The following is a 57671-nucleotide window of genomic DNA, read 5'->3' as shown; positions in this document are numbered from 1 at the left end:
TACGGAGCTGATAGAAGTAATACCAATAGTAGTACAGCTCTGAAATATGCTTTTGGCGAGCTTCGTCTTTAGAGTTCTGTGCATCGTTCAGGTCCAGTGTACTGATTTTACCTATCATAAAGGTCTCTACACTGGTCCTGTAACGCCTCTCAGCAATGACATCTGCCTCTTCGGCAATGTCCAGCTGTTGCGCCTGATTGTTGAAGTTAGCCACCAACAAAAAGATGTCCTGATTAAAGTCCATCTGTTCCTGACGGATTTTGGATAAAACCACTTCACGGTTGCTCTTTGCCACCCTAACCTTGCCACGACGTTTTCCCCAATCAAGGATAGGAATCTTGACACCCACCTGCACAATCTGGTTATCAAGCAAATCCCGGTAGGCTGAAGAAAACTCATGGTTCTGCCCCGTATAACCCACACTGGCAAAAAGGTCGATGCTACGTAGATTTCCACGTGCCGTTGCCACTTCATAATCAGCTTCCAGTTGGCGGCGGCGAATGTTCTGCGCAAAGGAGTTGCGTTCCAAAGCCTTGTTCAGCACACAGTCATATTCCATCTTTATATCGGGAACAGTGGCTGGCAACACCGGATTCAAGTTTTCCTGCTCGGACACGCCGAGGAAGGAACGAAGCTGGAACATTTTTGCATTCAGATTACTCTCAGCCTCAGTCACATCGGCTTTGCCTTGCAATGAGTTCAGTTTAAGCTGCAACAAATCATTTTCGGAAATCTGCCCCATCTTACGTTTGGCTATCGCCACCTCGTAAAGACGGTCGGCATTCGTCTTGTTCTGCATGGCGGTAGCAAGCGATTCTTTAGCCAATAGCAGCTGGAAGAAATAAGTGATGGTTTTCATTGTCACCTCTTCCGTGGCCGAAATGAACGCGGCTTTTGCTTCGGCATAACGTACAGGCTCTATACGGCGGCTCCACTTCAAAGTATTTACTCCAAAAACCGGCTGCGTCAACTCCAGGCTCACAGGAATCGACATGAACTGCTTCGCTCCTCCGGAGCCCAATTGTTTGAGATAATCCAACGAAGAAGTAAGCGACAACCTACCGCCCGTAAACCAAAGGTTCTGGTCTATCGAAAGCTGTCCGGACAAGCCCAGTGTATTATTGCGGACAAAACTATAGGAACCGTCAGAATCCTGATAGGTACTGTATGATTTGTTATAGTTGGGCAGCGTACCGGTGAAATTTACTTCCGGCAGCAAGTCCGCACGGAATGTACGGTATTCCCAATACGCGGTTTTCAATTCATTCAATGCCACGGCAGCATCCACAGACTGTGTACGAGCCAGCACAATGGCCTCCGACAGCGTAATATTGCGTTCATGTCCCAAAGTATCATTCTGTGCCACACTTGCCAACGGCATCAAAAAGCAAACTGCAAGTAAAATATCCTTTCTCATGTTCAATCTTTAAAATTGTCTCAAACAGAAAAGCAAAGAGTGTGCCAAGTGGCCGGGAAAGTTCCACAGAGGGGCAAGTGTTCATTTTCGGACAGTGAGAATGTCCGTTAGCGGACGATATCAAAAAAACAACCGGTCTCTGTCTAAAGTCTGAAAAAATCCTTCTAAAGTTCAATTAACCATTAATTAATTGATGAAAAATTTCTTTATTAGGGAAGAATTCTCTTTCTTTGTACTGTTTTATACCTTTATTAAAAGGATACAATACTAACATTAATTATATAGTTATGAAGATTTCACACATTGAGCATCTGGGCATTGCCGTTAAGAGCATTGAAGAAGCCCTTCCGTACTACGAAAACGTTTTAGGTTTGAAATGCTACAACATCGAAACCGTGGAAGATCAGAAAGTTAGAACCGCTTTCCTGAAAGTGGGCGATGTAAAGATCGAGTTGCTGGAACCGACTTCTCCCGAAAGTACGATTGCCAAGTTCATCGAGAAGAACAACGGTAACGGTGGTATGCATCATCTGGCATTTGCCGTTGAAGACGGAGTGGCCGGTGCTCTTGTAGAAATCGAAGAAAAAGGCATCCGCCTCATAGACAAAGCTCCCCGCAAAGGCGCAGAAGGTCTGAACATTGCATTCCTGCATCCGAAATCCACTCTTGGTGTCCTGACCGAGCTTTGTGAAAAACCGGAATAAGAACGACCGTAAATCGTCCAACCATAAATTGTATAAACATTAAAGAAATAAATTCATGAGTAATCAACTTGAAAAGATTAAAGAGCTTATAGACCGCCGTGCAGCAGCACGTCTCGGTGGTGGTGAAAAAGCAATTACAAAGCAACACGAGAAAGGTAAATACACAGCTCGCGAGCGCATAGCCATGCTTCTCGATGAAGGTAGTTTCGAAGAAATGGACATGTTCGTAGAACATAGATGTACAAACTTCGGCATGGAGAAAAAACACTACCCCGGCGACGGTGTGGTAACCGGTTGCGGTACAATAGATGGCCGTCTGGTTTATATCTTTGCACAAGACTTTACCGTTTCTGCCGGTTCACTGTCGGAAACCATGTCGCTGAAAATCTGTAAAATCATGGACCAAGCCATGAAAATGGGCGCTCCGTGTATCGGAATCAACGACTCGGGTGGCGCACGTATCCAAGAGGGTATCAATGCCTTGGCCGGTTACGCTGAAATTTTCCAACGCAACATACTTGCTTCGGGTGTCATTCCTCAGATTTCCGGTATCTTTGGTCCTTGTGCCGGTGGTGCCGTTTACTCTCCTGCCTTGACAGACTTTACATTGATGATGGAAGGTACGTCCTACATGTTCCTCACCGGTCCGAAAGTAGTAAAGACTGTAACCGGCGAAGACGTAAGCCAAGAGAACTTGGGTGGCGCGAGCGTTCACTCCACCAAATCAGGCGTTACTCATTTCACAGCACAGACTGAGGAGGAAGGTCTGGCGCTTATCCGTAAATTGTTGAGCTATATCCCCCAGAACAATCTGGAAGAAGCTCCCTATATAGATTGTACAGACCCTATCGACCGTCTGGAAGACTCCCTGAACGAGATTATTCCCGACAATCCGAACAAACCGTACGACATGTACGAGGTAATCGGTGCCATCGTGGATAATGGCGAATTCCTCGAAATCCAGAAAGACTATTCTAAGAATATCATTATCGGCTTCGCACGTTTCAACGGACAGTCCGTAGGTATCGTTGCCAACCAACCGAAATATCTGGCAGGTGTGCTCGACAGCAACGCATCCCGTAAAGGGGCACGTTTCGTTCGTTTCTGCGATGCCTTCAATATTCCTATCGTTTCCTTGGTAGATGTACCGGGATTCCTTCCGGGAACAGGCCAGGAATACAACGGTGTAATCCTGCATGGTGCCAAACTGCTGTATGCATACGGTGAAGCCACTATACCCAAGGTTACCATCACTTTGCGCAAGTCTTACGGTGGTTCTCACATCGTGATGAGTTGTAAGCAGCTCCGCGGTGACATGAACTATGCTTGGCCTACCGCCGAAATCGCCGTAATGGGCGGCGCAGGTGCCGTAGAGGTATTGTATGCCCGCGAAGCCAAAGAGCAGGAAAATCCGGCTCAATTCCTGGCAGAAAAAGAAGCCGAATACTCCAAGCTGTTTGCCAATCCTTACAATGCCGCCAAGTATGGTTACATTGACGATGTCATCGAACCGCGCAACACGCGTTTCCGCATCATCCGTGCCCTGCAACAGTTGCAAACCAAGAAATTGACCAACCCGGCCAAGAAGCATGGCAATATTCCACTCTAAATTGAGAATTGAAAATTGAAAAATAAAACTCATAACTTATGAAGAAAATACATATCGGAATATTTCTTTCATTGGCGCTGATGTTGGTTCTCTCTTCTTGCGGAGAGCAGAAATCGAACAGCAAGCTGTTGCTGAATGAAGTGCTGGTCATCAACGAAAGCAACTATCAGGATGACTACGGCATACACAGCGCATGGATTGAGATATTCAACAAATCATACGGCAGTGCCGACCTTGCAGGTTGCTACCTGAAATGCAGCAGCCAGCCGGGCGACACAGCCAGTTATTTCATTCCCAAAGGTGATATCCTGACGGTTGTTAAGCCACGTCAGCATGCGCTTTTCTGGGCAGATGGAGAACCCAGACGCGGTACATTCCATACAAACTTCAAGCTGGATGCCAAGAATGCCAACTGGATTGGACTGTATGACTCGGGCAAGAAACTGCTCGACCAAGTAACAGTGCCTGCCGGTACCTTGCAAGCCAACCAGTCATACGCCCGCGTCAGTGATGCATCGGAAGAGTGGGAAGTGAAAGGAGAAAGCAACGACAAATACGTGACTCCAAGTACCAACAACAAGACTATCGACAGCAATGCCAAGATGGAAAAGTTCGAAGAGCATGACAGCGTAGGCATAGGTATGGCTATCTCCGCCATGAGCGTTGTGTTCAGCGGCTTATTGCTTCTTTTCATCGCTTTCTATGTCGTAGGCAAACTTTCCGTGAGCCTGAGCAAGCGCAACGCCATGAAAGCTAAAGGCATCACAGACAAACAAGAAGCCAAAGAAAAGCAACTGGGACAAGCTCCGGGAGAAGTGTTCGCCGCCATCGCCATGGCTATGCACGAATTCCAAAGCGATGTACACGATGTGGAAGACACCGTGCTTACCATCACACGCGTGAAACGCAGCTATTCCCCTTGGAGCTCGAAGATTTATACATTGCGTGAAACCCCTCACAAAAGTAAAGTCACCTTAAAAAAACAGAATAATGAAAGAATATAAATATAAGATTAACGGCAATGTATACAAGGTTGCCATTGGAGATATCGAAGACAACATCGCTCACGTAGAAGTGAACGGTACTTCTTATAAAGTAGAAATGGAAAAAGCACCGAAAGAAGCAGTGAAACCGGTAGTACGTCCGGTAGCAAAACCGACGGCAGCTCCGGCGGCTCCGGTAGCAAGACCGGCAACAGCATCTACAGGCAAGTCCGGCGTGAAGTCTCCGCTTCCCGGTGTTATCCTCGACATCAAAGTGAACGTAGGCGACAGCGTGAAGAAGGGACAGTTGGTTGTCATCTTGGAAGCTATGAAAATGGAGAATAGCATCAATGCAGACAGAGACGGTAAGATTACTGCCATCAACGTAAGCAAAGGAGACTCTGTTCTCGAAGGTACTGACCTTGTAATTATTGAATAATATGGGAGAATTTATCACATTTCTAGGAAACAACCTTGCCGATTTCTGGACATACACAGGTTTTGCCAATGCAACGGCAGGACATGTGGCCATGCTCCTGATAGGGTTGTTCTTCATATACTTGGCCGTCGCCAAGGAATTCGAGCCGATGCTGTTGATTCCTATCGGTTTCGGTATACTAATCGGTAACATACCTTTCAATATGGAGGCCGGATTGAAAGTCGGTATCTATGAAGAAGGTTCCGTACTCAATATCTTGTATCAAGGAGTAACCTCGGGATGGTATCCGCCGCTCATCTTCTTGGGTATCGGTGCCATGACGGACTTCTCTGCTTTGATTTCCAACCCCAAACTGATGCTGGTCGGTGCAGCCGCCCAGTTCGGTATATTCGGTGCTTATATGATTGCCTTGGCTTTGGGCTTCGATCCTATGCAGGCCGGTGCAATCGGCATCATTGGCGGTGCAGACGGTCCTACGGCCATCTTCCTTTCTTCCAAGCTGGCTCCTAACCTGATGGGAGCCATTGCGGTGTCGGCTTATTCATATATGGCATTGGTACCGGTGATACAACCCCCCATCATGCGTTTACTGACCAACAAGCACGAACGTCTTATCCGCATGAAACCTCCCCGGGTGGTTTCTCACACGGAGAAAGTGATGTTCCCGATTATCGGTCTGTTGCTGACTACGTTCCTTGTACCGTCGGGATTGCCTTTGCTGGGCATGCTGTTCTTCGGTAACTTATTGAAGGAAAGCGGTGTGACACGCCGTTTGGCCAATACAGCCAGTGGGCCGCTGATTGACACCATCACCATCCTGCTTGGTTTGACAGTAGGTGCTTCTACACAAGCATCCGAATTCTTGACGTTGGATTCCATCCTGATTTTCTTCTTGGGTGCTTTATCGTTCGTCATTGCCACAGCATCCGGTGTCATCTTCGTGAAGATTTTCAACCTCTTCCTGAAGAAAGGCAACAAAATAAATCCGTTGATTGGCAATGCAGGGGTATCTGCCGTACCCGACTCTGCACGTATCTCTCAGGTAGTAGGTTTGGAATACGATCCTACCAATTATCTGTTGATGCATGCCATGGGTCCGAACGTTGCCGGTGTAATCGGCTCTGCCGTAGCAGCAGGTATCCTGCTGGGATTCTTATTGTAAACATCTATTCATTCCGTTATTAGGATTGAATACTAATCTTTTTAAAGCCCCTTCGTTCATCGGAGGGGCTTTTTCGTTAATCTATCTAAAACAGATTACGATTATTTCGTAAATACATTCTTTTTAGTAACTTGCAGTCAGTTTAACCTCCTGTAAATAATATACTGTATGCGAAAGCTTTTTATCTCCTTATGCTTCAGTGCATGCTGTTCATTCCTGGCAGCACAGACCACAAATTCCATTCAAGAGGCGATGGTCAACTACGATTATGAAACAGCCCTGATGCTGATTAATCAAGAAACCCCAACTGTCCCCCTACTCTACCAAAAAGGGAAGGCTCTGAAAGGGTTGGGAAATAACCTCGAAGCTCTGAGTGTATTTCAGGAAGTCACAGTCCAGGATTCTCTCAATCCTCGGGCGTACATTGAAGCTGCCGAATGCTGCAAATCACTCGCCAAATATGGTGAGGCACTGAATTACTACCAAAATGCGCTCCACATAAATCCGGACAATAAATACGTACGCATCCAGTATATCAGTCTACTGATGAACATGAAGAGATACCGTGAGTCTCTAAAGGAAAGTAACCTATTGGCAGAAAGGGACAGTTCTGCCTATGTACTACACCTGAGAGCGGAAAGCATGGGGCAAGTCTATGACAACACAAAAATCATGTATGTGACAGATGCCTATCTGGACATACAGAAAAGGTATCCCAATGATTATCTGTCTGCTGCCAAACTCGGCAACATCTATGTAGCAGGCCACCAATATGAAGACGCCATAAACATAACGGAGAAATACCGTTCCATAGACTCTACCAACGTCCTTGTGAACCGCATCAATGCCCAAGCCTATTGCCTGAACAAAGATTACCCCAAAGCAATAGAAAGATATGAACAACTATTGCAGGAAAAAGACAGTTCTTTCCAGACCTGCTTCTACGCCGGAATCAGCTACTATGCCCTCGAAGACTTCTATCCTGCACACGACTTGCTTGAAAAAGCTCTTAAAAATGACAATACGAACATCAACGTCCTCTATTACCTAGGCCGTGCCTGCTCCAAGACATCATGGAAAGAGGATGGAGTAACCTATCTAGAAACTGCCGTAAACCTTGCCATACCCAGTGACAGTGTCATGTCCCGCCTATATGTGGGGCTTGCGGATTGCTACAATATGGCATTTCAATACACCAATCAGGCAAATGCCCTTCTAACACAATATGAAAAATACAACCGGCAAAAACACAGACTGCTTTATGACGCAGCCTTTGTCTATTATTACTATCTGAAAGATGCGTCCAAAGCAGAGCGATACCTGATGGCATACCTGAAAACCCGCCCAAAAGACAGTAAGGACAAAGCCCAGGAAATGGATGCCGACGGAGTTCCCGTCATCGGAGAAAACAACCGGTACAATGCCGCCGAGAACTGGCTGAAGGACATCAGAGAAAAGCGCAAGAAAGAAGAGTTCTTCAAGGGAAAAGTCGATACTGCCAGCGTAGCCCCAATCAAATAGAAATCAGTGAAAACGTTTGCATAATATAATAAGATACAGTAACGGAGAAAGTTAATCTTTCTCCGTTATTTGTTTTAAATTAGCGCAAAAAATTAACCGTAAAGTTACTATCATGAAAAAAGTATTCTTAATCTTGGGAACACTCTTACTCTCCCTCAGTACGTATGCAGCTATGAATGTGAACAAAATCGACCCTCCGTTCTGGTACACCGGCATGCAGAACCCAGAACTTCAGCTGATGGTCTATGGAGAAGGCATCGGCAATGCATCAGTATCCGTCAATTATCCCGGCGTCTCATTGAGCAGCACCGTCAAACTGGAAAGCAATAACTACCTCCTGGTCTATCTGAAACTGGATAAAGACGTGAAGCCCGGAAAAATCAATCTTACCTTTACCGAAGGAAAAAAGAAACTCGTAAAGGAATATGAACTGAAAGCCCGCAATAAGAAAGGTTGCGAACACAAGGGATTCGACTCCTCCGATGCCTTGTACCTGCTGATGCCCGACCGCTTTGCCAATGGCAATCCGGACAACGACCAGATTGCAGGCATGGCCGAGTACAAGGTAGACCGCAATGACCCCAATGCCCGCCACGGTGGTGACCTTGCCGGCATCGAACAGCACCTCGACTATTTCTCCGACCTTGGCGTCACAGCCCTCTGGTTTACTCCGGTATTGGAGAACAACATGACTGGCGGTTCCTATCACGGCTATGCCACCACAGACTACTATAAAGTAGACCCGCGCTTCGGTACCAACGAAGAATACAAGCAACTGATTGAAAAAGCCCATGCACGCAGCATCAAAATCGTAATGGACATGATTTTCAACCACTGCGGTGTAGAGCATGTATGGATTAAGGACATGCCCTCCAAAGACTGGTTCAACAATCCCGACCACGAAAACAGCTTTGTACAGACTTCTTTCAAACTGACTCCGCATGTTGACCCTTATACTTCCCGCTACGACTTCGACCAGATGAACGACGGCTGGTTCGTGACCGCCATGCCCGACCTCAACCAGAAGAATCCTCACGTTTACCGCTATCTGGTACAGAACAGTTTCTGGTGGATTGAATTCGCCAATATCGATGGTATCCGTATGGACACTTATCCGTACGCCGACTACGATGCCATGAGCAACTGGATGAAGGAACTGAACGAAGAATATCCCAACTACAACACCGTAGGCGAAACTTGGGTTACCGAACCTGCCTATACCGCTTGGTGGCAGAAGGATTCCAAACTATCAGCTCCCAAGAACAGTAACCTCAAGACCGTCATGGACTTCAGCTTCTTCGACAAGATAAATATTGCCAAGAACGAACAGACTGAGACTTGGTTCAAAGGACTTGACCGCGTATACAATAACTTTGTATATGACTTCCTCTACCCCAACCCCGCTTCCGTACTGGCGTTCATCGAAAACCATGACACCGACCGCTTCCTGGGCGAAGGCGACAACCTGCCGATGCTGAAGCAAGCCTCTACCTTGCTGCTCACCACCCGCCGCATTCCACAACTCTACTACGGAACAGAAATCATGATGAATGGTGTGAAAAGCAAGAGCGACGGATATGTCCGCAAAGACTTCCCCGGCGGATGGGCAGATGACGCAACAACTGCACTGACCACAACAGGACGCACCAAGATACAGAACGAATGCTACAACTTCTATAAAACCATTCTGAATTGGCGCAAAGGAAACGACGTGATTGCCAAAGGCAGCATGGTGCAGTTCATGGTACAGAACGGAGTTTATGCCTACGCCCGTCTACACGAAGGCAAAACCGTATTCGTAATGCTGAACGGAACCGATGCCGAAACCACTGTTCCTTTGAAATTCTACAAAGAAATCCTGAAGGAATGCAAACAAGGAAAAGATATCCTTAGCGGAAAAACCATTGCTTTCGGTGAAGAACTGAAGATGGCTCCCAGAGAATCGTTAGTGATAGAATTATAATCAACTCTTGTGAATTCAGCATCTTTGCGATGTTATTTGACAACATAGCACCGCAAATCGCTGAAGATACCCCTTGGAGATGGCTTGCAGATACTTTATCTGCAAGCCATCTCCAAGTTTTCATAAAATAGGTATTATGACAAGTACCCTTTACATTCACCTGAAACGCTATAAATTAAGACTCATCTCTATTTAAACATCCATTTCTGAAATGACAAACAAACTTAACCATCTCATAGCACCAGCCTATATTAACAAATCAGCCCTTGCAACACGATGTGTCACAAGGGCTGACAATTATAATATTCAGATTATCTTTCTATTATTCAGCCAATTTATTGTCTGAACCAAGCACATTGATGATTTTGTGCTTATACAGTTTCTCCATATTGTCACGAGCCGGACCCAGATACTTACGCGGATCGAATTCAGCAGGTTTCTCAGCAAAAGTCTGACGGATAGCTGCAGTCATAGCAAGACGAGAGTCAGAGTCGATGTTAATCTTGCAAACAGCAGATTTAGCAGCTTCGCGCAACCACTCTTCGGGGATACCGATAGCAGCCTTCAAAGCGCCACCAAACTTGTTGATAGTCTCTACCTCTTCCTGAGGAACTGAAGAAGAACCGTGGAGCACGATAGGGAATCCCGGCAATTCTTTTTCTACAGCCTTCAATACGTCGAACGCCAAAGGAGGAGGAACCATACGGCCAGTAGCAGGATCAATAGTACATTGTTCCGGAGTGAACTTGTAAGCACCGTGAGAAGTACCGATAGAGATAGCCAATGAATCGCAACCAGTACGGGTAGCAAAGTCTACTACTTCTTCAGGGTTAGTATAAGTATGGTGGTCAGAAGAAACTTCGTCTTCAACGCCAGCCAATACACCCAGCTCACCTTCTACAGTTACATCGAACTGATGAGCATATTCAACCACCTTCTTAGTCAAAGCCACGTTTTCTTCGTAAGGAAGGTGTGAACCGTCAATCATCACTGAAGAGAAACCAGAGTCTATACAGCTCTTGCAAGTTTCAAATGTATCACCATGGTCAAGGTGAAGAACGATTTCAGGCTTCTCGCAACCCAATTCCTTGGCATATTCCACAGCACCCTGAGCCATGTAACGCAGCAATGTAGCATTAGCATACTGACGGGCACCCTTAGATACTTGCAGGATAACCGGAGACTTTGTTTCTACAGCAGCCTTAATGATAGCCTGCATCTGTTCCATGTTATTGAAGTTGAATGCAGGGATTGCATATCCACCTTTGATAGCCTTTGCAAACATTTCTTTTGTGTTTACAAGACCTAAATCTTTGTAATTAACCATTTTGTTTAAATTTTATTGTTAGTGAATTAAAATTCTTCGCAAAAGTAATCATTATCCTTTAAAGTAAAGAACTTGACGGGAATAAAATATCCGGCTCATCCCATCAAATCCATTCAATTTCAAAGCTATTGGCTTCATTTAACAGATTATTGTAATCTCTATATTACAAACTCCTTGCATCAGGCGAAACCAATCATACTTTTGCCATTCATACTTCTATCAACAAAAAGCCGGAGAACATGTTTGCCCTCCAGCTTCCGTTTACACATTATTATTACAGCTATTTCTTCAGATAGATGATAGTCGGCAAATGGTCACTGTAACCGTTCAGCCAAGCCCCGCCCCCATGCGTACGCAAAGGAGCACCTTTGTATTTGCCATCCTGCTGAATCAGATAATCACGGATGAAAACTTCATTGTGGGTATAGCGTAATCCTTTCTTCGCCTTCAGCAACGGTTTTGAAATGACAATCTGGTCAAACAAGTTCCATTTGCCCCGATAAAGCAATGTCCCTACTCCCTTGTCTTCCAAAGTCACCCACCAAGGATTATAGAATTCGCCTTTCTTCACTTGCTTCGGATATTTGCGCGCTCCCAGCACCTCCATACTTTCGTCCATCGGGTCATCATTCATATCCCCCATCACGATGAGCTTCAGTTTCTTGTCGCTACGCATCAGAGAGTCCTTCAAGGCCTTTACTTGTCTGGCTGCATGCACACGCACTGGCGACTTTGCTCCACGGGAGGGCCAGTGGTTCACTATCACACAGACGCGCTCTCCCGCCAGTTGCCCGTCCACAATCAGGAAGCCGCGCGTCAAGTGCACCGTATCTCCCTCAAAAGGAGTGGAAAGCACCAACTTCGAGTGGGTAACGCTGAACTGCTTCGGGTCGTACAACAAGGCACAGTCAATGCCCCGTCTATCCGGTCCTTCATAATGCACAAACTCATAATTGGAAATGGCAGGCTGCTTTACAAGATTCTCCAGCACCCGGCTGTTCTCCACTTCCGCCACTCCGATGAATGCCGGACCCTCCGGTACCAAATCACGCGAAAGAGAGCCCAGTACTTTAGAAAGGTTCTGTAGTTTGGATTCATACTTCTTCACCGTCCACCGATAGCTGCCATCTGGCAAGAATTCATTGTCGTTCTTACCGGCATCATGAACCGTATCGAATAAGTTTTCAAGATTATAGAACGCAACGCTATACAGGTTCCGTTCCGCATTTTGTGCTCCCAGCGTTGCCACGCACAGCCAGAAAGAGCATAAGACAAGTATTTTCCTCATAAATTCACAAATTATTAAGTACTGCAAAAGTCAGAAATAAAATGCGATAAACCTACTAAATAAAAATAAATCTGATTTTATTTTGCAGAATCTCCAACTTGCACTATCTTTGCGCTCTGAAAAGAAGACCATTACACTATTTATTACCAAAATAGTAACAGAATATAAATTTTTAAAAGAAAATATCAAAATGAAAAAAGGTATTCATCCCGAAAATTACCGTCCGGTAGTATTTAAAGATATGTCAAATGGTGATGTATTCTTGTCTCGTTCCACTTGCAATACGAAAGAGACTATCGAATTCGAAGGTGAAACTTATCCGCTGGTAAAGCTGGAAATCTCCAGCACTTCTCACCCGTTCTACACTGGTAAGTCCAAGCTGGTTGACACCGCCGGTCGTGTTGATAAGTTCATAAGCCGCTACGGTAACCGTAAGAAATAATCAGTTTCAAGCAGACTGAAAAAAGGGAGTCTTTCACTGAAAGGCTCCCTTTTTTGTTTCCACCTCCCACTGCAGGACCGATAAACAGGGAATCCCCTGTCACAGAATAGGGAAAAAAACGAGATTTCCTTCAATGCAGCCATGAATTATGTCAACAAGCGCTATAAGGAAACCGCCCAGCTGATGCGTATAAACAAGCAAGCCCAAGCCACCGGTATACTGAAGGAATACATCATCTTGCTTTCGGATTACGAAGGTCAAGGTATAGAAGGAGCAGAAAAGGAATGGACTGATAAAGAGATAGGTTGGGCAAACCGGACGCTGGACAGGATAAGCAGAATATAATAGAGAATGAAACAGGCTTCATTTTTTCAGACGGAAGAGCAAAAGAAGATATTTACTTTTGTCTTTTTGTTCTTCCGTCTGAAAAATAAAGCCTATATCAGTATCTAAGAAACAGTCATAAGGTGATTTTGGGATACACCATCATCCTTCTTATTATTGTTTGCGGAACGGCGGCTTCACAACCACAGCTTTCAGCTTGCGTCCCCGCATGTCAATGCAGATTTCCGTACCAACTTTACTGTATTCGGGTCTGATATACCCCATTCCGATACCAATCTTACGCGTAGGCGACATAGTTCCGGAGGTTACCACACCGATGGCAGCACCATCCGTACCATACAGTTCGTAACCATGACGGGGGATACCACGGTCTATCATTTCAAACCCCACCAACTTACGGGTAGTGCCTTCTGCCTTCTGCTTTTCAAGCATCGGACGATTGGTGAAGTTCTTTCCCTCCACAAACTTGGTAATCCATCCCAACCCGGCTTCAATGGGCGAAGTAGTGTCGTCCAAATCGTTGCCATACAAACAGAATCCCATTTCCAAACGAAGCGTATCACGCGCCCCTAAACCAATCGGCTTAATGCCGAACTCTGCACCTGCCTCAAACACCGCATCCCAAACCTTCATGGCAGCCTCCGGATAGAAATAAAGCTCAAAACCACCCGCACCGGTATATCCGGTATTGGAGATAATGACATCTTTTTCTCCGGCAAACTCACCGTGGGTAAAAGTATAGTAAGGAAGGTCGGAAAGATTTATGGAAGTCAGCTTCTGCAAAGCCAGAATGGCCTTCGGTCCTTGCACCGCAAGCTGTGCCATGCGGTCGGAAGCATTTTCCAATTCAGCGCCTTCCGTATTATGAGACACACACCAATTCCAGTCTTTCTCAATGTTCGAAGCATTCACGACAAGCAGGTATTTTTCCGGCTCATAATGATAGACCAAGAGGTCGTCTACAATGCCTCCGTTTTCGTTGGGGAAGCAAGTATACTGTACTTTTCCCGGTGTAAGGGCAGCCACATTATTGGAAGTCACTTTCTGCAGAAAGTCCAAAGCATGAGGACCTTTCACCCAGAATTCTCCCATGTGTGAAACATCGAATACGCCGACACCCTGACAAACAGTGAGATGCTCGTCAATGATACCTGAATATTCGATAGGCATGTTATATCCCGCAAACTCGTGCATCTTGGCACCCAGCGAGATGTGTTTTTCGGTAAACGGAGTGGTTTTCATGAAACTATTAGAGTTATGAGTTATAAGTTATGAATTATCTATTTGCTGGCTACGAGCTCGGCAATCTTGACGATGACGTTCATGGCTTTCTCCATATTCTGGATAGGCACGAACTCATAGCGGCCGTGGAAGTTCAAGCCACCGGCAAAGATATTGGGACAAGGCAGGCCCTTGAAAGAGAGCTGGGCGCCGTCCGTACCTCCGCGAATGGCTTTTACACGAGGCTCTACACCTACTGCCTTCATGGCGGCAAAAGCAGTGTCGATGATATGCATCACCGGTTCAATCTGTTCACGCATATTGTAGTATTGGTCGCGAAGTTCCAGAGTGGCGGTATTCGGACCGTATTCTTCATTGATTTTTGCCACAAGACGTTCCATCTCCTTCTTGCGCTCTTCAAAGCGGGCGCGGTCGTGGTCACGGATAATGTAAGAGAGTGTTGTCTGCTCCACTTCACCGGTAATGCCTATCAGATGATAAAAACCTTCGTAACCTTCGGTATGCTCCGGAGCTTCATCAGCCGGAAGCATGGACATGAAACGGTTGGCAATGCGGATAGAGTTAATCATCTTATTCTTGGCATAACCCGGATGCACATTACGTCCCTTGAAGCTTATCTTGGCAGAGGCTGCATTGAAGTTCTCGAATTCAAGTTCACCCACTTCTCCGCCATCCATGGTATAGGCCCATTCGCAGCCGAACTGCTCTACATTGAACTTATGAGCCCCCAGACCGATTTCCTCATCCGGATTAAAGCCGATACGGATTTTACCGTGCTTGATTTCGGGGTGCTCCTTCAGATATACCACCGCCGATACAATTTCGGCAATACCGGCTTTATCATCGGCACCAAGCAAAGTCTTGCCGTCGGTCACAATCAAATCCTCCCCTTGGTGGCCGAGTAGTTCGGGGAACTGGGTGGGAGAAAGAACCACATTCTCTTCAGCGCAAAGAACAATGTCCTTACCGTCATAATTCTGCACGATACGCGGAGAAACATTCTTTCCGCTCATATCAGGACTTGTATCCATGTGGGCAATAAAGCCGATGACAGGCAACGGCTTGTCCATATTGGCAGGAAGAGTGGCGAACAGATAGCCATTTTCGTCCAACGAGATTTCTTCCAAACCCAAAGATTCCAATTCTTCTTTCAGATACCGGGCAAACACCATTTGTCCCGGAGTACTCGGAGTAACCCCAGTCTCTTCACTGGACTGAGTATCGAAGCTTACGTACTTTAAAAAACGTTCTACTAAAGTCATGATGAATAATGATTAGTGATTAATGGTCAGTGATTAATGGTCAGTGATTAGTAATTGGCGAAAAGCATTATCCGAATGGCATTAATCATTAATCACTAATCATTAATCACTATTTTGTGCTGTAAAGATAAAAAAAGGGGCGTGAACTGCCAAGCAATTCACGCCCCTTTTTTATGCCTTAAGGACAAATTGTCAATCAAAAATGGCTGCTACCGTCAAAACAGTGCGTACATATCTTACACTTAGGCAGTCCGATAGCTTCAACCAAGGTTTCCAACGTATTGAACTTCAATGATGAAAGTCCGAAACGTTCGCGAATAACGTCCACCATCTTTTCGTATTCGAGCGAACCGGTAGTGGCATATTTATCGAGATTCTTATTCTCGTCGCCCTCCAGTTCCTTGATGACACGACGGGTAATCAGTTCCATGTCGCTTTTGGAAGCCGTGAATCCTACAAACGGGCAGCTATATATCAATGGAGGACAAGCAATCCGGATATGCACCTCCTTGGCACCATACTCATACAGCACCTTCACATTGTCATGCAACTGGGTACCCCGGACAATAGAATCATCACAAAACAGCAGACGCTTACCCTCGAGCATGGCACGATTGGGAATCAGCTTCATCTTTGCCACCAGCGAACGCAACTCCTGCTTGCTGGGAGTAAAGCTACGGGGCCAGGTCGGGGTATATTTGGAGATGGCACGATGATAGGGAACTCCTTTACCCTCAGCATATCCGAGTGCCATACCTACACCCGAATCGGGAATACCGCAGGCACAATCTACCTCTGACTTATCTGTCTGCGCCATCTTGAAACCAGAGGCAAAACGCACTTCCTCTACATTCTTACCTTCGTAGCAGGAAGTGGGGAAACCGTAATAGACCCATAGGAAGGAGCAAATCTGCATTCCTTCATCAGGCTTGCGCATCTGTTCCACACCATCAGCACGCATCCGTACAATCTCTCCAGGACCCAAATAGCGGTCTATCTCGTAACCAAGATTCGGAAAGCTGCTCGACTCACTTGTGGCAGCATACGCACCATCTTTCTTGCCAATCACAATCGGGGTACGTCCCCAGCGGTCGCGGGCAGCAATAATGCCGTCTTCCGTCAATAACAGCATGGAACAGGAACCTTTAATATGCTTATATACATTTTCAATTCCTTCGACAAATGTCTTTCCTTGTATAATAAGAAGGGCGATAAGTTCCGTCTGATTGGTTTTGCCCGAACTGAGTTCGGCGAAGTGCATGTTCTGAGCCAACAGTTCGGTTTCCAGTTCTTGCAGGTTCACGATTTTGGCTACCGTTACAATGGCAAAGCGACCAAGATGGGAATTGAGGACAAGGGGTTGAGGGTCTGTGTCGCTAATGATTCCTATTCCGGAATTTCCCTTGAACTGGTCTAGTTCATCCTCAAACTTCGTGCGGAAATAGGTACTTTCCAGATTGTGGATGGAACGGGTAAACTGCGCCGTTTCCGCATCGTATGTAGCCAACCCACCACGTTTTGTCCCTAAATGTGAATTATAATCTGTGCCGTAAAACAAATCTGCCACACAGCTTGTTGCCTTGGCGACTGTTCCGAAAAAACCTCCCATAAATTCTGTTTTGTTATTGGTTTCTAAAATTAACGGGTGCAAAGGTATGAAGAATTTGCGAAATTCGGGCAGATTTAAAATGAATAAAAAAGGCAATATATCTCTTGCCCCATACAGAAATTACTATCGGAAACATAATAACTTTTGTGATTGGAGCCAAAAGACTGCATATTTCCATATAAAGGGATTCTTAATGATTATGCAATCTGTTATCCGAGTGCAAAAATAAAGGTTTCCCCAAAGAACGGACTTACCAAAAATTCGGGTCTTGATGCTATTTTTACGGTATAAGAATGAGCTTACCCTAACACAAAAAAAGCCCCGCAAAGATTGGACTTCTGCAGGGCTTCACTAATACCTAATACAAACTCTTTCTATCCTAAATTATCTCCACTTCTTCACAGTCTTCTTGTCAGCCGGAGTCGCTTCAATCAAACTCAATGCAAAACCACCGCTACGCGCTTCCTTCACGGACATTTTGGTCTTACCGGTTACGATACCCTTCCTTATCTGATAAGAAGTAGGGTTCTCCTTGTAATCGGCATCTTTACCGTCTGCATAGAGAGTGGCTACGTATTGCTTGCCCGGTTCAAGGAAGTCGAGCGTGAAGTTGGCCGTACGTGCATTCTCGTCTGTAATACCTCCAACAAACCAGTTGCCGGTTCCTTTTGCCTTACGGGCCACGGTAATGTAATCACCCGGCTCTGCCTCAATGTACTTGCTGTCATCCCAGTCTACTGCCACATCCTTGATGAATTGGAAAGCATCCATGTGCTTTTCGTAGTTCTCAACCAAGTCGGCAGCCATCTGCAACGGGCTGTATAAAGTTACATACAGAGCGAGTTGCTTGGCAAGTGTAGTCTGCACTTGTCCGTGGGGCAAATCGCCCATAAAGTCAAGTTTGGTATCGAAGATACCCGGTGTGTAATCCATCGGACCGCCAATCAAGCGGTTGAATGGAAGCAATGTGGTATGGAACGGTTTGCTACCGCCGAATGCCTCATATTCAGTTCCTCGTGCAGATTCGTTGCCAATCAAGTTAGGATAAGTACGGCACAAACCGGTAGGGCGTACAGCTTCGTGCGCATTTACACAAATTTTGTAGTCGGCTGCTTTCTTCACGGCATAGAGGTAGTGGTTGTTCAGCCATTGTCCATAGTGATGTTCGCCGCGGGGAATCATATCACCTACATATCCGCTCTTCACGGCATTGTAGCCATTATCCGCCATAAACTGATAAGCCTTGTCCATATGGCGTTCGTAGTTGCGCACGGAACCGGAAGTCTCATGATGCATCATCAGCTTCACTCCTTTACTCCTTGCATATTCATTCAGCATCTTCACGTCGAAATCAGGATAAGGGGTCACAAAATCGAATACATAATCCTTGGATTTGCCGAACCAGTCCTCCCAACCTTCATTCCAGCCTTCTACCAATACTTGGTCCAAACCATGTTCTGCTGCAAAATCAATATACTTCTTTACATTTTCATTGTTGGCACCATGACGTCCGTTCGGCTTTGTCTTTGAGTAGTCCGTTTCACCCAATTTCACCGAAGGCAAGTCGTCCGTATAAGCCCAAGTGCTTTTACCGGCAATCATCTCCCACCATACACCTACGTACTTCACAGGTTTAATCCAGGAAACATCCTCATATGCGCAAGGTTCATTCAGGTTCAGAGTGATTTTGGAAGCAAGAATATCACGGGCATCATCACTGACAATCACCGTACGCCACGGCGATTTGCAAGGAGCCTGCAAATATCCTTTATCACCTACTGCATCGGGAGTAAGCCAAGATTCAAAAACGAAGTTCTTGTCATCCAGGTTCAAGTGCATGCAAGAGTAATCCACCAAAGCAGCTTCGTGCAAGTTGATGTACAAACCGTCAGCAGTCTTCATCTGCAAGGAAGTCTGCACACCGGTGGGTGAAAATGAGGTTTGTGAAGAGTTAGGCGTAATGGCCCCTTTCATCAGCCCGCGAATTTCAGAAAGTTTGGATTCCGTGTAGTCATATTCCTGCGTATCGTAGTCGCCCGGAATCCAGAAGGCTGTGTGGTCGCCAGTCATGGCAAACTGAGTACGCTCTTCCTTAATCACGAAATAGTTCAAGTTCTTCTGCAAAGGGAATTCATAGCGGAAGCCCAGACCGTCGTCGAACAAACGGAAGCGGATAATGATGTTTCTATCCTGCGCCTTTTGGTTGAGCGTCACAGCCAGCTCATTGTAGTGGTTACGGATTTGCTTCACTTCACCCCATACCGGTTCCCAAGTCTCGTCGAAAGTGGAAGTCTTTGCATCCGCCAGCATGAAGCCATTCATCAGACCGGGGTCGTTCTTCAGTTCGAGTCCTAATTTGGAAGGATTAATCACCGGCTTTCCTTTGTAAAAAAGTTCGTAAACAGGTTCGCCTTGCGCATTTACCGAAAAATTCAATTGAAGTTGTCCGTTGGGAGAGGTAATCCCCTCTGCCATCGCTACGCCGCTCACCAATAAGACGAGCAGGAAGCAGGCCAATTTTGTACAAAATGCTTTCATGTTTCTCATGCTATTGTTAAAAAATAATGTTCGTGATGCAAATATAGACAGGAAAGCAATAAGTTCTGAGCCTTACACATATAAAAGACAAAGGATTTACCGGCAAACGTTTGCATGAGCCCCATCTCCGTAAGCAGAATGGAGGACGAAGTATATCAACCAAACAAAGAATGCGTTTCCGGACAATATTATTTGCCGAAATGTAGAGCGATACTATCGGCCTCTGATTTCATTTAACTCCTGATAACTCCCTCAAATGAAAGAGCCGTAGGTACATGCAATAAAAAAGTGAAATCAAGCTTGCGGATATGTATCCCAAAGTTGGGAACGGGCATCCCAAGGTTGGGGATGTCTATCCCAAGCCTTGGGATAGAACTTGCAGCCTGTATTTGTCATTTCTGCTACGAATACTTCAGGAATTTATTATCTGTGTTTTGCAACTTTATTGCAAGTGTTTGCCAGGCGGGAAACCTATATTCTGTGGCAAGATTGCAACTCTTTGGCAGAAGAAACAAGAAAGAGGGAGCGATTGCCTGAATATCCCCCCCCTCTGACTCCCTTCAACTCCCTTTAATGAAAAAGCCATAGCAGGAACACTTGAAATAAAGGCAGATTCCCAATATCAAACCGGAATTTCACTACCTTTGCAACCCAAACCAAACCCGGATAACCTATGACCAGATTACTGATAGCCATTTTCCTTGGTGGGGGCACCGGTAGCGTACTGCGCTACTGCATGCAGATGATGCTCCATGAACGCATAGTCCCCTACTCTTTCCCGTGGACCACGTTCACTGTCAACATCCTCGGAAGTTTCCTCATCGGGCTATTTTATACCTTATCCACCCGTTTCAACCTTTCTACCGAGGTACGGCTGTTGCTAACTACCGGCCTGTGCGGAGGATTCACCACCTTCTCCACTTTCAGCAATGACGGGCTGATTCTAATAAAACAAGGGTTCTACGGAATATTTGCCTTATATACCTTATTAAGTCTCACATTAGGAGTCCTGGCAGCCTTCGCCGGCGGCACCTTCGGACGCTGTATATAACCCAAACACCCCTATGAAACCCAGCAAGCCTTTTGTCATGCCTCCCGTACGCATCATCCCTCCTACCTTAGAGAGACAAAGTGAAAGTTCCAAATCATTGGAAGAATGGCTGAATACGGAAGAAACTGTCAGAGACCTTCACTTCGATAAACGGACAGAGGAACACATGGAGTATTCCTACAAAAGCATCACCAACTGTACTTTCAGTCATATCCAATTCAGCGCCTGCAAACTGAGATCCTGCCATTTCACTGACGTACGTTTTGAACATTGCGACCTTTCCAACATCTCATTTGCCGAAAGTTCTCTGTTCAGAGTGGAATTCATATCCTGCAAACTGGTGGGAACCAATCTGCCGGAAACAATATTAAACCATCTGACAATGAAGGACTGCAATGCCAGATACCTCAATCTTTCCATGAGTAAAATCAGTCAAGCCCGCTTCACCTCTTGTGACTTGCGCAACAGCGACGTCAACGACTGCAAACTTGCCTCCATCGCCTTTGAAAACTGTGAGCTGGTAGAATCCGAGTTTTCACACACCCCTCTAAGAGGAATCGACTTGAGCGACTCGCACATAAGAGGTATACGCCTCAACCTGCCCGACATACGGGGAGCCATCGTCAATACTTCCCAAGCCATGGAGTTGACTGCTCTTTTAGGCATTACAATAAAGGATTAAAAACGAAAAACAATTCCCTATTTTCATTTGTTAGTAAGGTAGTTCATAATAAAAAACTGACTAAATATGAAAATAAAAAAGATTATCGGACGTGAAATCCTCGATTCAAGAGGAAACCCCACCATAGAAGTAGACGTAACCTTGGAATCGGGCTTTATGGGCCGTGCTTCCGTCCCGTCGGGTGCCTCCACCGGAGAGCACGAAGCACTGGAGCTGCGCGATGGCGACAATAAACGCTATGGAGGAAAAGGTGTGCTGAAAGCCATAAACAATATCAACAACATCATTGCTCCCAAGCTAGTCGGCATGTCCGCACTCGAGCAGATGGAAATAGACCATACCATGTTGGCACTGGACGGTACGAAAACAAAATCTAATCTGGGTGCAAATGCCATCCTCGGCGTATCTCTTGCCGTAGCCAAAGCTGCTGCCGCCTATCTCGATATTCCACTCTACCGCTATATCGGTGGTACAAATACCTATGTGATGCCTGTACCGATGATGAACATCATCAATGGCGGTTCGCACAGTGACGCTCCCATTGCCTTCCAGGAATTCATGATACGCCCCGTAGGTGCCCACTCCTTCCGTGAAGGTCTGCGCATGGGTGCCGAAGTATTCCATGCGCTGAAGAAAGTTCTGAAAGGCCGTGGCCTCAGCACAGCCGTAGGCGATGAAGGAGGTTTCGCTCCTAACCTGGAAGGCACGGAAGACGCACTGAACGCCATCATTTCCGCCATCAAGGCTGCCGGATATGAACCGGGCAAAGATGTAATGATTGCCATGGACTGCGCTTCTTCCGAATTCTATCATGACGGAATCTACGACTACACAAAATTCGAGGGGGAAAGAGGAAAGAAACGTACATCAGAGGAACAAATTGACTATCTGGAAGAATTAATAGACAAATATCCCATCGACTCCATCGAAGACGGCATGAGCGAGAACGACTGGGACGGCTGGAAAAAACTGACCGACCGTATCGGTAACCGTTGCCAGTTGGTAGGAGACGATTTGTTCGTCACCAATGTGGACTTCCTTGCAATGGGCATCGGAAAAGGCTGTGCCAACTCCATATTGATAAAAGTAAACCAGATAGGTTCGCTGACCGAAACACTGAACGCCATCGAAATGGCACACCGCCACGGATATACCACCGTAACTTCCCATCGTTCCGGCGAAACGGAAGATGCGACTATCGCAGACATAGCCGTAGCTACCAACAGTGGACAAATCAAGACCGGTTCGCTGAGCCGCTCAGACCGCATGGCAAAGTACAACCAACTGCTTCGCATCGAAGAAGAACTGGGAAGCAATGCGGTGTATGGATATAAGAAAGTGACGAGTGATGAGTGATGAGTTATTTGCCGGTGTTTTCCTTTGCTGGGAGGCGGGGCTTATGATGAACAAAGCATTCATATAAATACAAGAAGGGGCGAACCGTCACGGTCCGTCCCTTCTCTTTTTAACCTTAAATCAACAATCAATCTACTACCTTAAAGAAAACTTCTTCTCCACTTTGGCTATCCGGTGCCACCCAAAGAGCAAAGTCTCCGGCTTCCACCGTCTTCACCATATCTATATTCCAGAAAGCAAGTTCACTTATCGGAAGTTCAAACGATACATTTTTCTTCTCACCCGGCTTCAATGTGACGCGGGCAAAGCGTTTCAGCTCCCTCACCGGACGGGTCACCGAAGCAAACTTGTCCTGCACGTAAAGCTGGGCTACCTCGGTACCTTCATACTTTCCGGTATTCTCAAGGTCGAAAGTCACAGTCAGCACATCTTCCTTCTTCAGATTGGCAGACGAGAGTTTCACATTATCATATTTGAACGTCGTATACGACAGACCGTAGCCAAACGAATACAGCGGATCGAAACCTGCATCCATATAGAAAGAAGTACATCCCAACGAAGTCTGCCCCGCTTCCAACGGAATGTCATTCAGCAAAACCTCATTCCGCGTAGCCGGACGTCCGGAACTGTTATGAGCATAATAAACCGGTATCTGTCCTACCATCTTCGGGAAAGTCACCGGAGTCTTGCCACTTGGCACAGCCTTACCCCACAGCAAGTCGGCCAACGCCGGTCCTCCCATCGTTCCGGGATGGAACGAGTAAAGCACAGCTGACGAGAGTTCGACTTCCTTTCCTATGGTCAACGGACGCCCTGCCATTACGACAGTAACCACCGGTTTGCCCGTTTTCGCCAAAGCGGCAATCAGTTCGCTTTGCGCACCTTGCAGGTTCAGATCGGCCAGGCAATGCGCCTCTCCTGAAAGAATAGCCTCTTCGCCTACAAACGCCAGAATAACATCGGCACGTGCTGCTGCGGCAGCAGCTTTGGCAACACCTACCATATTCTTGTCACGGCTATAAGTCAGCCCCGGCTCGTATATCACCTGCACTTTGTCCCCCACCAGTTCCTTGATGGCCTTCAACGGTGTCACGGTTTTCGTCTTGTCGCCATCAAATATCCAGGTACCCAATTGGTCATAAGGTGCATTTGCCATCGGACCTACCACAGCAACTGTCTTTACCGAAGATTGCAAAGGCAATGTCTCCTTTTCGTTCTTCAACAAGATGGCCGATTCCACAGCAGCTTGCTTGGCAGCCTCCAGATGAGAAGGAGCATAAAGTTCCTCTATCCATTTCTCATCCACATAAGGATTATCAAACAGTCCCAACCGGAATTTGATACGCAGAATATTCCGCACGGCATCGTCTATGGCAGACTTCTTAACCTTACCTTCTTTTATCAATCCCGGCAATTCCTTGACAAACGTATAGCTGACCATCTCCATATCCACACCAGCATTTACCGCCTTCATTGCTGCCTCTTTAGAATCGGCAGCAAAGCCATGTGCTATCATTTCGGCTACTGAAGCCCAGTCTGAAACTACTATTCCATCAAATCCCCATTCACCACGAAGCACATCTTTCAAAATAAAAGTGTTTCCGGTAGACGGCGCTCCGTCATTGTCATTGAACGAAGTCATGAAAGTAGCCGCCCCAGCCTTGGCAGCAGCCTCGAATGGAGGAAGATAGACATTACGCAAGCGACGCTCCGGAATAAAAGTAGAGTTATAGTCACGTCCCCCTTCCGCAGCTCCATATCCTACAAAATGTTTGGGACATGCCGCAATAGAGGTAGGATGATTCAAAGAATCCCCCTGAAAGCCTTTTACCATGGCAGCCCCCATCACCGAAGTGAGGTATGTATCTTCTCCACATCCCTCGGCCATACGCCCCCACCGGGGATCACGAGCCACATCAATCATCGGGGCAAATGTCCAGCGAATGCCCGCCGCAGAAGCCTCCACAGCCGCTACCCGTGCACCATCTTCGGCCACTTGAGGATTAAAAGATGCCGCCTGTCCCAAAGGGATAGGGAATATAGTTTTGAAACCATGGATAACATCGCGTGCCATCAGTAAAGGGATGCCCAAACGGGATTCCTCCATTGCCACACGCTGCAAGGCATTGACGCGCACCGGGTCTACCTCATTCAGAATAGACCCGACCTCACCTTTCTTTATCAATCCGCTCATATCTTCTATGTTGCCATAAGAAGAAATCTGGTTCATCTGCCCAATCTTTTCTTCCAATGTCATACGGGACAACAGCGTTTCTATTTTCTGCTCGATGACCGCATCATTTTCTGTATCCTGCACTTGAGTACAAGATATAAAAGGAAGCAGCAACAAACAAGCAGAGAGCATTTTCATTGTTTTCATCTTTAATCTATTATTTGAAATGGAACATTAGCTGTGGAGACAAAGCCCGTATTATCAAGTACATATACGTACAAACGATATTCTCCGGGAACTTTAATTGCAGTCTCATACACATTTTTATCTGACACAGCCACGTCACCCATTCTTTCCGGACGTGGCTCATAAGAACCTCCAAAGCCCAGTACTGTAGCTTCTTTAAGCACTTCCCAAACATAAGTCAGAGAATCGTTCTCCTTATCTGTGGCGAAAACCTCCGCTTTAAATAAAGCACCTGCTTTGATACGTATATTATCAATAGCACTTTTACCATTGATAGTCATGCCTTGAACTATCGGAGCCGTTTCATCCAATTCCTTGCCGGTCCACACTCTTTGCATGGCCTCCACCATAGGAGTTTTCTCTCCTTTCAGAGGCAGCATATCCACCGTGTCTTCTACAAACATACTGAACCAGGTAGGCGTACGTTCTTCTTTTTGTCCCCACAAGAATACAAAAGAGCCCAAGCAACGGGGATTGGCAGAAATATATTGCGTATAACGCTCTTCGTATACCTGCCGTTTTTCTTCACTGGTCTGCTCTATGGGTGCCTTCCACTCGGTTGACGCTGTTTCCCACCAACCGGTCGGTCCCCACTCGGTAATCATAAATGCACCCTTGTAGTCCGACCGGTCAACAACAGCCTGCACCTCTCCCATCGGACCATATACATTGATGCCCACATAATCGAGAGACGGAGCATACTTTGCCACAGAGTCCAATGCCGACGGATTGTAGGAAATCACTGTCGAAACCAGATGACGCTTGTCTATCGACTTAATCAGCTGTGCCAGTTCTTCCACAAAATTCCATGCGGCAGCTATATTGGCATTTCCCAACTCAATTTCATTGCCAATCCCCCAAGCCAGCAAACTCGTATCATTCTTGAACGTTTCTGCCAACAAGCGGACTTCTTCGCGCATCTTGTTCTTATATTCATCATCGTAATAGCGTATGGAGTCTTTGGTCATACCTATTCCCTGCATTACGTACATGTTGTGCTCCGAAGCCAATGCCAGGTTTTTCTTTATCTCCTCCACATTACCTCCCCAGGTTCTGAAGGCATTGGCACCACTCTGGGCGGCAATGTCCAACCGATATGTGCCGCCTACGCCTTTAATATAAGTTTCTCTTCCGTCAATGGAAAGTTTATAACCGTCTGTCGCCTTCTCTATCACAATACCATCTAGAGCAGAAGGAGAACAAGCAGACAGCAAAACCAAACAGATAAAAATAAATATTTTTTCTTTTCTCATTATCAATTGTCCTAAAGCATAAGTATCTATATTATAGATAAAACTAACATTTAGTCTGCACATTCAAATTCCATTCAAATAAAACAGCTCTACTTTTTCTGAAACACGCGTACATAGTCCACCTTCATCGTCACTGGAAGAGCAGACTCGTCCACACCGTTCATTCCACCCCAATCACCGCCCCAAGCCAGATTCAGAATGGGATAGAAAGCATAATGGAAAGGCCATTGATTATGCCCAGCTCCCAATTGTTGCTTGGTAACAGCCAACTGTACCTTACCATCCACGTATGTAGTGATGGCATCTTCCGTCCACTCTAAAGCATAGAGATGAAATTCTCCCTCTGCCTGTTCTATAGTCATGGCATGCGTTTTCTGCGTACCTTTAGTATGATTATAGTCTTGCGTATGGATAGACGAAGAGACTTCGTTGGGTACGACTCCCACTTCCTCCATAATGTCTATTTCACCACACATGGGCCATGGGTTAGTATTCCAGTCATTACCAACCGGCATCATCCAAAAAGCCGGCCAAGTCCCCTTGCCTTTAGGCAACATGATACGTGCTTCAAAGTAACCGTATTTCCAACCAGTATTCACTTTAGCATACACACGACCAGAGTAAATTTTACCGTCGGAGCCTTTGAAACAATTAATGTTCAACTTACCGTCCACAAGTTCTGTCACACGCTTTCCGTCAGCAGAACCATTGACGTAATTTTGAAGCTCATTATTTACCCACCCTGATCCTTGAACCTCGTGTGTCCAGTCTTTGCCGAGAGATGTGCCCTCATTAAATTCATCATGCCAAACCAACCGATATCCCTCAGGGGTATTGATATCTAGATCTTCAGCCGATTCTTGAACAACTGTTACAGTTATTTTCTCTGTACCAGCCACTACTTCAACTGTACCCGTACGGGAAATCTTTGCATCATTAGCTAAAGTGGTCACAACAATCTCTCCGCTGTTTTTTTCTGCGCTAATCCAACTATCATTGGATTTCACATTCCATTCACCAGAAGCAATAACAGATAAGATAAAAGATTCTCCTATAGAATTAGAATACAACTCAGTCTGTGACACTGATAAAGGAGCCGCCTGCGTAATAGGAACAGATACACGAGTAGCACCGGATTTAACCACCACCGTACCAGTACGAGAAGTAGTACCCGTATGAGCACTGACCATAACCGTCGCTGTGCCTTGGCTAGAAGAAGAACCTATTACATTTACTTTGACCCATGAACTGCAATCATCAGAGGCAAAAGCAGTCCACTCTTTACCGGAACAAACCACATTCACCACATATTGGCTAGCTTGTGCAACAGCCTCTATCTTTTCAGGAGAACATTTAATAGTAACATCCTCGGATTGCGGTTCCTTGTCATCACTACTGCCACAGGCAATCAACGAAAACAAAAGAATAGATAATAGACAATAGTATTTCATATATATTTTTACAACATAAGTAGAGAAAAAGGGAAAGGATGAAACTCCAGCAATTGCCAAGATAACACACATCCTTCCCCCCTTTTATAATTCACTGCTTTTAGCAGACCGATATTCTATCCAATACCAGTCATCAATCTCTATGAGTCTGGAAAATAATATCCTTAATAGTCACCTTTGTGTTCGCAGGGTTTCCACCAAAGTCAAAGACTAAGGATATAGCATGCATCTCTTTAGGGGCCTTTTTACTTGCAACCCAGAACTTATTATCTTCATTGCCCAACAAATCCGTCTGTTCTGCAAAGAAGAAATTGTCGTCATGCTTGACATCCGGTTCATCTGTCTGAACCAACTTCACAGTTACCCCCTTCAAATCAACAGTGGGATTCAAAGTGACACAGAAATCATAAGCAGTTTCTGTATCAGCCGACAAATCCGTACTGAACGAGAACTGATTCTGCCATTGTGCCTCGGTAGCATCAGGGAAAGTAAGTGTATAGGCATTTCCATCTACTACTAAATCAGGATCAGGTCGAACACTCCAATCCGGGTTTGCATAGAAGAAAGTATTGGTAAAGGTTGCCCCGTTCCAAAGATTGTCTTCACTATCCACCTTCACCCAAGAAGGTTCAGGCTCTTGTACTTCGGGAATTTCCGTACCGTCATCATTAGCATGGTCTTTCAGAACGAAACTCTCTATCGTAATCTCTGTATTTGCCGCATTGCCGCCAAAATCGAGTGCAAACTTCAAATCGGTAATATCCACACCAGGAACATTGCTGAACCATATACACTTAGGCTCATTAGCATCCAAAGCCACACGCTGCATATTGATAAACGTATTGTCATCACCTTTCTGCTGTACTTTCACCGTCACACCCGGATGAGCGGTGGTAGAAGTGATTATCACTGAGAAATCATAGGTTTTATCCACCGGCAAAGCAATGGCCTTATCCAATTCCACATGCATCTGAGCCTGCCACTGATCGGTAGTAGCTTCCGGCAAGGCAACTACAAATGCACCATTCTGATAAGTATATTTCGGGTCGGCAATCTGAGCCCATCCCGGAGCATACCAGAAAGAAGCCACATTGAAAGTCACTCCCTTAAACATGTTGAAATCACTATCTTCCACAAAACCACCAAAACCGTTCATTTTGGTCTTCTCTATGGTGAAAGTTTTAGTAATCACACCGTCACTCATTCCATTGGCATTTTTCACCTTACACTCCACCGTATAATCGCCTTTCTTGCGATAGTACTTAGAAAAAGAATAAGAAGCACTATAACTTTCTCCGTCTATAATCCATACGGGAGAAACACCGATGGCACTCTTAAACTCAAAATTAGCATAATTAGTGGTCTGGTCTACCGTAACTACAAAATTATCGGCAAAATCACTCACTTGCGGTATATTTCCGTCAGCTCCCTCAAACTCTTCAGGCGAACATGCGGTCATCACGAGACCTGCAAACAATGTTCCTGCTATGTATCTAAATATATTTTTCATATAGGTTATTCATTTTATTGATAAACTTATTTATAATCGTTCTGAACCAATGCCGGGTCGGAATCCAACTCGCCTTGTGCGATAGGAATAAACTTCTTCTTGGCAGTCCAAGAGTTGGTGCGGTATCCGTATTCATCGGGCACAAGTGCCGTAGTTGCCTTATTCTTGGCTGATGCACCACTGATACCTTCGGCACGTACAAGATCGAAATAACGCTTACCCTCACCTACAAACTCAAGGTGACGTTCAGTGAGCACATCGTCCACCGTAACGGAAGAAAGTTCACTGAGTCCGGCACGAGTACGCACTTCATTCACCCATGTCTTTGCCTCACCGGTAGCACTTCCACCAGTGCGGAGGGACAATTCGGCAGCATTGAGCAGTGTCTCGGCATAGCGATAATAACGGAAGTTATTGTTATAGTTCAAGTTCTGGTCAAACGGTGCACTCTTGAAATTACGGTCATACGGACGATACTTGTGAAGCCAGATATGAGTATCCTGATAGCGGACCGTATATTCTGTTCCACGTACATCCCAGCAGGTAGCATCGCGGCGCTTGTCTGCATCACTGAACATCTCGTATGTTTCGAGACGCATAGGCAGGAATCCCCAGCCTTCCCCCGTCCATTCGGCATCTGCTGTAAACGTATTGGGCGAAATCAAAGTAGGCAGTACAGTACCTCCCACGGCCAACGGGCTTCCCCATCCGCGTTCACTATTAGACTGCTCGTAGTTGATTTCCCAAATGGATTCACTAGTCCATTCGCCACTTGTCTCCCAAATAGCTGCATAATCAGGATTCAACTTGAAACCGGAATCTGCTATAATTTCCTTCATATATCCCAAAGCCTTTGCAAAACGGCTCTCATCATTCTGATACATCACCATTTCGGCATACATCATATATGCCATGGCAGCTGTTACACGTCCCAACTGTCCTTCATCATCCATGCCTTTCTCATTCTTATAATACTTCAACGGTAACACCTTGGAATCGATGACAGCTTCCAATTCTACAATCAGATTGTTGTAAACCTCGTCCGCCTTCAACTGAGGAGCTGTATAGGGAGGTTCGTTGAGGTTCTCCAAATAGAAAGGCACATTGCCGAAATAGTGCCACAACATATTATAGTAGAACACACGCAAACAGCGAGCCTGCATTTCATAACTCTTACGGTTTTCTTCAGTAACGTCCGTAGCCCAATCCAAGTATTTCAACAAATCGTTGCAACGTTTTACACCCGAATAGTCAACCGTCCAAAGTGAACTGAGCGTATTGTTTTCATTGCCCTCGTAGTTGAAAAGCATGTGCCAGTTCTGCATGTCGGTTTTGGTAGCACCACCTACCCAGAAATTATCACCCATAATCTCGGCATCAATATTCAAGGCATTGTATTGTCCCAATCCCCAGTCTGCCCAGTGGATAGGGTCGTATGCCGCAATCAGCGCCTCTTGAATGCGCTCATCAGTAGTATAATATTCTTCCAACGGTTCACCCGTAGGATTCTCCACTTCAAGAAAACTGTCACTGCAACCGGTAGCCAACACTGTAGCGGCAGCAAGTAAGCCTATTACTAATATTTTATTTGTTTTCATATAGTTCTTATATTTTTAGATTAGAAAGAAACATTTACACCTACTGTATATGTACGAGCTTGCGGATAAATACCACGGTCAACACCAAGAGAAGTTGCACCTGAAGAAATTTCAGGATCAAATCCCCAATATTTGGTCCAAGTAACAAGATTTTCAGCTTGCACATACACGCGCAGACGTTCTATGGTGAGCTTGCGAGTCAAAGTTTTGGGCAATGTATAGCCCAGTGTGATGTTCTTCAAACGAAGATAAGAGCCATCGCACACATAGAGGTCGGACACCAGCCAGTTGGTAGCATTGCCCGTAGCCAGACGGGGATATTTGTTTGAAGTGCCTTCGCCAGTCCAGCGGTTCAACATCCAGGAAGGATAGTTGCCGGAAGCTACATCCGAGCGCCAAGTGGCATCGAACACATCGGCTCCTGCCACGCCTTGAAAGAAGATATTGAAATCAAATCCTTTCCAATCGGCATTCAAGTTCAAGCCGTAAGTCCAATCGGGAGTACCATTACCAATGTCGGTACGGTCATCAGCCGAAATCTGTCCATCCTGGTTCACGTCCACAAAACGCGTGTCACCCGGAACGGCATCCGGCATAATCATGCCACCGTCCTTATTCACATAAGCACGAACCTCATCCATATTTTGGAACACGCCATCCGTCTTGTATCCAAAGAAATACGGGAAAGGCTTTCCATTCGAGCCACGGGTTCCACCACCGGAAAGTCCTTGAATACCATCAAAATCCATATAGCCAGTATCGTTACCCAAGTTCTTCAATTCGTTCTTCAGATAAGTGGCATTGCCCTTCACGGCAAAATGAGCGTCGCCCACATTCCATTTATAACCCAATTCAAACTCAAAGCCGCTGTTCTCCATATCGCCTACATTTCCGTAAGGCTTGCTCTCACCTACATAGCTGGGGATAGGCATTTCCATAATCATACCATTGGTTTTCTTGATGTAATAATCAGCACTGAAAGTCAATGCATTATTGAAAAATCCCAAGTCAACACCCAAGTCCGTCTGTTCACTTTCTTCCCATTTCAAATTAGGATTTGCCAAGCGTTCTGCCTTAGAACCAATCCACTTGATGGCATCTTTGCCCAAAAGCACATTGTTACCCATGGCAGTAAGGGACGTATAGCCAAATTCAATAATGTTATCGTTACCATTCTTACCCCAGCTTCCACGAATCTTGAAGTTGGAAAGCCAATCGCGGGTATTCTCCATGAATGCTTCATTCATCACATTCCAACCCACTGAAACGGAGGGGAAAGTACCATACTTGTTGTTAGACCCGAAGCGGCTTGAACCATCGCGACGTACCGTAGCCTGGAACATATAACGCTCATCGTAGTTGTAGTTTAAACGGAGAAACATGGACGACATGCGATGCTCTACTCGGGGAGCACCAGAAACACCATGCTGTACAGTAACACCGGTGATAATCTTATTGCCATCTGCATCCAATATAGGATTGCCACTACCATCAGTCTTATATATATACTCTACGTTACCTGTAGCATAATCAATAGACGGTTTACCGGGATTGACCAAATTCCAACGGCTTCCTTTCAGATAGTCACCTTTGTACTTCAAGGCAGACTGTCCCAAAACGATACCAAACGAATGTTTACCGATAGTCTTGTCGTATGTCAAGGTATTCTCCAACTGCCACGTTACATTCTGTTCCTTGTTGTTTTCTACACTGGTATGCAAAGCATTGTTATTGCCCGAAAGATAGAAACGGGAAGTAGTGGCTTTGTCATATCCCCAAAAGCCCATATCGGCACTATAACTGAAATGATACTTCAATTTGTCCCATAACTGCAAGTCTACAGAAAATTTAGGCACAAACTTATGCGACCAGTTCTTTTGAGGAGATAAGGTCATCATTGCCAATGGATTGTTCATTTCTTGATAAGCACCTTTATAACCGGGCACAGTATAAGGATTGCCATTTTCATCACGCGGCAAGTCATAAGCACCATAAAAATCTATCATCTCCTTGGCGGCATCCCCAGTCAGTGTGGGAGTGAGGATAGGTGACAAATAGAGTGCCGAACCCAAAGCCGAACCAAATTCCGAGTTGGTAGCAATACCGGTGGAATGGGTACGCATATAAGCAATGTTGACACCTACATCCAAACGGTTCAGAAAATTACGTTCTTTGGAAGCGTCTATCACGTTGTACTGGTTGTTTGAACGAATAGTCAGACGATCGTAATTGGAATGTCCATAGTTACCGCCCACAATACCGTCTTGGCTGAAATAGCCTAAAGAAAGATAATAGTTCACCTTATCGGATGCACCGCTGATAGTCACATCGTGATTCACCACCGGAGCATTATCATTGAACAACAACTCCTGCCAATCCGTACCAAAACCCTTGATGGCGTTTCCATTGGCATCAATCAAGTTATAAGGGTCAGCATAAACCGGCTTCTCACCACCGTTCACACGCATTTCGTTCTGCAACACGGCATAGTCTGTGGCACTGGTTACATCACGATGTTTCCACGCGCTCTGCCAGCCGTAAGAAAAGTTGTAGTTGATTTGCGCTTTGCCCATCTTGCCTTTTTTGGTAGTCACCAGAATAACACCATTTGCAGCACGTGCACCATAGATGGCACCGGAAGCGGCATCCTTCAACACTTCGATAGATTCAATATCATTAGGATTCACAAAATCAAGACCACCACCAATAGGCATACCGTCTACAATATAGAGCGGATCACTATTGTTGATAGTACCGATACCACGAATACGTACACGAGGAGAATCACCCGGCTGACCGGAAGCTGAAGTTACATCCACACCTGCAGCCAAACCTTTCAATGCATTATCCATACGCACCGGAGATTTGTTTTCCAAATCCTCACTACTAACTTTGGCAATAGATGCTGTTACCACACTTTTTTTCTGAACACCATACCCCACCACTACTACTTCGTCCAGCGTTTCTGAATCTTCCTGAAGAACTATTTTCAAGGAAGTCTTTCCATTTACTGCCACTTCTTGTGACCTAAAGCCAATATAAGTAATAGAAAGCGTTGCGTCGGCAGGAACCGACAATGTGAAATTACCATCCAAATCAGTAATTCCACCGTTGGTAGTTCCTTTAACTACCACATTTACTCCAGGCAACGGTTCATTATCCGAACCGCTCACCACTGTACCTTTTACCTGTATATTTTGGGCATATACAGAAGCCAAGGTAAAGCTTAACAGAAATAAAACTGATAATAACTTTTTCATAAGTTTTACTAAATTAAGATTAACGTTTCTCGTTTTCGTTCTCAGTTGAACAGTGCAAACATAAGGAAAACTAAATAAAGAGGGCTATAAAAAACTATTCTTTAATACGTCAAACCTGAAATTCAAATACGTTATCAATACGTCATAAGAAAATAAATCACTAATAATCAAAAGATAATATATACTTCTAATCATTACGTCACAATATGTTATATAACACAAGAGGGAGAAATTCAACATTCCTCCCTCTCATACGCTTCCTATCTTTAAAGGAAGTTAATATCTAAAAGCTACAGTTTATTGCTTAGATAATCCGTCAAACTATCCTCCCTCTCCAAAGCGAACTTTTTGCGGAGACGGTAACGGATTGTTTCAACTCCACGAACCGAAATGTTCAACAGAGGTGCTATTTCTTTCGTGGAAAGGTTCATCTTCAGATAAGCACACATCATGCGTTCGTTGTGGGAAAGTTCAGGATGCTTGGCATGAAGACGCTTCATGAAATTGTTATGTATCAAGTCAAACTGGTCTTCAATACGCTTCAAAACCTCATCACTCTGTATATTACCGTCTATCTTATTATTGATAAGTATGAGTTGCTGTTTCCCTTCACGGGCCCCCTCACCCTTCAGCAAGGCGGATACTTTAAGTATCTCTGACTTGATTTCAGTCAGCATTTCATTCTTACGGACAAAGTTTATCATCAGATTGGCCATTTCCTGGCTCTTATGTTGCAAATCGTATTCCAATTTTTCTTTCTCCAGCTGCATAATCTGCTTTTCCTGACGGGCTTTCTCCTCTTCGTACTCCCTTTCCATATCGTGCAACTCCTTGTCCTTCTCAACCACCGCCTGCTGTTTCTTCCGCTTCACACGGACATCATCCCAGCGGTAGACATACCATAAGGCAAGCAAAGCCAAGATGATATAACAAGCGTATGCAGCAGCACTGCGATACCACGGTGGAAGTATACGGAAGGCGATTGTATCCGATGATGTCGTACCGTCAGGAAAGACCGCTTTAACTTCAAACGTATATTCACCTTCCGACAGATTACTATACTCCTTGGTGCGTACCGTTGTAAAATCAGACCAGCTCCCCTTATTCAGACGATATTGAAAACGGACATCATCTCCTACCGCAAAGAAAGAAAGGGCATAGTCAAAACGAACGGAATTCATGGAATAAGCTATCACCGGAACCGGCTTCTCTCCTAAAAAGTTTGCGGTATATACCAATGAATCCTTGGGATAAGACAGATACATGTTCCTTATATATAAGGAGTGGCTACGATCCTGACGCCCCCTTACGGCCGGGATACTGAATAAAGCGAAACCTTCTTCATTAGGAACCACCATCAGCGAATCTGAAAGAGGAATAATCGTTTCAAAACCGGGTACCAGTTCAATCAGCGATTGCTGGATGGGATTAATGCTTGTATTCGCCCCCCGCTTATAGGTACCCAGATTGGCAATACAGATTTCGTGAGGGCTCAAACTAATCAACTTATCATGATACTCCAAGATACGCGAATAGGCCGCGGTGCCATTCAAAAGGTTGTTCATATCCGGACAAGGCTCTATGACATCTTTATGAGGATTATGCTTATAGATTCCCCGGGGAGTGGCAAAATACACCCGGTCTTCCATCTTCGCTATATACATATCACGTCCTACCGGGAAACCATCCTTCGCGCTATATTCCTTTATACGGACAGCTTTTGTCAAATCATTATCCAAATCCACACGGGTAACGTGATCCGTATTGTACACCCAAATCACCTTATCGCTTTCCTGCTCAAAAAGACGGCAAGAATCGTTCACACCCTCAATCTTGCCAACCACCTGCCATTCTCCATTCTTTTTCCCAACCAAATAAATGCCGCTATACACCCCGACATACATAAGGTCCGTACGTCCTGCCACAAGTTGGCAACACCAGGCACCGGCAATATCCGTCACGCGTTTTACGGAAGTACCATTGATAAGGAAAATACCACGGTCGTGCAGACAGAAGAGTTCATCACCTATACGGCAGAGGTTCCAGACCTGTCCGCTGGATTGGGGCATCGGACGGATATCCGGCAAATCGCCGTTCATCTGTACCGGATAAGAAGTGTAATACAGCCCCCGATTGGTACCTAAATAAAGATAGCCGCCTTCTACCGCCGCCGTATATCCCGTGCCGTAGGAATAGGGATAGGAATAGAGATTCGTAAAAGGAGAACTCAGACAGACGTAGTCAATGCCGCTATCCAGACCGGCCCAGAGATTTCCGGTCGTATCGAAGGAGACAGAAAGCACCGTATTGTTACGCAAGCCGTTGTTCTCATTGAAATATTTCAGTTGCATGGTGCTGCAATCCACCAGTACCAATCCTTTATGAATGGTTCCCAAGGCAATCTTATCATCCTTTTTGGCCACGCAAAAGACTTCATTCTCACGCATAAACTCTTCGGCACCGGTGATAAACGGTTCCATCGTACGTCCGTCACAATAGTAAAGTCCGTTGTATGCAGTCACCACCAGAACACCTTTCTTATAAGGTATAATGCCACGAATACGCTTGGAAGCCAACCCATCTGCACCCTGAAGAGGGAAAAAAGTGTTTCCGACCAAAAGCCATACACCTCTGTCCGTACCGATATAGAGAATACCATTGACCATATTGGAACAGTCTATTTTGGCATCCATTTCAATGGCGGTATATTTGCCGTTCAGGTACTTCACCACGCACCCGTCCCCTTGGAAATACAGGATATTGTCTGTTTCATGGATGCCCCATACGTTTCCAAGGAAACGAACAGCACTCTCCAAAGTATCGGACATGCAATGATAGACCAAAGAACCATCCGCATCCGGTTCATAATAGCCGAACTCATTGATACCTCCCACATAAATGCGTTTTTGGTTAGCAGAAGCCAGCACAGAACGCACATCGGAAGCATTGTTCAATGGAAATACGTTCCAGACATTGCCATCAAATTGCACCATACCGTTCTTATTGGCAAAATACACCCACTTGTCATCATAGGGTGCTATCTGCCAAGTCTGGGTCCCCTTGCCATAAACACTTTTATCAAAATTGACGATAAAGCTATTCCAGCCGGCAATTGCTTCGACAAAAGAAGGAAAAAGAAAAAGACAGAAAAAAAAGCAGAATGACAATATGTGTTTGTTCATGCGCATAATGGCTATATAGTTAGTTGCACAAAAATAATGCTTATTTTCAAGGTAGCGTACAATAGCATATCAGTTTTTTTTCGTCCCCGATTATTTTTTTCTTCTCAAATGGCAATCTTTTGCATCAGTATACTCTAAATTCCGGTATACTAAGAAGTATTCGTCCGACAGCTGTCGGACGATAATTCAACAGTTGTCGGACGATAATTCAACAACTGTCGGACGATAAGGTTACAGCTGTCGGACGAATACTTCTTAGTAATTGGACAAATACTTCTTAGTAAAAGGAATATCTGTCCATCGTAATGCCGGAAAGAATCCGTACCTCCCCCCCTCAAAAGAGTCTATGAAGGAAGCCATGAAAAGGGATAGAATGAGGAATCAAAAAAAAACAAATAAAAAAAACGCCGGAAGCTATTGCAGATTTCAAAATAATGTCTACCTTTGCAACCGCAAAACAGAAAAACGGGTAAGTCCTATACGGCCAGCTCCCTTCGAATCCTCCAGGGCTTGATCGCAGCAAAGGTAGTTGGTTGTAGCGGCGCGATATAGCAAGCTTGCCCACCCGCCTCTTTAGCTCAGTTGGCCAGAGCACGTGATTTGTAATCTCGGGGTCGTTGGTTCGAATCCGACAAGAGGCTCAAAAGAAAAGCAGGTGACACTTTCGTGTCATCTGCTTTTTTCTTTTTGCCCCACAAAGAATCCTCTAATTTATTTAAAATCTATACATCGGCTTGCCCTTGAATCCAACTATATTTGTACCTTTGCACATTATTTCTAAGAAAGATGGCAGAAAATAAAGGTTACATGCAACGATACGCAATGCTGTTCGGCACCTATATGGGAGTTTTTTGGATATCGAAGTTCATACTCTTTCCGATAGGACTGTCGGTTCCTTTTTTACTTTTCCTTTTCATGGGACTCACGCTATGCGTACCTTTTATGGGATATTATTATGCACGGATGTATCGTAATCACGTATGCGGAGGCGGCATTAGCTTCCTGCATGCGTGGATATTCACCGTTTTCATGTACATATTTGCCGCGCTGCTTGCCGCCGTGGCACACTACATCTACTTCAGGTTCATAGACCACGGATATGTGCTCAACACTTGCGAAACGATGGTAGACACACTTGCCCAAAGCAACATGCCGGGCATGGATTCTTACATCGCCACCTATCAAGAAGCTCTGGAGACAGCCCGGCTGCTCAGCCCTATCGACATTACGCTGCAGATGATATCGTCCAATGTGTTTTGGGGTTCGATACTGGCTTTCCCCACCGCCTTGTTCGTAATGAGACGCAAAAAAGACGACGCTCCGGCAGAGTGACGGAACAGTAAAAAGGAATGTAATTTTAATTGTAAACAGAAAAATCATACATTAATGGATATTTCAGTTGTCGTACCACTATATAATGAAGAAGAATCACTCCCCGAATTGTTCGCATGGATTGAGCGAGTGATGAATGCCAACGGCTTTTCATACGAAGTAATCTTCGTCAACGACGGAAGTACCGACCGTTCCTGGCAGGTAATCGAACAATTGCAGGCACAAGCTCCGGACAAGGTACGGGGCATTAAGTTCCGCCGCAACTACGGGAAGTCGCCGGCATTGTTCTGTGGTTTCGAACAAGCGCAAGGAGACGTCGTGATAACCATGGACGCTGACCTGCAGGACAGTCCCGACGAAATACCCGAGCTCTACCGCATGATTACCCAAGAGGGGTACGACCTCGTATCGGGCTGGAAGCAGAAACGTTACGACCCGCTGTCAAAAACTCTCCCCACAAAATTGTTCAATGCCACCGCCCGCAAAGTATCGGGCATCAAAAACCTGCACGACTTTAATTGCGGACTGAAAGCGTATCGCAAAGAGGTGGTCAAGAACATAGAAGTATATGGTGAAATGCACCGTTACATCCCTTATCTGGCCAAGAATGCCGGCTTCAAGAAAATCGGTGAGAAAGTGGTGCACCACCAGGCACGCAAATACGGAAAGACCAAGTTCGGGCTGAACCGTTTTGTAAACGGGTATCTGGACCTTCTTTCCCTTTGGTTCCTTTCCCGGTTCGGCATCAAGCCCATGCATTTTTTCGGATTGCTGGGTTCGCTGATGTTCATCTTCGGCTTTATAGCCGTGGTCATAGTGGGTGTCAGCAAGTTGTACTACATGCACCATGGCATGCCCTACCGCCTTGTGACCGACTCTCCCTACTTCTACCTCTCGCTGACCTCCATGATTATCGGCACGCAACTATTCGTGGCAGGATTCCTCGGAGAACTGATTTCACGCAATGCCCCGGAACGAAACAAATATCAAATAGAGAAAACCATTTAACGATGAAAAAATTAGTCAGACTTGTCATACTCGGAGCTATCCTTTGTCCGATAGCAGGCATAGCCATTTCCTGCTCGGAAGAGGCCGACTGCTCCATGACGGCACGCCCCATGGTGAATTGCATTCTTTATAGAGTAGACCCCGAAACCCAATACGTGGAGAACGACACGCTCGACTCGCTCACCGTGACGGCATATGGCACCGACTCCATCATCATCAACAACCAGAAGAAGGTACACGACATCTCCCTGCCATTGCGCTATACGGAAGATTCCACCAAGCTGATATTCAAGTACAGCCGGACTAAGAGTGACACGATGGTGATACGCCACACCAACACCCCCTATTTCCTATCGATGGATTGCGGCTATCAGATGAAGCAGGCCATCACGAACATAACGTTCACCCGCATCTCTCTGGACTCGATATACATCAAAGACAATGAAGCAGGCATCTATGGAAAGGAAAATCTTAAGTTATTCTATTAGTCTGGTACTCTGCCTGCTGATGTTCCTCCCTCTACAGGCGCAGAACGGGAATCCTACCGCTCCCCCCCAGGGAACACCTCCCAAGAAGGAGAAGAAGGACGCGAAAGAAGAGGTGCACTATCCGTTATACAACGGCATGTCCGTGGGCCTGGACTTGTGGGGAATCGGGAGTTCCGTATTTGGAGGAGATTTCCTGAGTTCCGAAGTGGCCGTGGACGTAAACCTCAAAAACCGCTTCTTCCCTATTGCCGAACTGGGATATGGCTCCACGGACACCTGGAGCGACAAAGGCATACACTACAAAAGCAATGCCCCCTACTTCCGCATAGGAATGGACTATAACACGCTATACAAGAAGCAGCACGGACACATGCTACTCGTAGGCTTGCGCTACGGTGTAAGTAGCATTAAGTACGATGTAGACGCTTTGGGAGTGGACGACCCGATATACGGTGGCATCGTAGGTAATCCGAATCTGGACGACGAGATATGGGGAGGCAGCCTGCCCTATAGCCATAAAGGAATGAAAGGCTCCATGCAATGGGCGGAATTTTGTGTCGGTATCCGGGCGCACGTCTGGAAGGCATTGTACATGGGCTGGTCGCTACGCTTCAAGTTCAAATTGTCCGCCTCCGCCGATAAATACGGCGACCTATGGTATGTACCTGGTTTTGGGAAATATGGCTCCAACACGATGGGAGTAACCTATACGATAACTTATAAACTACCTCTATAAGCGCTTATGACAGGGTTAGAGATTTGGCTACTGGCCGTAGGACTTGCGATGGATTGTTTCGCAGTTTCTATAGCCAGCGGAATTATATTGAAACGCGTCCGGCTGCGCCCTATGCTGGTGATGAGCATCAGTTTCGGCTTTTTCCAGGCTTTGATGCCTCTGCTGGGATGGATAGGCGCAAGTTTTTTCAGCCATCTGATAGAAAGTATCGACCATTGGATAGCATTCAGTATCCTTGCCTTTCTGGGTGGACGTATGATAATGGAATCCTTCAAGGACGAAGGTTGCAAGCACGAGTATAACCCCACTAGTCTGAAGGTGGTGCTCGCTCTGGCCGTGGCAACCAGCATCGATGCATTGGCGGTAGGTGTTTCGTTTGCACTCCTCGGCATCAAGCAATTCTCAGCCATTCTTTCCCCCATCGGGATTATCGGTTTTGTATCATTCGCCTTGTCGATGGTCGGCCTGATGTTCGGCATCCGTTTTGGATGTGGCATAGCCCGCAAACTGCGCGCCGAACTTTGGGGAGGAATCATCCTCGTCATCATCGGTACCAAGATATTGATAGAGCATCTCTTCTTTTAATTAATAAAAAGTAAAAACTCAGATAGGATATGAAGAAGAAAGTACAACGAAATTTTTTATGGATTGCCCTACTGGTGCTGGGCACCATCTGGATACTTGCCCGCCACAACCAAGCCACTCCTTATCAGACAGACAATGGACTGATATTCGGTACGATATATAAAGTGACTTATCAATGCGACCAGAATCTGAAGGCTGAAATAGAAGCAGAACTCAAACGTTTTGACGGTTCCTTGTCCCCTTTCAATGATACGGCGACTATTACGCGCATCAACCGCAACGAGGACATTGTGCCCGACACATTCTTTACCAACGTCTTCCACCGAAGCATGGAAATCTCCCAAGAGACCGATGGTTCCTTCGATATCACCGTTGCCCCTTTGGCCAATGCCTGGGGATTTGGTTTCAAGAAGGGCAACTTCCCCGACTCTGCCATGATAGACAGCCTGCTGGAGATGACAGGATACGAAAAAGTAAAATTGTCCGATGAGGGGAAAGTGGTGAAAACAGACCCACGTATAATGCTCTCGTGCAGCGCTGTGGCAAAAGGATATGCAGTAGATGTCATAGCCCAACTCCTGAAGAAGAAGGGTATCTGCAACTTCATGGTCGATATAGGCGGAGAAGTGGTGGTTCATGGACAAAACCCTCAGAATAGACTTTGGCGCATCGGTTTGAATAAGCCGATAGATGACTCATTGGCGGTGAACCAAGAATTGCAAGCAGTGCTGCAAGTCACGGATTTAGGCATGGCTACATCGGGCAATTATCGCAACTACTACTACAAAGACGGAAAGAAATATGCGCATACCATCGACCCGCGTACCGGCTATCCGGTGCAACACAGCATCTTGTCTGCTACCGTCATCGCCAAAGATTGCATGAGCGCAGACGCCTATGCCACAGCATTCATGGTGATGGGGCTGGAAGAAGCAGAACGCGTAGCGGATGAGCATCCGGATATCGACGCCTGCTTCATTTATGCGGATGAAGAAGGAAAGCTTCAAACGTTTTTAACAAAAGGAATGGAGAAGTATATGAAATAATGTGCAAATACGATTAGCCCATCATTTATAAAATACAAAATATACCGCCAGAACCAGACATACAAAAGCTGCAAAATGGTTCCAATGCAGGGTTTCTCCCTTGAAAAGGACTGTTGTAAACACCGTAAAGATTATCAATGTAATAACTTCTTGAATTACTTTAAGTTGCATCAATGAAAATGGGCCTCCATTACCTAGAAAGCCTATCCGATTGGCCGGGACTTGGCAAGAATACTCAGCCAGAGCTATTACCCAGGAAAACAACACCACGGCATACAACGGCCAATTGGAAATGATTTTTGTCTCTTGTAACTTCAGATGCCCATACCAAGCAAATGTCATAAAAATATTAGATACAATCAATAGTAAAATAGTATAAAATGCCTTCATATATGTTTTTATAATTAATGGTTAATGTTTTATGATTGCAGGCAACAATTCCTCCTGCACATTCGTCATACTCCCCCATAGGCTATAGCGTGCCTCAGGATTCATTTCCTCTAATTGTTTCAGGATACCTTTCATTGTACTACGGCTGGATTGTGATTCATACGGACAATTCTTCACCTGCTTACGATACCCCCTCACTTGTGCCAACTCCATCAAATCCGCCTCATGAACCAGACACATCGGACGGATAATCGTCATATCAAACTTCTTCATCACCAGTCGGGGAGGCATGGAGCTGAATGCTCCCTGATAGGTGATATTCATCAGCAAGGTCTCCAGAATATCATCCATGTGATGGCCTAACGCGATTTTATTGCATCCCTGCTCCTTGGCTACGGTAAACAATGCCTTCCGCCTATTCCAAGAGCAAAGAAAACAAGGAGACTTACGGGTGTCGGTCGTGGCATCAAACTCCGTTTCAAAGAGCACAAAAGGCACACCCCACGACTCTACGTACTCCCTCAGATAGTCTACATCACTCTGATAAGGTATATTCTTCATCACTACATGTACGGCGATAACGGAAAAACGGGGTTTATAAACACGGGCACGGCGTGCCAACAATTCCACCAGCGCCAAAGAGTCCTTGCCTCCCGAAAGCCCAATGAGAATCTTATCGCCGTCCTCTATCAGCCCATATTCCACCACGCCTTTGCTAAACCGCTTGTCTATGCGGCGCAACATCTTTTCTTCTTCAGTAAATTGTGCCATTGATACGAGTTATGAGTTATGAATTATAGCTCTTCCGGCTGCAAAAGTAAGGCAAAAGAACGATTTAAAGAAGAATTAACAAAATAGAATTACGGAAACCGACTTTATTCACGATAAATTTGTATTTTTGACCTTATGAACAAATCAGCATGTATCAATATGAATAAAAAATATATCCTTTCCATTCTATTCGGGCTTTTGAGCATAACGACTTCCGCACAAAGTCTGGCAGAAGTCAAAGCCTTGTACGAGAAGGGAGAATACGAAGAGGCCAAGCCCACCTTCAAGAAACTTGTCAAGACACAACCTGGCAATGGAAATTACAACCTATGGTATGGTGTATGTTGCCTGGAAACCGGCGAACCCGCAGAAGCCTTGAAACATCTGGAGAGCGCTGTCAAGAAACGTGTCCCCAGCGGGCAATTCTATTTGGCCCAGGCATACAACGATTTATATCGATTCGAAGATGCCATCAATACTTACGAGGCCTACATTTCCGACTTGAGAAAGAGAAAACGCTCCACCGAAGAGGCCGAACAATTATTGGAAAAAAGCAAATCGAACTTACGCATGCTGAAAGGTGTGGAAGAGGTTTGCTTCATTGACAGCTTTGTAGTAGACAAGAAAAATTTTCTGGATGCATACAAAATCAGCCCCGAATCGGGCAAGCTGTTCATGTATGACACCTACTTCAAAAATTCCGGTAAGGAAGGCGGAACGGTATACGAAACGGAGCTGGGCAATAAGCTATATTATAGCGAAATGCAACCGGACAGTACCCTCAGTATCCTTTCGCGCAACAGGTTGCTGGACAAATGGAGTGATGGCAGCTTGTTACCCGGAAACATCAACGAGGCCATGAATGCAAACTACCCCTATGTACTTACGGACGGTATCACTATCTACTATGCCTCGGATGGCTCTGACTCGATGGGAGGATATGACATTTTCGTCACCCGTTACAATACAAATACCGACTCTTATCTGATGCCGGAAAATGTGGGCATGCCGTTCAATTCGCCCTACAACGACTACATGTACGTCATTGACGAGTTCAACGGCTTGGGATGGTTTGCCTCCGACCGCTACCAGCCCGAAGGCAAAGTGTGCATCTACGTATTCATTCCCAATTCATCCAAGCAAGTGTACAACTATGAAAGGATAGACCCGGACAAAATAATATCATTGGCACAACTTCACTCTATCAAGGACACATGGACGGACACCGATGCGGTAAAGAACGCCCAGGAAAGGCTTCGGAGCACTGCCAACACAAAGCCGCAGACCACCAAGAAGCACGATTTCCAATTCATCATTGACGACCACTCCACCTACTACCGGCTGGACGATTTCCGTTCCCCGCAGGCCAAAGCCTTGTATGGCAAATACAACCAACTGGAGCAGAGCTACAAGCAACTGCTGGAGAAACTGAAAGATATGCGTTCGGAATACTCCCGAGCCAACAAGCAGGAAAAGGACAAGATGTCTGTCGCCATCCTCGACTTAGAGCAACGCGTACGACAATTGTCTGCCGAAATGGAGCAGACCGCCATTCAGGCGCGCAATCTGGAAAAACAAGCCACCAAATAAAGAAAACTATGGATATACTCATTATCGCCGCATTGATTACAGGAGCAGTAATATTGTTCTTAGTGGAATTATTCGTAACTCCGGGCATCAGCGTTGCCGGTTTTCTGGCAGGAGGGTGCATCATCTTTGCCAACTACTATGCCTTTGCCTATATGGGCACCACGGCAGGTGCCATTACGCTTATCATATCTGCCTTGGCCTGTACCGGTTCGTTGATATGGTTCATGCGGTCCAAGACACTTGACAAAATTGCATTGAAAAAAAACATCACTTCCAAAGTAGACCGTAGTGCTGAGGAAAAAGTCAAAGTAGGCGACGTAGGCGTCACCACTACCCGCCTGGCTCTCATCGGCTATGCCGAAATCAACGGGGACATCGTGGAAGTAAAGTCATCAGACGGCTTCATGAACGAAAAGACTCCGATTATCGTAGACCGTATTGCCAACGGAGTTCTCTTAGTGGAACGGCTCAAGCAGTGAAGTTTCAGAAATCAACCTATTTATAACTAACAATTAATATTTAATCTCATGGATCCAAGCACAACTTATTTAACTGCCTTCCTCATTATAGGTGGCATTATCTTCCTGGTACTTTTCTTCCATTATGTACCGTTCTTCTTATGGCTGTCCGCCAAAGTATCGGGAGTAAACATCTCGCTGGTACAACTTTTCCTGATGCGCATTCGTAATGTCCCTCCTTATATCATTGTGCCCGGCATGATTGAAGCCCATAAAGCAGGATTGCAAAACATCACGCGCGACGAACTGGAAGCGCACTACCTTGCCGGAGGCCACGTAGAGCGGGTGGTGCACGCACTGGTATCCGCCTCTAAAGCCAATATCGAACTTCCGTTCCAGATGGCAACCGCCATCGACCTTGCCGGTCGTGACGTGTTCGAAGCCGTACAGATGTCCGTTAACCCCAAAGTAATCGATACCCCTCCCGTAACAGCTGTTGCCAAAGACGGTATCCAGCTGATTGCCAAGGCACGTGTAACAGTGCGTGCCAATATACGCCAATTAGTGGGAGGTGCCGGAGAAGACACGATTCTGGCCCGTGTAGGCGAGGGTATTGTGTCTTCCATCGGTTCGTCAGAGAATCATAAGTCCGTATTGGAGAATCCGGATTCTATCTCCAAACTGGTATTACGCAAGGGGTTGGATGCCGGAACGGCATTCGAAATTCTGTCCATTGACATCGCCGACATCGACATAGGCAAGAACATCGGTGCCACCCTGCAGATAGACCAAGCCAATGCCGACAAGAACATCGCTCAAGCCAAGGCAGAAGAACGCCGCGCCATGGCCGTAGCCACAGAGCAGGAAATGAAAGCCAAGGCACAGGAAGCCCGTGCCAAAGTTATCGAGGCAGAAGCGGAAGTACCCAAGGCCATGGCCGAAGCATTCCGCAACGGCAATCTGGGTATCATGGACTATTACCGGATGAAGAATATAGAAGCTGACACTTCCATGCGCGAAAACATTGCCAAACCGACGACGGGCAATACCAGCCAGCCGTTGAGTAAATAACTAGAAAAGTAACTGACAGAAACGCCGGAATCGGTGAACAAGAATCGGTTCCTGGCGTTTCTATTTATAAACAAAAGATTAAAACCTCAAGTATATGAAGAAATATTTCGCCTCTTCCGAACTGATTATCAATGAAGACGGTTCTGTATTTCATCTTCACGTAAAGCCCGAATGGCTGGCAGACAAGATTATCTTGGTAGGCGACCCCGGACGGGTGGCACTGGTTGCCTCCCATTTCGAAAACAAGGAATGTGAAGTGGAAAGCCGCGAGTTCAAGACCATCACCGGTACTTACCAAGGAAAACGCATCACAGTGGTTTCCACCGGTATCGGATGTGACAACATCGATATCGTGATAAACGAGTTGGATGCCCTGGCAAACATCGACTTCGAAACGCGCCAAGAAAAGCCTTGCCTACGTAGCCTTGAGTTGGTGCGTATCGGCACCTGCGGCGGCCTACAACCCTACACCCCGGTAGGAACATTCGTATGTTCCGAAAAGTCTATCGGTTTCGATGGTCTGCTCAACTTCTATGCTGGGCGCAACTCCGTGTGCGACCTGCCCATGGAACGTGCCTTCCTCAACCACATGGGATGGTCCGGTAACACGTGTGCCCCCGCCCCCTACGTTATTGATGCAAATGCTGAACTGATAGACCGCATCGCACAAGACGACATGGTACGTGGCGTAACGATTGCCGCCGGAGGCTTCTTCGGGCCTCAAGGCCGCGAGCTACGCGTGCCGCTTGCCGACCCGCACCAGAATGAGAAGATTGAAAAATTTGAATACAACGGCTACCGCATCACCAACTTCGAGATGGAAAGTTCCGCTCTGGCAGGCCTAAGCCACCTGATGGGGCACAAGGCCATGACGGTATGCATGGTCATCGCCAACCGCCTGATAAAAGAAGCAAACACGGGATACAAGAATACAATAGACACTCTTATCAAAACTGTACTCGAGCGCATCTAAGTATCCATCAAGAAACCCTACTCCCTCTCCTTCAGACAGTCTAGGGAGTAGGATTTAGCAATGACTTCATCATATCCTGCTTGACGTGCCCGTTGCTGGTCTGTATAAACTCCAAATACTCCCTCTTCTCCTCCTCATTCTCTACAAAAGAAACCATCTCGGAAAACCTACGATGGCATTCAAGGGAATACGGATTTCATGACTCATATTGACCAAAGAAAGTGTCTGCATTCGGTCGGATTCCTCTACCCTCCACTTGGCTTCGATAAGCTCCTTGGAACGACGCACACGGTCATTAATATCATGAATTACTTTCCTCTACAGGCTCTACGGTACTATGTCGGTGTCCAATCCCCACCGGAAGCATCAACATATTTGCGAACCGCACTCATCTGTCAGACACAAGGATAATTACTTTGCAGACAGAGGAATATCGAATAGTCTTATATGACCATTGTCGATTCAAGCTGTCCTATCTACCCCTGGATGAGACGCTGTTGTTCAAAGCGTTTGAGATATATGTCAATGAAGTCTTTTTCATTGGTGAACAGATGTTATGCAGTGACAAAAATTTTACGGGTGACTGCCACCTGTATTTTATCTTTTGTTTCTTCTTGACGGTTACCTGCACATAGTTGAGTTGGAGAAGAAGTAGTTACGGGTTCTTGAAGCGACTCACGCAATTTCTATAAGTATCTGTCTGAAGTCACGCAATTATTACTGTGGCTGCGCGTTCTTTAACTCCGGGGATGGTTTGCAGGCGTCTGTACTGTTCAGGGAAATACCCCTCATACAAGGCGGTGTGTTCTTTCTGACACTCGGATATCTGAGCATTTATCAAGTCTGTCATCGCCAAATACTGCTTGATTACGGTGATGTCGACTGACGAAAAGTTGCCGGTCACCGCTCCAATGATGTTGTCCCGCCCATGCTTGTTTATCATTCTTCCATGAACCAGTGAGAGAAGTTTTTCGGCATCGGTCTCGCCCTGCGATATTGCCAGTACGATGCTCTGACAACTCCTGCCATCGGTATTGGAAACGTAGTTGCTAAAGCAGAAGCCGCAACGCTACATGGCCGCGTCAAGCTTATTCTTGTTGCAGGTCATATCCTTGCTCAGATTGAAAATGAGGCGATTGAGCTTGCGCATGTCCTAAGCTACTGGGTTTGTACAAAACTCTCCCTAACAAGCTGTTTCAGCTGGCACTCGGCTATCCATTAGGCGTCCTTTGTATCGCTCTTGCAACCCGGCAGCTGCTTAATGAAATAAGGGTTGGCAAGACGAAAAGCCATGTGTTCGCACAACTTATCCCATACCGGTCCCCATACGCAGCATGGTCTCCATTCACATTCCATGACTCCATGGAGAAGCATGTAATCGCGCATCTGTCTCAGTTGGGTGGTTAACGTTCCATAAGTTTGCTTGAAAATAATGGCCTCGTCATGACGCATAATACACAAAAAACATCTTTATGTACGTCAAGGCCTGTTACGATTCTGTTTCTGTCCATGGCAAGAGATATTTTTTTGTTTTACACCCCTAATTCACGAATAACTGTGAACAAAGCACGGCATCAGTAACAGATAATTTGTGGCAGGCTTGACCTTTTTATTCTGTCGGTGTAGAAATCTAGCAATTTATATGTAAATTTGCATAAAAAAATAAGCCGAATAAAATGAACCAAGATACCATTTGTGCCATAGCCACCGCTCAAGGGGGAGCCATAGGATGTATCCGCGTCTCCGGACCAGATGCCATAGAGATAACATCCCGCATATTTACCCCTGCCCGAGAGGGGAAGAAGTTGAAGGATACCAAGCCATACACTCTTACCTTTGGCTATATCCATGAAGAAGAAAACATCATAGACGAAGTGCTTGTCAGTTTATTCCGCGCCCCCCACTCGTACACGGGCGAGGATAGCACAGAAATCATGTGCCACGGTTCAAGCTATATTCTTCAGAAGGTGTTGCAACTGCTCATCGGTAACGGTTGCCGCCTAGCCGCTCCCGGTGAATACACGCAACGATCCTTCTTAAGCGGTAAAATGGACTTAAGCCAGGCCGAAGCCGTAGCCGACCTCATCGCCTCTACCTCTGCTGCCACTCACCGCCTCGCCATAAGCCAGATGCGCGGCGGGTTCAGTAAAGAGCTAGCCTCATTACGCGACCAATTGTTGCACTTCACATCACTCATTGAACTGGAGCTGGACTTCAGCGACCACGAAGAACTAGAATTTGCAGACCGCTCCGAGCTATGTCTCCTAGCAGATGGCATAGAACAGGTAATTTCCCGTCTAGTGCAATCCTTCAGTGTAGGCAATGCCATCAAAAACGGTGTCCCCGTAGCCATCATCGGTGAAACGAACGCAGGTAAATCCACTCTGCTGAATGCACTACTAAACGAGGAACGAGCCATTGTTAGCGACATACACGGGACAACCCGCGATGTAATAGAAGACACAGTCAATCTTGGCGGGATAACCTTCAGGTTTATTGATACGGCAGGTATACGCGAAACAAATGACACCATTGAGAACTTAGGAATTGAACGAACCTTCCAGAAACTGGAGCAGGCGGAAATCGTACTCTGGATAGTCGATGCCACAAATGCCGTCTCGCGGATACCACAACTATCTAACCAGATACTTCCCCGTTGTGCAGGAAAACAGCTCATTCTCGTATTCAACAAATCTGATTTAGTTCAGGATGCCTCAACCATCCCCAACTCAGGTTTTACCGTGACCACTACTAATGTGCAATGCATCGCCATCTCTGCCAAAGGGCGTACCAACCTCGACAAACTCCAGCAAATGCTAATCTCTGCCGCTAACCTGCCCACAGTTACCCAAAATGATGTCATTGTCACGAATATCCGCCATTACGAGGCTTTGACCCATGCCCTGAAGGCCATCCACCGAGTCCAACAAGGGTTAGCAGAAAATCTATCCGGAGATTTTGTTTCACAAGATATCCGTGAATGTGTTTTCCATCTAAGCGATATTGCAGGGGAAGTCACGAACGATATGGTACTTGGAAATATTTTCGAACATTTTTGCATCGGCAAGTGATACAAAGAAAAGAAAAGCATAAAAAGAGAAAATATAAATCCGTAAAGTGCGAAAAATCAATGATTTTATGAGAATTTGTATTTTCTCTTTTTCTCCATACTTTCTGCCTGTTTTCATATTTTTTTCGTAATTTTGTCCCCAGATTGTCCCCCGAAAGGGATGCGAGGGACAAAAATCTGTCCCCCCGAAGACAATGAATCACATCTCTCATTAAAATAGGAACAGGCTATGACTAAGAAAACAACAATCCAGAAAGAACCTGTAAAATTACGGGAAAAGAAGTTGGCAAACGGTAACGTGAGCTTGTATCTCGACATCTACAGAAATGGGAAACGTCAGAAAGAGTATTTGAAACTTTATCTGATCGATGCCACTACTCCACTGGAGCGTGAGCAGAACAGACAGACATTGGCAACCGCTCAGGCTATAAAATCTAAACGCCTCATTGAAATGCAGAACGGAGAGTATTCTTTCACTCGCCAATTCAAAGAAGATACTCCCTTTTTGGAATACTATCGGAAGATGGTTAAAGAAAGACACAAGAATCCTGAATCTGAGGGAAACTGGGGTAACTGGAGAAGCTGCTTGCGTTATCTCGAAATCTATTGTGATGAGAAAACCACATTCAAAGATATTACTCCGGAGTTTATAAACGGCTTCAAGGATTTTTTGAACAATGTGGAAAAAGACACTCACAAGCGTACCGGTCCACGTAGGGAAAGGGATGTGTTTCAAGGCTTGTCCCAAAACTCAAAAGTCTCTTATTTCAACAAGCTCCGCGCCTGTATCAACCAGGCTTACGATGAAAGAATCATACCTGTAAATCCTTTGCGTGGAATCGAGGGATTCAAAGCCGCAGAAGTAAAGCGTGACTATCTGACCTTGGAAGAGGTAAAACAGTTGGCTGCTACTCCTTGCCGCTATCCTATTCTAAAAAGAGCTTTCCTCTTTTCATGCCTGACCGGACTTCGTAAAAGCGATATTCAGAAACTCACATGGAGCGAGGTTCAAAAATTTGGAGATTACACGAGAATCGTCTTCAAACAAAAGAAGACTGGTGGACAAGAGTATCTTGACATTTCCTCACAGGCTGAAAAATACCTCGGTGAAAGAGGCAACCCGGAAGATCCCGTATTTACAGGATTTACATACGGAGCTTGGACTTCATTGGAATTACAGCGTTGGAGCATGGCTGCCAATCTCAATAAGAATCTAACCTTCCACTGCGGGAGACATACCTTCGCTGTGCTTATGCTTGACTTGGGAGCGGACATCTATACTGTATCAAAACTATTAGGGCATAAAGAACTGGCGACCACACAAATTTATGCAAAGGTACTTGACAAAAACAAGCAGAATGCTGTATCGTTGATTCCTGACATTGAATAAATCCTGCGCTTATGACAAGACAAGAAACTGTTATAAAGATAACGAAGATTACCCGAATCGTAGGCGAAATGAAAAGCCAGCTGGATCTGGATGATGAAATAGAATTTGAAGCACTTGACTCTTCGTGGATGAATATCGGAAAATGGGCGAAAGAGATTTGTCTATATATGGAACAAGCCCCCTCTCCTCTTTTGGCAAACCTTATAACAAATAACGAATTTACCGTTCCTGTCGTAAACTATGTACAAAGTCATAGGCTGGAAATTGATTCTGCATACGTCAAGGTAATTGACTGTTATGCGAACAATATGCAAGCGTTGCTGTCACTTTGCAAAAGGCAAGAAGAGGAGGTGAAAGGCGAATATAAAGATTTGATTGAGCCTTTAGCCAATGAACAGGTGGCTACATTATTACAAAGAGCCATACGCGCAGGTCTCTTGGATGAACACTATCAGCCGATGCCGCAAACGAAACCGCTGCAACTGAAAGTGATAGCCTATGCTGTATCTACCATCTGCAAACTTCCCAGCACCTACATCCTTTTTGAAAAGCAATGGAAAAGGGAATATGGAAAGCGATTCAGCACTTGGCGTGTTCCGAGATACAATACGGGACTTTACGAAACGACCAAAGCCCTCTACCCGGAAGTTGACTTTACTGAATTTGAGCCAACGCATCAGACAGAGACATTCTACACACCACAGAGTGAAGAAGATATAGCAGTGTTGTATCGAGATTTAGTGAAATACGGATACATCGCACCTGACACTGGCTTGAAAACATTTGTCGGCATTTTCAATAAAAAGACATTCCGCAAGCCGGTAGAATGGATCAAAACGCAACGGCAGTTGTCCTTTTTCGTCTATCAGGCATTTTACAAATTCAACAAGAAGGACTTGTGGATAAAAGGAGAATGTTGTTTCAGCATAAACGGACACACTCCGCACAAAGCTTGTTTTGTATCAGGTTACAGTTGGATTAAGCGAGCCGGATGGTTGGATAGGTATGATGTTAAATTAAAGACTATCTGTGATAAGTTCAACCACATTGAAAATACGTTCAATGAAGAAACTTCTGATGAACGGCTCATTCATACGAGCAAAGTTGTATTTTACAGTCCGAATAGCGAAGATGAGATACATTTAATGTTCTCCGCCCTACTTGACGGTGGATATATCTCCTCCGACACCACATTTACCGCATTCAAAGGTATTTTCGACGAAACGGTATTTGAACATCCTATAGTATGGATGAAAACACAGACTTCACTTATGTATTTTGTACATTTGGCCTTTAAGCAACACAATCCCTATGATGTATGGGTAAAATGTGTAAACTGCTTCCGCTTGCAAAATGATAAAGTACCTAACAGAGAAAGTATGGATAGTAATTTTCGTTTTATAGTAAAAAAAGGATTGATGGACACATACGACATTCAACTTAAAACCATTGCAGATAACTATCTTAGCACTCAAAACAAAAATGCCATCAACGCAAAGGTGGCAAACAACAATACTTAAAATAATGTTTTATGTCAAAGAAATTATCTTTGCACCTCTCTCTTTTTGAAAAGAGCGATGCGAGGTTTCCAATGGACTCCTGCGCAGACCGGTAAAGAAGGGCTATTCCGGTTGGTTGAGCAAGCCCATAAGTCTTACAAAGACGAAGTCACCACACGGCAAAAAAGTTACAGGCGATACGTGCTTGACTTTACCCATTCACATCGGTTTCACGATGCGAATGATGCCTGGAGCAAGAATGAACATCTAAAGAATTACCACACGGTAATAGAGCTTCTGAGAAAGCATGAAATTTTGATTCGCAAACATTTCGACCATGACCTATTGGACGAAAATGGGATCATAAAACTTCTGAACGAATTTTACGCCATTGACCTGTCGGAATCCGCTACCGAGTCCGACAACAGCAGTCCGGGGAATCCTATTCAGACCAATCAGAATACCAACTTCAAACCTTTACTTGACAGACATACTCTGGACCTCATTGTGCGGCTTGCCAATGAGGTCTGTTTGTTTAAGGAAGTTTTGGATGCAGACAATGTTGCCATTTGTTATGCGGCAGACACATTGCAGACTGTGACTTCAAGAAACAACAGCAAATTGGTTTTATTGTTGGATAAACTGGCTTCACACGATGTGATAAGCTATAATTGGCAGTCCGTAATTGCCAGGAAACGACTTATCATCAGTTCTTCAGGAAAGAAACACCTGACCCAGCACGATATGTCGTCCACCCTCAATCGCATAAAAGACACCACTCCCAACGCCATAGATAAGCAGTTTCTGGCAATCATAGACAAGTACATCATTCTAATCAAAAGCAGAGAAGTGTAACAAAGGAATGACGGTTTGTTGAGAACCGTATTGAGAGTTGTGTTGATACTCAATAATCTCAACATAATCAAGCAAATACACTTATCTACCTTTGCCCTCCGTAATCGATTACCCACGGAGGGCATACCTCCTATTGTCAAATTTAACAACATCAATCAATGAGACATCGAAGAACGGCAAATGAAAACAAGATGCTCTCCAAGATGGAGAACATGATTTCCATGATGGCATCGGAGAAACCCTTTGAACGGCTCCAGACGTTGGAACAAAAGATTAACGAAGTGGATAAAATCCAAACCATCGAGAATTACATCATACAGTTGAAAGAACGTATTTGGGCTGTCAAAGAGGTGCTGACTACCGCTGAAGCCTCCGCTTATCTCGGTTTGTCCGAAAGCTATATCTACAAGCTCACTTCACTCAAACAAATACCGCATTACAAGCCCAACGGCAAATTGGTGTATTTCAATCGAAAAGAACTTTGCGAATGGGCAATGAGAAATCAAGTACAAACAGTCGGACAACCAGCCACTATAACAGGAGAAAAAATATGAACAGAAAAGAAATAGATTTATTACTCTCTCGCATGGAGGGACTGAAATCGCTCCTTGAAGATAATTCCTTGGAAAACTTCCAGCAAGAAATATTGAGAGTTGAAAATTTCCTGAAACGATTCGGATCTTTGGACGAATTGCTAACCCATCTTGGGAATGTGGAGAAAATCGCTTATACGGCAAAAGATTTTCTCAATATAGACGAAGTGGCAGCTTATCTACAAGTGTCCAAAGGGTACGTTTATAAGCTGACCATGCTAAAAGAGCTTACCGTATATAAACCCAATGGGAAAAATATCTTCATTCTCAGAGACGACCTGAATCAATGGATAAAACGCAACCCTTCCTTCTCCAATAGCGAGATTGAAAGGCAAGCAAATATCATTGCTTATGCCTTGGATCAGAAGAATAAGAACAAACCAACAAAAGGAGGCCGAAAATAATGCAAACAGATATGATGCAACCCAATAATTACCGGATAGACGAATCAAAATACAAGTCTTTGCTGAAATATATCCGGCTGAGTGTTACCGAAAAGTATGAGTTTCCACAGGAAATCGTACAAATAGACGGTGTTACCGTTGCCACGATAGGAAATTTCAGTGCTTCCACCGGTAAACCCAAAAGCAAAAAGACATTCAATGTCAGTGCCATTGTCGCATCGGCTCTTTCCGGAAAGGAGATTCTAAAGTACAAAGCCGATTTGCCGGCTTGCAAGAATAGAATCCTATACATCGACACAGAACAAAGCAAGTGCCATTGCCACAAAGTGCTTCATCGAATCCTAAAACTGGCCGGACTTCCTACCGACCAAGAAAACGACAATATCCAGTTTTTGGTTCTGCGAGAATACACTCCCGACCAAAGGAGAGACATTATACGATGGGCACTCCACGAAGAACAACACATCGGACTCGTAATCATTGACGGCATCCGTGATCTGATCCATGACATAAACAGTCCCAGTGAATCTCTTGACATTATCAACGAACTGATGAGATGGTCAAGTTATTACGAGCTGCACATCCACACCGTGTTACATCTAAACAAAGGGGATGACAATACCAGAGGGCATATCGGAACAGAACTGAACAATAAGGCCGAGACTATCCTGCAAATATCAAAAAACAATGAAAATGGGAAAATCAGTGAGGTAAGAGCCATGCACATAAGAGACCGGGAATTTACACCTTTTGCTTTTGAAATCGGAGAAGACTCCCTCCCGCACTTGGTAAAAGAACACCAATTCAAAAAGAACAAAATGGACAGACTGACTTCCTATACGGATATGACCGAGCAGCAACACCGAACCGCTCTAGAGTCAACCTTCGCAGAAAGTGCGGAATATGGCTATCAGTCTCTGCTTGATGCTCTAAAAAAAGGATACGAGAGCATTGGGTATTCACGAGGAAGAAACACACTGGTAAACTTGTGTAAATTTCTGTTGGAACATCATGCCATTACAAAAAACGGCCGTACCTATTCCTATAATCCTTCATTCCACCTCTAACCGGTATGGTTTAGTTTGTGGGTATATATAAGTAAACCATACTAAAATGAATATCAACGAAGCAAAACAGATACGGCTTGTGGAATATCTGCGGATAACCGGCCACCACCCTGTCAATGTCAGGGGTTATCAGTATTGGTATCTCTCGCCGCTAAGGGAGGAACGCACTCCGTCTTTCAAAGTCAATGACAATCTCAACGAATGGTACGACTTTGGACTTTCTGCCGGTGGGGACATCATAGAACTTGGGAAATACCTCTATAAAACAAGCAATGTAAGTACGGTACTGCTGCGTATCAGCGAGAATGCCATTGGTGTGCCGGGACAACAGTTACAGAGCCGAACCGTCCGACCCTGCCCTGTAGAGGATGAGATGGAGAATGTGGAAGTGGTGGATTTGAACCACTACGCCCTACTCTCTTATCTGCGTTCAAGGGGCATAAGTGAAGAAGTCGGCAGAACCTATTGTAAGGAGATACACTATGAACTGCGCAAACGGCACTATTTTGCCATAGCCTTTGAGAACATCAAGGGCGGTTACGAAGTCCGCAATCCTTATTATAAAGGATGTATCAAAGGCAAGGACATATCCGTCATCAGGTACAACAGGGATGTCATCCAAAGACACGTCTGCGTTTTTGAGGGGTTTGTGGATTTCCTCTCTTATCTAATGTTGCCACTACTGTCCCATTAAAATCTGAAAAAGTTCTTTGAAATTATTGAAATATAGTT

General features: G+C 45.4%; 47 protein-coding genes, 1 tRNA gene and 1 pseudogene (1 of these 49 running past the window's edge). 31 read left to right on the top strand and 18 right to left on the bottom strand.

The features are described 5' to 3' along the window. Positions 1–1417, bottom strand: partial view of a TolC family protein gene (locus E5355_RS11205; protein ID WP_136010451.1) — the 5' portion only. Its footprint begins 71 nt before the window's first position; only the first 1417 of its 1488 coding nucleotides appear in the window; its start codon is at positions 1415–1417; the stop codon falls past the left edge of the window. A gap of 287 nt (positions 1418–1704) precedes the next feature. Between E5355_RS11205 and mce the strand changes: the two genes are divergently transcribed. From mce to E5355_RS11170, 7 genes are all read left to right on the top strand, one after another. Next, a complete protein-coding gene (gene mce, locus E5355_RS11200; protein WP_136010450.1) occupies positions 1705–2121 on the top strand; it encodes a methylmalonyl-CoA epimerase in 417 nt (138 codons plus the stop codon). Between the two features lie 55 nt (positions 2122–2176). Continuing rightward, the gene (locus tag E5355_RS11195) at positions 2177–3730 is read left to right on the top strand and encodes an acyl-CoA carboxylase subunit beta (protein ID WP_136010449.1); all 1554 of its coding nucleotides are present in this window, start codon (positions 2177–2179) and stop codon (positions 3728–3730) included. Between the two features lie 38 nt (positions 3731–3768). Then, positions 3769–4734 (top strand): OadG family transporter subunit, encoded by a 966-nt coding sequence (locus tag E5355_RS11190; protein WP_136010448.1) that lies wholly within the window; start codon positions 3769–3771, stop codon positions 4732–4734. Further along, positions 4721–5152, top strand: a complete 432-nt coding sequence (locus E5355_RS11185; protein ID WP_136010447.1) for an acetyl-CoA carboxylase biotin carboxyl carrier protein — start codon at positions 4721–4723, stop codon at positions 5150–5152. Before E5355_RS11190 ends, E5355_RS11185 begins: the two co-directional genes overlap by 14 nt. Before the next feature lies 1 nt (position 5153). After that, positions 5154–6314: a sodium ion-translocating decarboxylase subunit beta gene (locus tag E5355_RS11180; RefSeq protein WP_136010446.1), complete on the top strand. Its 1161-nt coding sequence runs from the start codon at positions 5154–5156 to the stop codon at positions 6312–6314. A 168-nt stretch (positions 6315–6482) separates the two neighbouring features. Further along, the gene (locus E5355_RS11175; RefSeq protein WP_136010445.1) at positions 6483–7835 is read left to right on the top strand and encodes a tetratricopeptide repeat protein; all 1353 of its coding nucleotides are present in this window, start codon (positions 6483–6485) and stop codon (positions 7833–7835) included. 112 nt (positions 7836–7947) lie between these two features. Continuing rightward, the gene (locus tag E5355_RS11170; protein ID WP_136010444.1) at positions 7948–9798 is read left to right on the top strand and encodes a glycoside hydrolase family 13 protein; all 1851 of its coding nucleotides are present in this window, start codon (positions 7948–7950) and stop codon (positions 9796–9798) included. Positions 9799–10120: 322 nt separating this feature from the next. On the opposite strand, the gene E5355_RS11165 is transcribed toward E5355_RS11170, so the two are convergent. Then, entirely contained in the window at positions 10121–11125 is a 1005-nt protein-coding gene (locus tag E5355_RS11165) for a class II fructose-bisphosphate aldolase (RefSeq protein ID WP_136010443.1), read from the bottom strand. A gap of 280 nt (positions 11126–11405) precedes the next feature. Beyond that, complete coding sequence (locus tag E5355_RS11160) at positions 11406–12413, bottom strand: endonuclease/exonuclease/phosphatase family protein (protein ID WP_136010442.1); 1008 nt, start codon at positions 12411–12413, stop codon at positions 11406–11408. A gap of 190 nt (positions 12414–12603) precedes the next feature. Between E5355_RS11160 and E5355_RS11155 the strand changes: the two genes are divergently transcribed. Together E5355_RS11155 and E5355_RS11150 are read left to right on the top strand one after the other, a co-directional pair. Continuing rightward, positions 12604–12855, top strand: a complete 252-nt coding sequence (locus tag E5355_RS11155) for a type B 50S ribosomal protein L31 (protein ID WP_136010441.1) — start codon at positions 12604–12606, stop codon at positions 12853–12855. 141 nt (positions 12856–12996) lie between these two features. Then, the gene (locus E5355_RS11150) at positions 12997–13200 is read left to right on the top strand and encodes a hypothetical protein (RefSeq protein WP_246866935.1); all 204 of its coding nucleotides are present in this window, start codon (positions 12997–12999) and stop codon (positions 13198–13200) included. Positions 13201–13353: 153 nt separating this feature from the next. Here the strand turns inward: E5355_RS11150 and gcvT are convergent, their stop codons facing one another. The 4 genes from gcvT to E5355_RS11130 all read right to left on the bottom strand — a co-directional run bounded on the left by gcvT (position 13354) and on the right by E5355_RS11130 (position 19860). Further along, on the bottom strand, positions 13354–14442 hold the full coding sequence (gene gcvT, locus E5355_RS11145; RefSeq protein ID WP_136010440.1) for a glycine cleavage system aminomethyltransferase GcvT: 1089 nt from the start codon (positions 14440–14442) through the stop codon (positions 13354–13356). 38 nt (positions 14443–14480) lie between these two features. Continuing rightward, on the bottom strand, positions 14481–15704 hold the full coding sequence (pepT, locus tag E5355_RS11140; protein WP_136010439.1) for a peptidase T: 1224 nt from the start codon (positions 15702–15704) through the stop codon (positions 14481–14483). A gap of 196 nt (positions 15705–15900) precedes the next feature. Beyond that, positions 15901–17313 (bottom strand): amidophosphoribosyltransferase, encoded by a 1413-nt coding sequence (locus E5355_RS11135; protein WP_136010438.1) that lies wholly within the window; start codon positions 17311–17313, stop codon positions 15901–15903. A 384-nt stretch (positions 17314–17697) separates the two neighbouring features. Beyond that, positions 17698–19860, bottom strand: a complete 2163-nt coding sequence (locus E5355_RS11130; RefSeq protein ID WP_136010437.1) for a glycoside hydrolase family 97 protein — start codon at positions 19858–19860, stop codon at positions 17698–17700. Between the two features lie 664 nt (positions 19861–20524). Here E5355_RS11130 and crcB point away from each other — a divergent pair. The 3 genes from crcB to eno all read left to right on the top strand — a co-directional run bounded on the left by crcB (position 20525) and on the right by eno (position 22940). Beyond that, the gene (crcB, locus tag E5355_RS11125; protein ID WP_136010436.1) at positions 20525–20902 is read left to right on the top strand and encodes a fluoride efflux transporter CrcB; all 378 of its coding nucleotides are present in this window, start codon (positions 20525–20527) and stop codon (positions 20900–20902) included. A gap of 13 nt (positions 20903–20915) precedes the next feature. Continuing rightward, positions 20916–21584: a pentapeptide repeat-containing protein gene (locus E5355_RS11120; RefSeq protein ID WP_136010435.1), complete on the top strand. Its 669-nt coding sequence runs from the start codon at positions 20916–20918 to the stop codon at positions 21582–21584. Between the two features lie 66 nt (positions 21585–21650). Further along, entirely contained in the window at positions 21651–22940 is a 1290-nt protein-coding gene (gene eno / locus E5355_RS11115; protein ID WP_136010434.1) for a phosphopyruvate hydratase, read from the top strand. Positions 22941–23067: 127 nt separating this feature from the next. On the opposite strand, the gene bglX is transcribed toward eno, so the two are convergent. From bglX to E5355_RS11080, 7 genes are all read right to left on the bottom strand, one after another. Continuing rightward, complete coding sequence (gene bglX, locus E5355_RS11110; RefSeq protein WP_136010433.1) at positions 23068–25320, bottom strand: beta-glucosidase BglX; 2253 nt, start codon at positions 25318–25320, stop codon at positions 23068–23070. 2 nt (positions 25321–25322) lie between these two features. Beyond that, positions 25323–26612 (bottom strand): glycoside hydrolase family 2 TIM barrel-domain containing protein, encoded by a 1290-nt coding sequence (locus tag E5355_RS11105; protein ID WP_136010432.1) that lies wholly within the window; start codon positions 26610–26612, stop codon positions 25323–25325. Positions 26613–26701: 89 nt separating this feature from the next. Further along, positions 26702–28135 carry a family 16 glycosylhydrolase gene (locus E5355_RS11100; RefSeq protein ID WP_246866934.1) on the bottom strand — a complete coding sequence of 478 codons (1434 nt, stop codon included), beginning with the start codon at positions 28133–28135 and terminating at the stop codon, positions 26702–26704. Between the two features lie 61 nt (positions 28136–28196). Continuing rightward, positions 28197–29573, bottom strand: a complete 1377-nt coding sequence (locus tag E5355_RS11095) for a hypothetical protein (RefSeq protein WP_136010431.1) — start codon at positions 29571–29573, stop codon at positions 28197–28199. Between the two features lie 26 nt (positions 29574–29599). Beyond that, positions 29600–31171 (bottom strand): RagB/SusD family nutrient uptake outer membrane protein, encoded by a 1572-nt coding sequence (locus E5355_RS11090; RefSeq protein ID WP_136010430.1) that lies wholly within the window; start codon positions 31169–31171, stop codon positions 29600–29602. 20 nt (positions 31172–31191) lie between these two features. After that, positions 31192–34431: a SusC/RagA family TonB-linked outer membrane protein gene (locus E5355_RS11085; protein ID WP_136010429.1), complete on the bottom strand. Its 3240-nt coding sequence runs from the start codon at positions 34429–34431 to the stop codon at positions 31192–31194. A gap of 290 nt (positions 34432–34721) precedes the next feature. Beyond that, on the bottom strand, positions 34722–37613 hold the full coding sequence (locus E5355_RS11080; protein ID WP_136010428.1) for a triple tyrosine motif-containing protein: 2892 nt from the start codon (positions 37611–37613) through the stop codon (positions 34722–34724). Positions 37614–38180: 567 nt separating this feature from the next. Here E5355_RS11080 and E5355_RS11070 point away from each other — a divergent pair. From E5355_RS11070 to E5355_RS11040, 7 genes are all read left to right on the top strand, one after another. After that, positions 38181–38254 (top strand) — tRNA-Thr (locus E5355_RS11070). A 145-nt stretch (positions 38255–38399) separates the two neighbouring features. Next, positions 38400–38945: a DUF4199 domain-containing protein gene (locus E5355_RS11065; protein ID WP_136010427.1), complete on the top strand. Its 546-nt coding sequence runs from the start codon at positions 38400–38402 to the stop codon at positions 38943–38945. Between the two features lie 54 nt (positions 38946–38999). Then, positions 39000–39953, top strand: coding sequence for a glycosyltransferase family 2 protein (locus tag E5355_RS11060; RefSeq protein WP_016273343.1), 954 nt, complete (start codon positions 39000–39002; stop codon positions 39951–39953). Positions 39954–39955: 2 nt separating this feature from the next. After that, a complete protein-coding gene (locus E5355_RS11055) occupies positions 39956–40441 on the top strand; it encodes a DUF6452 family protein (protein ID WP_136010426.1) in 486 nt (161 codons plus the stop codon). Beyond that, on the top strand, positions 40410–41177 hold the full coding sequence (locus E5355_RS11050) for a DUF6048 family protein (RefSeq protein WP_136010425.1): 768 nt from the start codon (positions 40410–40412) through the stop codon (positions 41175–41177). Before E5355_RS11055 ends, E5355_RS11050 begins: the two co-directional genes overlap by 32 nt. A 6-nt stretch (positions 41178–41183) precedes the next feature. Beyond that, positions 41184–41762 carry a manganese efflux pump MntP family protein gene (locus E5355_RS11045; protein WP_136010424.1) on the top strand — a complete coding sequence of 193 codons (579 nt, stop codon included), beginning with the start codon at positions 41184–41186 and terminating at the stop codon, positions 41760–41762. Between the two features lie 29 nt (positions 41763–41791). Beyond that, positions 41792–42808 (top strand): FAD:protein FMN transferase, encoded by a 1017-nt coding sequence (locus tag E5355_RS11040; protein WP_136010423.1) that lies wholly within the window; start codon positions 41792–41794, stop codon positions 42806–42808. Positions 42809–42829: 21 nt separating this feature from the next. Here the strand turns inward: E5355_RS11040 and E5355_RS11035 are convergent, their stop codons facing one another. Both E5355_RS11035 and E5355_RS11030 read right to left on the bottom strand, forming a co-directional pair. Continuing rightward, a complete protein-coding gene (locus tag E5355_RS11035) occupies positions 42830–43198 on the bottom strand; it encodes a DMT family protein (protein ID WP_136010422.1) in 369 nt (122 codons plus the stop codon). Positions 43199–43219: 21 nt separating this feature from the next. Then, a complete protein-coding gene (locus tag E5355_RS11030) occupies positions 43220–43969 on the bottom strand; it encodes an ATP-binding protein (protein ID WP_136010421.1) in 750 nt (249 codons plus the stop codon). A 159-nt stretch (positions 43970–44128) separates the two neighbouring features. On the opposite strand from E5355_RS11030, the gene E5355_RS11025 reads away from it, so the two are divergent. From E5355_RS11025 to E5355_RS11010, 4 genes are all read left to right on the top strand, one after another. Beyond that, complete coding sequence (locus tag E5355_RS11025) at positions 44129–45559, top strand: tetratricopeptide repeat protein (RefSeq protein WP_136010420.1); 1431 nt, start codon at positions 44129–44131, stop codon at positions 45557–45559. A gap of 8 nt (positions 45560–45567) precedes the next feature. After that, entirely contained in the window at positions 45568–46038 is a 471-nt protein-coding gene (locus E5355_RS11020) for an NfeD family protein (protein ID WP_136010419.1), read from the top strand. 48 nt (positions 46039–46086) lie between these two features. After that, the gene (gene floA / locus E5355_RS11015; protein WP_136010418.1) at positions 46087–47088 is read left to right on the top strand and encodes a flotillin-like protein FloA; all 1002 of its coding nucleotides are present in this window, start codon (positions 46087–46089) and stop codon (positions 47086–47088) included. A 94-nt stretch (positions 47089–47182) separates the two neighbouring features. Beyond that, the gene (locus E5355_RS11010; RefSeq protein WP_136010417.1) at positions 47183–48061 is read left to right on the top strand and encodes a nucleoside phosphorylase; all 879 of its coding nucleotides are present in this window, start codon (positions 47183–47185) and stop codon (positions 48059–48061) included. A 706-nt stretch (positions 48062–48767) separates the two neighbouring features. Here the strand turns inward: E5355_RS11010 and E5355_RS19895 are convergent. Next, positions 48768–49004 carry a hypothetical protein gene (locus tag E5355_RS19895; RefSeq protein WP_246866933.1) on the bottom strand — a complete coding sequence of 79 codons (237 nt, stop codon included), beginning with the start codon at positions 49002–49004 and terminating at the stop codon, positions 48768–48770. Between the two features lie 275 nt (positions 49005–49279). Continuing rightward, positions 49280–49513, bottom strand: coding sequence for a hypothetical protein (locus E5355_RS19890; RefSeq protein ID WP_246866932.1), 234 nt, complete (start codon positions 49511–49513; stop codon positions 49280–49282). A 224-nt stretch (positions 49514–49737) separates the two neighbouring features. Between E5355_RS19890 and mnmE the strand changes: the two genes are divergently transcribed. From mnmE to E5355_RS10965, 8 genes and pseudogenes are all read left to right on the top strand, one after another. Further along, positions 49738–51132, top strand: a complete 1395-nt coding sequence (mnmE, locus tag E5355_RS11000; protein ID WP_136010416.1) for a tRNA uridine-5-carboxymethylaminomethyl(34) synthesis GTPase MnmE — start codon at positions 49738–49740, stop codon at positions 51130–51132. A gap of 228 nt (positions 51133–51360) precedes the next feature. Next, the gene (locus E5355_RS10995) at positions 51361–52521 is read left to right on the top strand and encodes a site-specific integrase (RefSeq protein WP_136010415.1); all 1161 of its coding nucleotides are present in this window, start codon (positions 51361–51363) and stop codon (positions 52519–52521) included. Positions 52522–52532: 11 nt separating this feature from the next. Next, positions 52533–54041, top strand: coding sequence for a hypothetical protein (locus tag E5355_RS10990; protein ID WP_136010414.1), 1509 nt, complete (start codon positions 52533–52535; stop codon positions 54039–54041). A gap of 57 nt (positions 54042–54098) precedes the next feature. Next, on the top strand, positions 54099–54875 hold the full coding sequence (locus tag E5355_RS10985) for a hypothetical protein (protein ID WP_168354325.1): 777 nt from the start codon (positions 54099–54101) through the stop codon (positions 54873–54875). 158 nt (positions 54876–55033) lie between these two features. After that, a complete protein-coding gene (locus E5355_RS10980; RefSeq protein ID WP_136010412.1) occupies positions 55034–55429 on the top strand; it encodes a helix-turn-helix domain-containing protein in 396 nt (131 codons plus the stop codon). Continuing rightward, positions 55426–55872 (top strand): helix-turn-helix domain-containing protein, encoded by a 447-nt coding sequence (locus E5355_RS10975; protein ID WP_136010411.1) that lies wholly within the window; start codon positions 55426–55428, stop codon positions 55870–55872. Before E5355_RS10980 ends, E5355_RS10975 begins: the two co-directional genes overlap by 4 nt. Continuing rightward, on the top strand, positions 55872–56939 hold the full coding sequence (locus tag E5355_RS10970; protein ID WP_136010410.1) for an AAA family ATPase: 1068 nt from the start codon (positions 55872–55874) through the stop codon (positions 56937–56939). Before E5355_RS10975 ends, E5355_RS10970 begins: the two co-directional genes overlap by 1 nt. Positions 56940–56985: 46 nt before the next feature. Beyond that, positions 56986–57615, top strand: a pseudogene (locus E5355_RS10965) (CHC2 zinc finger domain-containing protein); the annotation flags it as partial. Positions 57616–57671 lie beyond the last annotated feature (56 nt).

Source organism: Bacteroides muris (ex Afrizal et al. 2022), from assembly GCF_004793475.1.
GTDB lineage: Bacteria > Bacteroidota > Bacteroidia > Bacteroidales > Bacteroidaceae > Bacteroides > Bacteroides muris.
Note: the sequence above shows the minus strand (reverse complement) of the source record. Positions and strands in the feature narration are given on the sequence as shown.

Excerpts from the sequence above, each read along its gene's own strand:
- mce (WP_136010450.1), top strand. The coding sequence starts at position 1,705 with ATGAAGATTTCACACATTGAGCATCTGGGCATTGCCGTTAAGAGCATT.
- E5355_RS11195 (WP_136010449.1), top strand. The coding sequence starts at position 2,177 with ATGAGTAATCAACTTGAAAAGATTAAAGAGCTTATAGACCGCCGTGCA.
- E5355_RS11190 (WP_136010448.1), top strand. The coding sequence starts at position 3,769 with ATGAAGAAAATACATATCGGAATATTTCTTTCATTGGCGCTGATGTTG.
- E5355_RS11185 (WP_136010447.1), top strand. The coding sequence starts at position 4,721 with ATGAAAGAATATAAATATAAGATTAACGGCAATGTATACAAGGTTGCC.
- E5355_RS11180 (WP_136010446.1), top strand. The coding sequence starts at position 5,154 with ATGGGAGAATTTATCACATTTCTAGGAAACAACCTTGCCGATTTCTGG.
- E5355_RS11175 (WP_136010445.1), top strand. The coding sequence starts at position 6,483 with ATGCGAAAGCTTTTTATCTCCTTATGCTTCAGTGCATGCTGTTCATTC.
- E5355_RS11170 (WP_136010444.1), top strand. The coding sequence starts at position 7,948 with ATGAAAAAAGTATTCTTAATCTTGGGAACACTCTTACTCTCCCTCAGT.
- E5355_RS11165 (WP_136010443.1), bottom strand. The coding sequence starts at position 11,125 with ATGGTTAATTACAAAGATTTAGGTCTTGTAAACACAAAAGAAATGTTT.
- E5355_RS11160 (WP_136010442.1), bottom strand. The coding sequence starts at position 12,413 with ATGAGGAAAATACTTGTCTTATGCTCTTTCTGGCTGTGCGTGGCAACG.
- E5355_RS11155 (WP_136010441.1), top strand. The coding sequence starts at position 12,604 with ATGAAAAAAGGTATTCATCCCGAAAATTACCGTCCGGTAGTATTTAAA.
- E5355_RS11150 (WP_246866935.1), top strand. The coding sequence starts at position 12,997 with ATGAATTATGTCAACAAGCGCTATAAGGAAACCGCCCAGCTGATGCGT.
- gcvT (WP_136010440.1), bottom strand. The coding sequence starts at position 14,442 with ATGAAAACCACTCCGTTTACCGAAAAACACATCTCGCTGGGTGCCAAG.
- pepT (WP_136010439.1), bottom strand. The coding sequence starts at position 15,704 with ATGACTTTAGTAGAACGTTTTTTAAAGTACGTAAGCTTCGATACTCAG.
- E5355_RS11135 (WP_136010438.1), bottom strand. The coding sequence starts at position 17,313 with ATGGGAGGTTTTTTCGGAACAGTCGCCAAGGCAACAAGCTGTGTGGCA.
- E5355_RS11130 (WP_136010437.1), bottom strand. The coding sequence starts at position 19,860 with ATGAGAAACATGAAAGCATTTTGTACAAAATTGGCCTGCTTCCTGCTC.
- crcB (WP_136010436.1), top strand. The coding sequence starts at position 20,525 with ATGACCAGATTACTGATAGCCATTTTCCTTGGTGGGGGCACCGGTAGC.
- E5355_RS11120 (WP_136010435.1), top strand. The coding sequence starts at position 20,916 with ATGAAACCCAGCAAGCCTTTTGTCATGCCTCCCGTACGCATCATCCCT.
- eno (WP_136010434.1), top strand. The coding sequence starts at position 21,651 with ATGAAAATAAAAAAGATTATCGGACGTGAAATCCTCGATTCAAGAGGA.
- bglX (WP_136010433.1), bottom strand. The coding sequence starts at position 25,320 with ATGAAAACAATGAAAATGCTCTCTGCTTGTTTGTTGCTGCTTCCTTTT.
- E5355_RS11105 (WP_136010432.1), bottom strand. The coding sequence starts at position 26,612 with ATGAGAAAAGAAAAAATATTTATTTTTATCTGTTTGGTTTTGCTGTCT.
- E5355_RS11100 (WP_246866934.1), bottom strand. The coding sequence starts at position 28,135 with ATGTGTGTTATCTTGGCAATTGCTGGAGTTTCATCCTTTCCCTTTTTC.
- E5355_RS11095 (WP_136010431.1), bottom strand. The coding sequence starts at position 29,573 with ATGAAAAATATATTTAGATACATAGCAGGAACATTGTTTGCAGGTCTC.
- E5355_RS11090 (WP_136010430.1), bottom strand. The coding sequence starts at position 31,171 with ATGAAAACAAATAAAATATTAGTAATAGGCTTACTTGCTGCCGCTACA.
- E5355_RS11085 (WP_136010429.1), bottom strand. The coding sequence starts at position 34,431 with ATGAAAAAGTTATTATCAGTTTTATTTCTGTTAAGCTTTACCTTGGCT.
- E5355_RS11080 (WP_136010428.1), bottom strand. The coding sequence starts at position 37,613 with ATGAACAAACACATATTGTCATTCTGCTTTTTTTTCTGTCTTTTTCTT.
- E5355_RS11065 (WP_136010427.1), top strand. The coding sequence starts at position 38,400 with ATGGCAGAAAATAAAGGTTACATGCAACGATACGCAATGCTGTTCGGC.
- E5355_RS11060 (WP_016273343.1), top strand. The coding sequence starts at position 39,000 with ATGGATATTTCAGTTGTCGTACCACTATATAATGAAGAAGAATCACTC.
- E5355_RS11055 (WP_136010426.1), top strand. The coding sequence starts at position 39,956 with ATGAAAAAATTAGTCAGACTTGTCATACTCGGAGCTATCCTTTGTCCG.
- E5355_RS11050 (WP_136010425.1), top strand. The coding sequence starts at position 40,410 with ATGGAAAGGAAAATCTTAAGTTATTCTATTAGTCTGGTACTCTGCCTG.
- E5355_RS11045 (WP_136010424.1), top strand. The coding sequence starts at position 41,184 with ATGACAGGGTTAGAGATTTGGCTACTGGCCGTAGGACTTGCGATGGAT.
- E5355_RS11040 (WP_136010423.1), top strand. The coding sequence starts at position 41,792 with ATGAAGAAGAAAGTACAACGAAATTTTTTATGGATTGCCCTACTGGTG.
- E5355_RS11035 (WP_136010422.1), bottom strand. The coding sequence starts at position 43,198 with ATGAAGGCATTTTATACTATTTTACTATTGATTGTATCTAATATTTTT.
- E5355_RS11030 (WP_136010421.1), bottom strand. The coding sequence starts at position 43,969 with ATGGCACAATTTACTGAAGAAGAAAAGATGTTGCGCCGCATAGACAAG.
- E5355_RS11025 (WP_136010420.1), top strand. The coding sequence starts at position 44,129 with ATGAATAAAAAATATATCCTTTCCATTCTATTCGGGCTTTTGAGCATA.
- E5355_RS11020 (WP_136010419.1), top strand. The coding sequence starts at position 45,568 with ATGGATATACTCATTATCGCCGCATTGATTACAGGAGCAGTAATATTG.
- floA (WP_136010418.1), top strand. The coding sequence starts at position 46,087 with ATGGATCCAAGCACAACTTATTTAACTGCCTTCCTCATTATAGGTGGC.
- E5355_RS11010 (WP_136010417.1), top strand. The coding sequence starts at position 47,183 with ATGAAGAAATATTTCGCCTCTTCCGAACTGATTATCAATGAAGACGGT.
- E5355_RS19895 (WP_246866933.1), bottom strand. The coding sequence starts at position 49,004 with ATGATAAACAAGCATGGGCGGGACAACATCATTGGAGCGGTGACCGGC.
- E5355_RS19890 (WP_246866932.1), bottom strand. The coding sequence starts at position 49,513 with ATGCGTCATGACGAGGCCATTATTTTCAAGCAAACTTATGGAACGTTA.
- mnmE (WP_136010416.1), top strand. The coding sequence starts at position 49,738 with ATGAACCAAGATACCATTTGTGCCATAGCCACCGCTCAAGGGGGAGCC.
- E5355_RS10995 (WP_136010415.1), top strand. The coding sequence starts at position 51,361 with ATGACTAAGAAAACAACAATCCAGAAAGAACCTGTAAAATTACGGGAA.
- E5355_RS10990 (WP_136010414.1), top strand. The coding sequence starts at position 52,533 with ATGACAAGACAAGAAACTGTTATAAAGATAACGAAGATTACCCGAATC.
- E5355_RS10985 (WP_168354325.1), top strand. The coding sequence starts at position 54,099 with ATGCGAGGTTTCCAATGGACTCCTGCGCAGACCGGTAAAGAAGGGCTA.
- E5355_RS10980 (WP_136010412.1), top strand. The coding sequence starts at position 55,034 with ATGAGACATCGAAGAACGGCAAATGAAAACAAGATGCTCTCCAAGATG.
- E5355_RS10975 (WP_136010411.1), top strand. The coding sequence starts at position 55,426 with ATGAACAGAAAAGAAATAGATTTATTACTCTCTCGCATGGAGGGACTG.
- E5355_RS10970 (WP_136010410.1), top strand. The coding sequence starts at position 55,872 with ATGCAAACAGATATGATGCAACCCAATAATTACCGGATAGACGAATCA.